This window comes from Herbaspirillum rhizosphaerae, from assembly GCF_046025915.1.
GTDB lineage: Bacteria > Pseudomonadota > Gammaproteobacteria > Burkholderiales > Burkholderiaceae_D > Herbaspirillum > Herbaspirillum rhizosphaerae_A.
Genome location: NZ_JAQQFR010000019.1, coordinates 1 through 57671, shown reverse-complemented (window position 1 = coordinate 57671; position 57671 = coordinate 1). Strand labels below are relative to the sequence as shown.

Genomic DNA, 57671 nt, shown 5'->3' with positions numbered 1-57671 from the left:
GCCTAGTTCAACGCTGACGTTGGTCACGCCGTAAGCGGACAGGTTCTTTTCAGCCAATGCTTTCAGTTCAGGATCGATTTCAACGGAGGTAACGTGGCGAGCCTTGTAGGCCAGCAACGCAGCCATGTAACCGGAGCCGGCGCCGATTTCCAGGACATGCTCGTGTTTCTTGACGTTGGCTTCCTGCAGGATGCGAGCTTCGACCTTCGGCGCCAGCATGTTTTCGCCGCCCGGCAGAGGAATTTCGGTATCGAAAAACGCCAGGCTGCGATAAGCGGCAGGCGTAAACTCTTCGCGCTTGACGACAGTCAGCAGATCCAGCACATCTTGCGCCAGCACATTCCAAGGGCGGATTTGCTGTTCGATCATATTGAAACGGGCTTGTTCGATATTCATGGCAGTAGGCTCAATAGCGACGTAAAAGCAGCATTTTATCAAACACGGCTGCTGCGAGACAGCGTCCTGCGCGCGCTTTTCGTTGCTTTCCGGGGCGTGGCGCAAGATATTTTGCGAGCAAACGCTGGATTAGCGCTTGCAAAAAAGGAAATATCAGGATGTGCGGCCATCTTCTTTGTCTTTCCCGGCGTCCTCTTCGGCAGCATTCTCTTCGGCATGGCCGAACCACTTGCGCTTGAACCAGGCGCCCAGATCATCGAGATAGGTATAGGCCACCGGCACCACCACCAGCGTCAGGATCGACGAGGTGATGATGCCGCCGATCACGGCCTGGCCCATCGGCGCGCGTTGCTCCGAACCTTCAGCGATGCCGAAAGCCAGCGGCACCATGCCGAACACCATCGCCAGCGTGGTCATCAGGATCGGGCGCAGGCGCACGTGTGCGGCTTCCAGCAAGGCCGCGCTGCGCTCCATGCCCTGCTTGCGCGCCTGATTGGTGAAGTCCACCAGCAAAATAGCGTTCTTCGTCACCAGCCCCATCAGCATGATGAAGCCAATGATCGAGAACATGTTCAATGTCGACCGGAAGAACAGCAGTGCCAGGAACACGCCGATCAGCGTCAGCGGCAGCGACGACATGATCGCAATCGGTTGCAGGAAGCTGGCGAACTGTGACGCCAGAATCATGTAAATGAACACGATCGCCAGCGCCAGCGCGCCCACCGCGTAGCCGAAGGATTCGTTCATGCTCTTGGTCGAGCCACCGATTTGATAGCGGTAGCCGGGCGGCCAGTTCATCTGATCCAGCATGGTCTTGATTTCAGCGTTGACCTGACCGGCAGAGCGGCCGGCGGCGTTGGCCGATAACTCCACTTCGCGGTTCAGGTCGCGCCGGTTGATCTGGTTGGCGCCGACGGTGTTTTTGATCTCCGCCACCTGGCGCAGCGGCACCATGCGCGGCGTGCCGTCCGAATTGGTCTGGGTGCTGGCCAGCATCAGGCGCGACAGGTCGTCGACGGTATTGCGATCGGTCGGCGACAGGCGCACATTGACGTCGTAGTTTTCATCGTCGGGAGCGCGCCAGCTGCTGGCGGCTTCACCGGCCAGCAGCGGACGCAATGCATTGCCGATCTCCGCCACACCGATGCCGAGATCCGAGCCGATATCACGTTTGGGCTCGATGGAAATCGTCGGCTTTTGCGCCTTCAGGCTGGAGTCCAGATCCACCACGCCACGGATGGCGAGCAGCTTTTTCTGCACTTCATCCGACAGGCGCGCCAGTTGATCCAGATCCGGCCCCAGCAAGCTGAAGCGAACCTGCTTGTTGTCGCCACCGACGCCATCCAGCGTGCCGATGTGCGTCACCGCGATACCGGCAATTTGCGTCAGTCGGTCGCGCAATTGCGGCGCCAGTTGCGAGGTGCTGAGCTGGCGTTGATTGCGTGGCTTGAGACGGATGAACACCGTCGCGTAATTCTTGCCCTGCGAATTGCCGGTGTTCACCGTGCTGTAGGTATCAACCACTTCGGGGAACTGGCGCAGCACGGCTTCGACCTGATGTACCTTGCTTTCGGTCAGCTCCAGCGAGGAGCCGACCGGCGTGTAAAAGGTCACGCCCGACTCCGAATAGTCCGCCTGCGGCACGAACTCGGAACCGATCAGCCCGGTCGCCGGCAACGCAAAGCCCGCAATAAACGTCACTAGCGCCAGCACCAGAGTCAGCACACGATGCCGCAACGACCATTTCAACAGGCGCTGATATGTCGCCGACAACCACTGCACCAAGCGATCAAACTGGTTCAGCACACGGCCGATGGTGCGCGCGTACCATCCGCTTTTATATTTCTCGCCATGCACATCGGGATCCGGCCAGATCGACGACAGCATCGGATCGAGGGTGAAAGACACGAACATCGAGATCAGCACCGCCGCCGTCACCGTCACGCCGAACTGATGGAAAAATCGCCCGATGATGCCGCCCATGAAACCCACCGGCAGAAACACCGCGACGATCGAGAAGGTCGTCGCCAGCACTGCCAGGCCGATTTCCGCCGTGCCTTCCAGCGCTGCCATCTTGTGCGTCTTGAACTTGCCGTGCACCTTCATGCCGGCATGGCGCACGATGTTTTCGCGCACCACGATCGCGTCGTCAATCAGCAGACCCACGCACAGTGACAGCGCCATCAGCGTGATCATGTTGATCGTGAAGCCGAACATGTACATGAACAGAAAGGTGCCGATCAGCGCCACCGGCAAGGTCAGCCCGGTGATCACCGTCGAGCGCCACGAATTGAGGAACAGGAACACGATCAGCACCGTCAGCAGCGCGCCTTCAATCAGCGTGCGGCGCACGTTCTCGACGCCGGTGCGGATCTGGCGCGAGCTGTCCTTGATGATTTGCAGGCGCACGCCGGGATAGAGCTTTTGCAGGTTCGGCTCCATGTCCTTGATGGCTTGCTTCAAGCCGTCGGCGACGTCGATGGTGTTCTGGCCCTGCGCCTTGAGGATGTCCAGGGCGAGCGTGCGCTGGCCGTTGTAGAGCGCCAGCGTTTCTTGTTCTTCCTGGCCGTCGACGACGGTTGCGATCTGATTCAGCGTCACCGGCTGGCCACCGCGGCGCGCCACGATGATGCCTTTGAAATCTTCCGGATTCTTGACGCGGCCTTGCACCTGCACGACTTTCTCGGCATCCGCCATGCGAATGGCGCCGGTCGGCAGTTCCTGGTTTTCGTTCTTGACGGCGTTGATGACCTGATCGACACCGATGCCCAGCGCTTCCATCTCATTGGGTTTGACGTAGATATTGACCTGCCGCTTGACGCCGCCGACCAGCGTCACCGAACCGACGCCGCGGACATTTTCCAGGCGCTTCTTGATGATCTGATCCGAGATTGTGGTCAGTTCGCGCAGTGTGCGCGGTTTGGCGTTGGCGGCATTGGGATCATTGGTCACCGAGATCGAAAAGATCGGTTGATCGGCCGGATCAAAACGCGTGATGCGCGGCTGGTCGACTTCCTTGCGGAAGGCCGCTTGCACCAGCGCCACTTTTTCGCGCACATCCTGAGCGCCTTGTGCCGGATCGACCGTGAGATCGAACTCGACGATCACCACCGACAGGCCTTCGTAGGAGTGTGACGTGAGACTGTTGATGCCGTTGATGGTGTTGACGGTTTCTTCAATCTTGCGCGTGACGTCGGATTCGACGTTCTCGGGCGATGCACCGGGATACGTGGTCTGCACCACCACCACCGGAAAGGTGATGTCAGGGAATTGGTCGACGCGCAGGCGCTGATAAGAAAACAGGCCGAGCACGACGAACGCCATCATCATCATCGTGGCGAGCACCGGGTTGCCGATACTGATACGGGTGAACCACATACCTTATTCCTTTGCCTTGACGGCAGGTGCGGATGTCGCCGGTGCGACGTTGGTTGCTGCAGGCACAGCGCCGCCGGTTGCAGAGATGCGTACCGGCGTGCCCGTATTCAGGTTGCCCAGATTGGCCTTCACGATGCGCGCACCGTTTTGCAGGCCGCTGCTGACTTCAACCGCATTGCCGCGGCTGTCGATGCCGCGCATGCCCAGCGTGACGTCGCGCCGGATCAGTTTGCCTTCTTCAATGGCGTAGACATAGGTCTTGTCGCCATCCGTTTGGATTGATGTTTGCGGCACGGTCATCACAGCGTCGCGCTTGTCCAGCGTCAGGCTGGCATCGGCGAACATGCCGGCGCGCAGCAAGCCCTGCGGGTTTTCAATGCGCACGTACACCATGATCGATCGCGATCCCGATTGTGTCCCCGGATTAATGCGGACGACCTTGCCGACAACGGCTTGCGGCAGACCTTCGACGGTCACCAGCACTTCCTGGCCCAGTTTGACTTTCAGGATATCGGCGGTCGGCACCGGCGCTTCCAGTTCCATCTGGCTCAGATCGACGACATCGAGCAACTTGTTGTCGATGGATACCTTTTCACCTGGCTCGACGGTGCGGCTGCTGATCATGCCGTTAATGGGCGCCTTGATGACGGTGTCGTTCAGCGCTTTTTGCGCAACGTCGAGTGCACCGCGCGCGGTGTCGACGTTGGCTTTGGCGATGTCGAACTGGCTGGCGGCATTGTCGAAGGCATTGCGCGAGATGAAGCCTTTGTCGAGCAGGGCGAGGTTGTTGTCGCGTGTCTTGGTGGCAATGTCGAGTTGCCCGCGCGAAGCGACCAGCGAGCCTCTGGCCTGTTCCAGCTTCGCCTGATATTCGCTGGTGTCGATGCGGATCAGCACTTGTCCGGCCTGGACGGCTTCACCGGCGCGCACCAATACTTCTTTGACTTCGCCGGCGACCTTGGCCTTGACCGACACCTGATTCAGCGCGCGCAAGGCGCCCGACATCGGCAGCACCTGGCGCAGTGGCTCCACGGTGGTCATGACGATATCGCTAGTCAGGAATTCGAGAACCTGGGCTGGCTTCTCAATCACCGCAGCCGGTGGACGTTTTCTGGTGGTGAGAAAAGCGACGGCAATCATCAGGATCAGCAGTCCAATCAGGACCGGGCGGCGTTTTAAAAAGGAAAGTGTCATCAGGTTTTTGTTGATTAGCCGTTCAGGCGCAGATCGATGAGATTGTCGGGAGCAGGCGTCGGTTCCGGCCGTGGCGGGTGAGGCTGCCGCGTCATACTTTCAGGCATGGCGGCCCGAACGGTTTGCCGCTGCACGCCGCCAGCTTGGCCGTGTTCGCCCGCGAGTCAGCAATGTAAGTGGCAATAGCTATGCCGTCAAGAAACTGCGGGAAAGATCGGAGGTAAAGCAGGGTAAATCGCAGTATCAGTCGAAGCGTTATTCGAAGAATATGTCCGATATCCATCTGGCGGCACCACTTTGCGACAAACCGACAATCTGCAGGATTGAAGGGGGGAAATGCCTCAGCTTCTTGTGTAGAAACCTTGAAAGCCTTTTACAATGGTGGCGTCCGCCATTTGTCTTTAATTATGTTTTTGGCAATTATTCGCGCAAGTTGAACCACCGGACCTGGTAATTACAGGAGCGCTGCAATGCAAAACATCAGCAACCAATTTTTCATCAACAACACCGCGGCGCCCACTGCTGCGAAGGCGTACGCCAATAACAACGATATCGGTTTTGCCCAGATGATGATTGCCCGCAATACGGGCGTCGACGGACTGGTTAATCCGATGCGTCCAGACGTCAGCCCGGCGCTGACGATGGCGTTGGGCGGTCTGGTTGGTTCCTACGGCATCAACGTGCCGCCGAAGCTGCGGATTTTTTCGACCAAGAAGGGCTTCAAGCTGGAAGAGGGCGATGAGCGTAACAGCAAGTTCGAGATGCTGCTCAGCGACCATACCGGCGTGTCCGATCTGCTGGCGCAGGCACAGACGCAGGCTCTGGCGTCCCGCGAAGAAGCGATGCAGTCGGCCATCGAGACCTTTACCCAAGGCAATTCCTCCGGTTATGACATGAAGGGTTTCCTGACGGAATTCAGGGAGGAGGAAAAGCCGCGCGCCATCAGCATCGTGTATGACGGCAACAGCACGCAGGTGGAAGAGTCGGATGGCAAGAACTGGCGTCCTATCAAAAACGAATCGGATTTCATGGCCGATCTGGTCAAGGCCTACACGCGCTATACGCTGACTCAGGATGCAACGGAAGCACATGAGGCCAAGGGCAAGACCAAGACGAAAAATTCCCTGACTTCACTGCCCATCGATAAATAAACAGTGTTTTCATGCAGAAAAAAGCCAGGCAATGCCTGGCTTTTTTATTGCTGTCGAGTTACAGGTGATTTGCCGCCGAGTGCCGGTAACCGCGCTTGCTCAGCTCCCGAAACTGCTACTGCCCATCAGTTTGGACAAGCGGGTGGAAATCTCTTGCACGATACTTTGGACTTCATCGAGGCTGGGGTTAATCTTTTTGTCGATCCGCTCGATGTAGGGAATGTTCAGCGCCGCCAGCATGCGGTCGTTGGCGCCTAGCACTGGATACGACAAATTCACCACGCCCCGGATCTGGCGGCTTTCCATGCGCGAATAGCCGCGCTCCTGGGTTTCAGCGATCTGGCGCAGCAACTGCGCATGATCGACTTCCTGTTCGCCGTCCATCCTGATGTGTGCCGCCAGCATGCGGCCGCGTTCGGCCTCATCGCGAAACGACAGCAGCACGTGGCCCGACGCGGTATCGGTCAGGCTGACCAACGCGCCGACCTTCAGTCCGAAAGCCCAGCGCTCGGGGCTGTCAACCTGCGCCACTACAATCACGCGGCCCGCTTCATAGACGGTCAGATGCGTCGATTGCATGGTCCGGTTCGCCAGCTCACGCATATGCGGCAACGCTGTGCTCACCAATGAGCGAATCGGCTGGTGATAATGCGCCAGCTCAAACAATTTCAGCGACAAGCGATATTGATCGTTATCGGCAATCAGGTAGCCGCGTTGTTCCAGCGTCACCACCATACGGAAGATTTCATTGACGCTGCGTCCCAGCTGTTTGGAGATCTGGTTGAGCGTCAGCATCTGCTCCGACTTGCTCAACAGCTCCAGAATATCCAGGCCCTTATCCAGCGCCGGTGCCGCATAACGCGCCTTGCCTGCATCGGTAGCACTGTCGTTGGCGGAAATGTCTTCCGCAGCATCGGTATTCAGATCCGCGTCGGGCACAATTTTCTTGGTTCTTGGCATGGCTGGCCTGATGGAAGATGACACCGCGCAACCCGTACGGGTTTGCGCAAATTCGAATTATTCCGCATTTTATCTCTGAAACCGACATTCATGAATGATTGCCGGTTTCAAAGAATGCTTTGCCCGTCAATTCCAAACTTGTTTATGGGCCGTAGCGAGAGGCTGTCAGCTGGTAGCGGCCGGAGCACAGGGCACCGGAGTGTACATAAAGTACACGAGGATCCCGGGCAACGTACGGCACCGGCTGACAGCCTCGCAGTAGGCCCAAAAACAGATTTTAGAAGGAGTGGCTGATGCCGGCGTAGGCCCCGTTCTGATTTTGCCCAGGCAACGGATTGTTATTAGTCGCCTCCACAGAGAAGTTGGCATTGCTGCTATTACGCACCGTACCCGCACCCACATACAGCAACGTGCGCTTCGACAGCGAGTAGTTCGCCCCAGCCATGAACAAATTGGCGTTGCCGCCGCCCTTGTTCACGTTCACGCGGAACACCGAGCCGATCAGCGTCAACGCCGGCGTCACCTGATAATTGGCGCCGACCCAATAATGATTGGCCTTATCCGACGACGTCGGTGCAGCATCCGGTGCGCGCAGATTTTCGTAACCGGCAAACAGTTTCAGTTTGTCGATCGTCAGCGTGCCGCCAAGGATCAGTTCTTTGGAGGTGTCGAATACATCGACAAAGCGACCATTGGCGTCGCGCACCACGTCATAAATCGCGCGCAGTTCGACGGTCTGGTTGGCATACACCAGCGAGATGCCGTCCTTGCGTTTCTTGGTCAGCGAGCCGGCCTGTTCGCCGAGGCTGGTTTGCACGGTCGCGTTGAACCCGCCCCAGGTCGGCGTCTGATATTCGATGACGTTGTCGGCACCTTGCCAGTTGCGGCCGCGCACCAGCGTCGCGGTGCCGATGAACTGCTGACCGGTCGGATCGAGAAACCAGACGTCGTTGTCAATGAACAGATTCTTGCCAAGCTTGAGCGAACCGGCGCTGCCGGCCAGACCGACGTAAGAGCGGCGATTGAACAGCGCCGAGCCGTTGGTCGATCCCTTGGTCGCATCGAAACCGGATTCCAGCAGGAAGAAAGCGCTCAGTCCGCCGCCCAGATCTTCGGTGCCTTTGAAGCCGATCATGCTGGTGCCCCACTGGTTGCCGGAAGCGCGCCACAGGCTGCCGCTGCCGCCACCGCTGGTGGCAACGTTGGATTGATAGTCGACGCCGGCATCGACCCGGCCGTAAATGGTGACACTGCTTTGTGCCTGTGCACTGCCGGCAGTCAGTCCGGCAAGTCCGAGCAACGTGCCTGCGACGGCGCGTGTCATTTTCGGGTTGATGAATTTGAATGTGAATTTGAATGTGCCACGCCCATGGGTGTGGCGAGCAGTAGATGTCCTTGTCTGCATGAGAATCTCCGTATTTATGGTTGTTGTGACTACGTGTTTGCTTGTTTTTATAGGCACGGGCCCAAAGGTCGGGCGGCCCGCGGTAGAGCGGTAAAGATCAGTGTTTGTCATTTCCTCCTGTTAATATTGTTATTTCATTTGTAAAATGAATTTTTAATTGAGAGAGATCATAAAATATTGCTTTTTAAGCATCTGTGTTTTGATATCTCATAGATATATATTGGTTATCGCTTCAAACTACATTGAGATAATGTAGTTTGCAGCGACTGGATATTAGCAAAGTAAACTCAAATATAAAATGAAATTTTATTGATGAATTTAAAACTGCGTGTGATAATCGCCACACAGCAAAAGACACAGCCTTGTGCATAACTAACTAGTAAGCAGTCAGCACAAAGGCGAAGCACGACAACAATGGAGACAGGCGCGACAGCCTGAAGAGATGGCAGGACGGTGGCATCCATACGCGATATGCGGTGCCGGCGAAGTCATCTCTGCTTCCGATGCTGTGCAGTGATCCGTAGCCGGTACAACCGATTTCACTCCATTACATTTGACAGCGACGATGACCAAGATCACCTCCATGCGCGTACTGGACGTACGTTTCCCGACCTCAAAGACTCTCGACGGCTCCGACGCCATGAATCCGGATCCGGATTACTCGGCTGCTTACGTCATTCTCGACACCGACAAGCCCGGCCTCGAAGGCCATGGCCTGACCTTCACCATTGGCCGCGGCAATGAAATCTGCTGCGCCGCCATCCAGGCCATGGAGCATCTGGTGGTCGGCCTCGACCTCGACTGGGTCAGCGAAGACATGGGGCGCTTCTGGCGTTACATCACCTCCGACAGCCAATTGCGCTGGATCGGCCCGGACAAGGGCGCTATCCACCTCGCCACGGGTGCGGTCGTCAATGCCGTCTGGGATTTGTGGGCCAAGGCCGAAGGCAAGCCGCTGTGGAAACTGGTCGCCGAGATGTCGCCGGAAGAACTCGTGCGCTGCATCGACTTCCGTTACATCACCGACTGCATCACACCGGACGAAGCGCTGGCGTTGCTGCGCGCACAAGTGCCGGGCAAGGCCGAACGTATCCGTCTGCTGGAGCAAAACGGCTATCCTTGCTACACCACTTCCGCCGGCTGGCTCGGCTATGACGACGCAAAGTTGCGTCGTCTCTGCAAGGAGGCCATCGACGGTGGTTTCAATCACATCAAATTGAAGGTCGGCCGCGATCTCGCCGACGACAAGCGCCGCGTCACCATCGCACGCGAAGTTATCGGTCCGGATCGCCATCTGATGATCGATGCCAACCAGGTGTGGGAAGTCGACCAAGCCATCAACTGGGTCAATGAACTGGCTTTCGCCAAACCATGGTTTATCGAAGAGCCGACCAGCCCGGACGATGTCGAAGGACATCGCAAGATCCGCGAAGGCATCGGCGCAGTCAAAGTCGCCACCGGCGAGATGTGCCAGAACCGCGTGCTGTTCAAGCAATTCATCATGCGCGGCGCAATCGACGTGGTGCAGATCGATTCCTGCCGTCTCGGCGGCGTCAACGAAATCCTCGCAGTCATGCTGATGGCTGCCAAATACAAGCTGCCGGTCTGTCCGCACGCCGGCGGCGTCGGCCTGTGCGAATACGTGCAGCATCTGTCGATGATCGACTATGTCTGCATCGCGGGCACCACCGAAGGACGCGTGACCGAATACGTCGATCACCTGCACGAGCACTTTATTGATGCCTGTGTGGTCAAAGGGGCAGCTTACATGCCGCCGACCGCGCCGGGATTCTCGATCACGATGAAACCTGAATCGCTGGAGCAGTATCGCTTTCGTGGTTAATCAAAAAACAAGATAAGAATAAAGACGGAGACAAGACGTGGACTTACATTTAAAAGACAAGGTCGTGATCGTGACCGGCGGCGCTTCCGGCATTGGCGGTGCGATCTCGCTGCAACTGGCGGGCGAGGGCGCGATTCCGGTCGTGTTCGGCAAGAGCCAACCCGGCGACGCGTTCAAAGAACAACTGCTGAAGTTGCAACCCAAGGCACGCTTCTTTCTGCTTGATCTCATGGAGGAAGCGAAATGTCAGCAAGCTGTCGCCGAGACCGTGCGTGAGTTCGGTCGTCTCGACGGCCTGGTCAACAATGCCGGTATCAACGACAACGTTGGTCTCGATGCCGGCCGTGCCGCCTTCATGCAGTCGCTGGAAAAAAATCTGATCCACTACTACGTCATGGCGCACTACTGCGTGCCGCACCTCAAGGTCACACGCGGTGCCATCGTCAATGTCTCTTCCAAGACTGCCGTCACCGGTCAGGGCAATACCAGCGGCTACTGCGCATCGAAAGGCGCGCAACTCTCGCTCACGCGCGAATGGGCGGCAGCATTAGCCAATGACGGTGTGCGCGTCAATGCGCTGATCCCGGCGGAAGTGATGACGCCGCTGTACGAAAAATGGATTTCCAGCTTCGACAATCCGCAAGAAAAGTTGGCAGACATCACCAGCAAGATCCCACTTGGCAAGCGCTTCACGACTTCGGAAGAAATGGCCGATACGGCTGTCTTCCTGTTGTCCGATCGCGCTGCGCACACCACCGGCCAATGGGTGTTCGTCGACGGTGGCTACACGCACCTCGATCGCGCGTTGACCTGAGGGAAAACCAATGCGTTACTGCCTCGCACTAGACCTGAAAGACGACGCGGCTTTGATCGCGCGTTACGAAGAACATCACCGCAAGATCTGGCCCGAGATTGCTGCACATCTGCACGCCAACGGGGTGACCGGGATGGAAATCCACCGGCTTGGCACGCGCATGATGATGATCATGGAGACCGATGACGCCATCTACGACGCAGCCGCCATGGCGCAGGCCATGCAGGATGATCCCAAGGTGCAGGAGTGGGAAGCATTGATGTGGCAGTTCCAGGTGCCGACGCCATGGACGCCGCAAGGAGAAAAATGGGTGCCGATGACGAAGATTTTCGATCTCGGTAATCAGTGAGGGCAATGTAGCAACGCAATACACAACACAGCCAATCAATAAACAAGGCTGGTTTGCATCAACGAGGCAGGTATGCAATCAGAACAAACAGAGACCGCAAACGAATCGGGATACCTGATCCGCTTGCGTAACGTGACCAAGCGCTTCCCCGGCGTACTGGCGTTGGACAATTGTCAGCTGGATTTGCTGCCCGGCGAAGTCCATGCATTGATGGGCGAAAACGGTGCCGGTAAATCGACGCTGATGAAGATTTTGTCAGGCGTCTATCAGAAGGACGAAGGCCAGATTTTTGTCGACGGCAAGGAAGTTGCCATCGACGGCCCGCGTGCCGCCCAGGAGCTGGGCATCGGCATCATCCATCAGGAACTCAACCTGATGAATCATCTAAGCGCTGCACAAAACATCTTCATAGGCCGCGAACCGCGCGGGCGCTTTGGTGTTTTTCTCGACGAAGACACGCTTAATCACCAGACCGCCGAAATCTTTGAGCGCATGCGCCTCAAGCTCGACCCGCGCACCAAGGTCGGCGAGCTGACCGTCGCCAAACAACAGATGGTGGAAATCGCCAAGGCGCTGTCTTTCAATTCGCGCGTCCTGATCATGGACGAGCCGACCGCCGCGCTCAATAACGCCGAGATCGACGAACTGTTTCGCATCATCCGCGACCTGCAAGCGCAAGGGGTCGGCATCGTCTACATCTCGCACAAGATGGACGAGCTGCGCCGCATTTCCAATCGCGTCACCGTCATGCGCGACGGCAAATATATCGCCACCGTGCCCACTGAGGAAACACCGATCGACACGATCATCAGCATGATGGTCGGCCGCCAGCTCGACGGCGCCGGTCCGGTCATCGCCAATGCAACGGACAACGAGGTTGTGCTGGAAGTCAAAGGACTGACGCGTGGCCATGCCATCCGTGATGTCAGTTTTCAGTTGCGCAAGGGCGAGATTCTCGGTTTTGCCGGTTTGATGGGCGCGGGCCGCACCGAAGTCGCGCGCGCCATTTTTGGCGCCGATCCGCTGGAAGCCGGTGAGATCTTCATCCACGGTGGCAAGGCGGTGATCAAGTCGCCGTCTGACGCCGTCGCACATGGCATCGGTTACCTGTCGGAAGACCGCAAGCATTTCGGGTTGGCCACCGGTCTCGACGTGAAGGCCAACGTCGTCATGTCGAGCATGAATCGTTTCCTGAAAAAGGGTTTGTTCCTCGATCAGGCGGCGATTCGCAGCACAGCGCAAAGCTATGTGCGCCAGCTTGCCATCAAGACGCCGTCCATCGATCAGCCTGCGCGCCTGTTGTCCGGCGGCAACCAGCAAAAGATCGTCATCGCCAAGTGGTTACTGCGCGACTGCGACATCCTGTTCTTCGATGAGCCGACGCGCGGCATTGACATCGGCGCCAAGAGCGAAATCTACAAACTGCTCAACACTCTCGCAGAACAAGGCAAGGCCATCGTGATGATTTCTTCCGAGTTGCCTGAAGTCCTGCGCATGAGCCACCGCGTGCTGGTCATGTGCGAAGGCCGCATCACCGGCGAACTCAGCGCCGCCGAAGCCTCGCAAGAAAAAATCATGCAACTGGCAACACAGCGTCCTTCCGCTGTTGCCAATGCCACCACTACACATTGAGAAGACGACCATGGCAAATACTCCCAATCCACTGTCGCAAGCGAACCTGACCATGACATCTACAGCCAATTCCGAAGCCGGCGCAGGCAGCCTGCGTGCGCGCCTGTTCCACCCGTCCACGCGGCAAAAGCTGCTGGCCTTTGCCAGCCTGCTGGCGCTGGTCGTATTCTTCAGCTTCGCCAACGAGAACTTCCTGCAGGTCGATAACCTGGTCAGCATCCTGCAATCGACCGCCGTCAACGGCGTGCTGGCGATCGCGTGTACTTTCGTCATCATCACGGCAGGCATCGACTTGTCGGTCGGCACCATGATGACTTTCTGCGCGGTGATGGCCGGCGTGTTTTTGACCTACTGGGGTCTGCCGATTTACTTCGGTGTTTTCGCCGCGATTTTCTTCGGCGCATTGTGCGGCTGGTCGTCCGGCATGCTGATCGCCAAGCTCAAGGTGCCGCCGTTCATTGCGACGCTGGGCATGATGATGTTGCTGAAGGGCTTGTCGCTGGTGATCTCCGGCACCAAGCCGATCTACTTCAACGATACGCCGTCGTTTTCGCAAATCTCGCAAGAGTCGCTGATCGGCGACCTGATTCCGGCGCTGCCGATTCCTAACGCCGTGCTGATTCTGTTCCTGGTCGCCATCGGCGCGGGCATCATCCTCAACAAGACCGTCTTCGGCCGCTACACCTTCGCACTGGGCAGCAACGAAGAGGCGCTGCGTCTGTCAGGCGTCAAGGTCGATTTTTGGAAAGTCGTGGTCTACACCGTCAGCGGTGCCATCTGCGGCATCGCCGGCCTGTTGATCGCGTCGCGCCTGAACTCGGCGCAACCTGCGCTGGGCCAGGGTTACGAACTGGACGCGATTGCCGCCGTGGTGATCGGTGGCACTTCGCTGTCGGGCGGCACCGGCACCATCCTCGGCACCATCATCGGTGCGTTCATCATGAGCGTGCTGATCAACGGTCTGCGCATCATGTCGGTGGCGCAGGAATGGCAAACCGTGGTCACCGGCGTGATCATCATCCTCGCCGTCTATATGGACATCCTGCGTCGTCGCCGCCAATAAAAGAAAGTTGGAAAATTTCCTTACCCCGTAATGCCTTTCAGTTAAGTCTATTTTCCTCGCCGTCGTCCCAGCGAACGCTGGGACCCAGTGTCGTGAAGACGGTCAATACGACGCTGGGTCCTGACTTTCGTCAGGACGACAGTCAAAGAGGACAATGATATTCAAACTCAGCTGAACGGCATTAGCCTTACCCCGCTGTTTTTACACTCACCAAGGAGACTTAAAAATGATAAAGAGAAGAGCACTCAACATTGCCATCGGTTTGACTTTCGCCATGGGCCTGGGCAGCGTCGCACACGCTGAAGACATCTATATTCCGCTGATTTCCAAAGGCTTCCAGCATCAGTTCTGGCAAGCCGTGAAGGCCGGCGCCAATCAGGCCGCCGCCGACTACAAGGTCAAGGTAACCTTCGAAGGACCGGAAACCGAAGCCATGGTCGACAAGCAGATCGACATGCTGTCCGCCGCGCTGGCGAAGAAGCCACAAGCGATCTGCTTTGCCGCACTCGACAGCAAGGCTGCGCTGCCATTGCTGAAGAAGGCGCAAGCCGCCAAGATCCCGGTCGTTGCATTTGACTCCGGCGTTGACAGCGATATTCCCGTCACCACTGCCACCACCGACAACAAGGCTGCTGCCGCACTGGCCGCAGACAAGATGGCCGAACTGATCGGCAAGGAAGGCGAAGTCGCCGTGGTTGCCCACGATCAGACCAGCCGTACCGGCATCGACCGTCGCGACGGCTTTGTTGATCGCATGAAGGCGGCGTACCCGAAGATCAAGATCGTCAGCATCCAGTACGGTGCAGGTGACCAACTGAAGTCGACTGAAGTCACCAAGTCCATCCTGCAAGCCTATCCAAAACTCAAGGGCGCCTTCGGTACCAATGAAGGTTCGGCCATCGGCGTGCTGAACGGCGCCAAGGAAATGAAGCGCAAGGTCGTCATCGTCGGCTTCGACTCCGGCAAGCAGCAGAAGGATGCGATTCGTGACGGCCAGATGGCCGGCGCGATCACGCAAAATCCTGTCGGTATCGGTTACAAGACCGTCGAAGCAGCAGTGAAGGCACTCAAGGGCGAGAAGCTGCCGAAGATCATCGATACCGGTTTCTACTGGTACGACAAGAGCAACATCGCCGATCCGAAGATCGCGGCGGTGCTGTACGACTGATCTGCCGGTCAGCTGTTCAGATAGTCACGTGATCAATTGAGGATCCGATGCCGGCCTGTATTCGTGAGTCTGCGAGTGCACGCCGGCATTTTCATTTCTACGTTCTGCATCACTAAAAATCATGACACTGCGTATCGACGCACATCAGCATTTCTGGCGCTATCGCGCTGAAGACTACCCATGGATAGGTGCCGGCATGGACGTGCTCGCGCACGACAAATTGCCTGCCGATTTGCAGCCCCTTCTGCAAGACCACAAGATCGCCGCCACTATCGCCGTGCAGGCGCGTTCAGGCCGGGAAGAGACGCGCTTCCTGCTTGATCTGGCGAAGAACACCGACTGGATCGCCGGTGTCGTCGGCTGGGAAAACCTCTCCGTCGCCGATCTCGGCGAGCGTTTGTCCGAATGGCATGCAGGCGACAAGCTGGTCGGCTTTCGCCATCAGGTGCAGGACGAAGCCGACGCGCGCGCTTTCCTCGAACACGCTGACTTCAATCGTGGCATCGCCTTGCTGCAAGCGCAGAGTTATGTCTACGACGTACTGGTGTTCGAGCGTCAGCTGGCCGACACCCAAGCATTCTGCGCGCGTCACGACAAGCACTGGCTGGTGCTGGATCATCTCGGCAAACCGGCGCTGCGAGAATTTGCGCGGAGCGATGCCGCGCTGGTGCGATGGAAGAAAGAATTGCTGGCGCTAGGGAAACTGCCGCACGTCGCCTGCAAATTGTCCGGACTGGTTACCGAAGCTGACTGGCAAGCCGGCCTGCAGCAAAGCGACTATGAGCACATCCGCATCTGCCTTGACACCGCGCTGGAAGCATTCGGCCCGCAGCGTCTGATGTTCGGTTCGGATTGGCCGGTGTGTCTGCTGGCAGCGTCGTATGAGAAAGTGGCGCAACTGGTGGCTGACTGGGCTGATGCCAATCTCAGTGGAGACGAGCAGACGCAACTCTGGGGCGGCACCGCAGCGCGCTGCTACGGCATCACGGCTTGATAGCTGGATAGGAAGATATTCCGGCAGATATTTCTAAAGCAGGGCGCCTGGCTTCAGTCACCCTGCATCAGTCACCCTGCATCAATTGCAGCGGCGACGCCTGCAACTCACGCATCTCTTGTGGGCGTCCCGACTGCTGACCGACAAAAGTCAGCAACCATTCCTGCAAATAGGTCGGTCCCGGCGTTGTCTTGCTTCCGGACAAACGCTGCCAGCCGCGCACGATCATGCCGTCGGCATGCATGCTCAGCAATTGCGGCTCATACAGAGGCGGCAACAACAATACGCTTGTGCCTTCGTCGCTTTTTTGCGCAGACAAGGTCATCTGACGCGTCGTTCCGGCCAGACTCATCCCGACGATGCCGGCGAACCCGGCGTCGGCAGCGATCTCCACTTCGGTGCGGCGAATCCCTTCACTTCTGAATTGTCGAATTATACTGTACATAAAAACAGTATATTCTAAACTCGCCCGTCGATGCAATACGAGGCGACATTCCGGACGTCCTCGCTCGGTATGGTCAGCGAACACCGCGCAAAAAGTGCGCTCGCTGCGACTCACTTCGTATATGAATATGCAGATATATTCGTGGCGGCTGCTCGCTTGGCACAAGAGAATCAATGGATTCATTTCTACTTTGGAGCGCCTTGCCATGAGCCGAGATTTGCTGCTGTTGCTGGAACCTGGATTCACCGATCAGAAATATCCGGGAGACCGTTTTATCTGCCCCGATGGTGCGCCGATAGAAGGCCTGCTGGCGGGCGATCCTGATCACGTGTCAAAGCTTGACATCCGTCGCCTGCCTTTCGCCAAGCCGCGCCAGGTCGTGGTGGATGCGCTCGATGCCGATCATCAAAGTCTGCCGGTACTGATTCTGGGCGACGAGCAGCCGCTTCCCGCCGATGCACAGCACGTGCAGCAACTCGGCAACAAACACTTCGTCACCGACACCCGCCGCATTCTCGATCTGCTGGCCGAGCGCCACGGATTTTTCAAGACGCATTGAACGACATTTCGCGCGATGCATGAGACTTCGCGTCGCGATTCCCCTCGAGGAGATTGATTCATGAGCGACACTACAGCGCCGCCACGCCAGCTGCATCTGAACATCAACGTCTTGCATTCCGGCTTCGTCCCGTCGGCCTGGCGTTTGCCGGATGCAGATCCGCACGCCTTCATCGATGTCGGTCACTATGTGCGCGTCGCGCAGATTGCAGAGGCGGCAAAGTTCGATGCGGTCTTCCTGGCTGACAACGCGTCCATTGTCGAGCAGATCGACTTCCGTCCTATTACCGCGCTGGAGCCGACTGTGCTGCTGGCGTGCGTGGCGGCTGCGACCACGCACATCGGTGTCATCGGCACAGCGTCGACCAGTTACAACGAGCCGTACAACATTGCCCGGCGTTTTGCCACGCTTGATCATGTGAGCAAAGGGCGGGCCGGATGGAATGTGGTCACCACCGCGGATCTCGGCTCGGCGCGTAATTTCGGCCGCGATGCCGTCCCCGACCATGCCGGACGCTACGCGCGCGCGGCGGAATTCACCGACGTCGTCAAAGCACTCTGGGATAGTTGGGAAGACGATGCCCTCATCGGCGACAAAGTCAGCGGCCGCTTCATCGATACCGATAAGGTTCAGCCGATTGCACACCATGGCACGCACTTTTCGGTGCAAGGCCCGCTGAATCTGCCGCGTACGCCGCAAGGCCACCCGGTGCTGGTACAGGCTGGCGGTTCCGCTGACGGCCGGGATCTCGCCGCGCGTCATGCAGAGGCGGTGTTCTCAGCTTCGCAATCGCTGGAAGAGTCGCAGGCCTATGGTCGTGAACTGAATGCACGCGCGGCGGCGTACGGACGCGGACCGCATGCCGTCAAGATCCTTGCCGGACTCACGACCATCATCGGCGCAACGGAAGCGGATGCCATTCGCCGCCGCAACGAGTTGATCGACATGATTCCCTGGAGCTACAACATCAATCGTCTCGCCGGAATTCTCGGCGTCGCGCCGGATCGCATCAAGCTGGACGAGCGCCTGCCCGACGACATCGGCTTACCCAACAAGGGCAACGGCAATCACACCTTCTTCAATGCCACGCTGGCACAGGCGCGTCTGCATGGCTATACCGCGCGCCAGTTGGTCTATGCGCTGGCGGGCGGCGGCGGCCACCGGGTTGTGGTCGGTACGCCGGAACAGATTGCGGACGACATCGAACACTGGTTCAAGGCCGGCGCCGCCGATGGTTTCAACTTGATGCCGGATGCCTTGCCGAGCGGCTTGCAGGACTTTAGCGAGGGCGTGGTGCCTATCCTGCAAAAGCGCGGCATCTTCCGTCGCGAGTACGAAGGCACGACCTTGCGTGAGCATCTGGGATTGGCGCGCCCGGCAGGACGCAAAGGAATTGCTGCGGCAGCTTAAGCAGGAAGAGGCATCACCTGAAGGGAGTTACCCTAGCGCATCGGGTAACTCCCTTTGGTTTCAGGATTTCAGTGTTTGTGATCCAGCCGGCGTGACAGCTTTTCGCCGAACAACTGGATGATGGATACCAGCGCAATCAAGATTACGATCACTTCAAACATCACCCGCGTCTCGTAGCGCTCATAACCATAACGGATCGCCAGATCGCCGAGTCCACCTGCGCCCACCGCGCCCGCCATCGCAGAAGCATTGATCATCGCAATGACGCTGACGGTCATGCCGCCGACGATACCCGGCAGTGCTTCCGGCAACAGCACGTGGCGTACGATATGCCATCGACGGCATCCCATGGCCCGCGCCGCTTCGACCAAACCGGGATCGACTTCATTGAGACTGACCTGGGCAATACGCGCATAGAAGGGAATCAGATTCACCGTCAATGGCACTACCGCCGCCCAGGTGCCCAGCGTGGTGCCGACCAGAAAGCGTGTGACCGGCAGTAGCGCCACCAGCATGATGATGAAAGGCACGGCGCGAAATACATTCACCGTCGCCGATAAGCCGCGATGAAAGCGCGGTTTGGGATACAGACTGTTGCGCGCCGTAATCGTCAGCACAATCGCCAGCACCAGGCCGAGACTGATGGCGATCAGCGCCGAGCTGCCGACCATCAGCAGCGTTTCGAAGAAAGCCTGAACGTATTTGTTAAGTGCGGGCAGGGACATAACCGAGAACCTCAATAAAATCTGCACCTTGGAAGCGGTCATTGTTGTTGCCGCCACGGATCTTGATCGCTTCCCACGAGGCGACAGGCAGCGAAACCAGCAGGTTGCCTTGCGCATGGCCGCGGATGCGGTCGAGCCCGCCATGAATCAGCGTCGCATCAGGCCCGAGCAGCGCCAGCTGTTGCAGGCTGACGCCTTGCGGATGTGCAGAACCGTTAAAGCGCAGGCTGAGCAAAACGTCGCCTGCCTGATTGCCCAGATCGTCAATCAGTTGTGCCGCCAGATCGGCAGGCAAGCCATGTTGCAAGGGACGCAGCAAAGCGCGTGTGGCTTCCGCCTGTGGATCGCCGAAGACGCGCCACACCTCGCCTTGTTCCACCACCTGGCCATGATTGAGCACCAGCACGCGATCGCAGATTTCGCGGATGACGGCCATGTCGTGTGTGATCAGGACGATGGTCAGGCCCATCTTGCTGCTGATGTCGCGCAGCAGCGTCAGGATGGATTGTGTGGATTCCGGATCGAGCGCCGAAGTGGCTTCGTCGCACAGCAGAATTTCCGGCTCATGCACCAGGGCGCGTGCAATGCCGACGCGTTGTTTTTGTCCGCCGGAGAGTTTGGCCGGATAAACATCGGCCTTGTCGCGCAGGCCGACCAGATCGAGCAGGGCATCGACGCGGGCACGGATCTGCTCCGGGGCGACACCGGCTACGCGTAAAGGCAGGCCGACGTTATCGCGCACGGTCTTGGCGGACAGCAGGTTGAAATGCTGGAAGATCATGCCTATCCGGCGGCGTAGCTTGACCAAGGCATCCTCGTCGAGACTGCCGACCTTGAGGCCATTGATCGCGACGGCGCCGGTATCCGGTATTTCGAGCGCATTGATCGACCGCAGCAACGTCGATTTGCCCGCGCCGCTACGGCCGATGATGCCGAAGATCTCGCCGCGCGCGACGGTGAAGGACACCTCGCGCAACGCGTGGACTGTCCCTGTCGGCGAAGGATATTGCCGGGAGATGTTGTCAAACACCAGATGCGGCTGAACGCCTGCGGCCGGTGTTGTGTACGCCTTGGCGGCAGGCTTATCTGTCGCCGGCGTGGATGGATTCGCCTCCACGCCGATCAGTGCAGAAATGTTCAACGCGGTGTTCAAGGAGGTGTTCAAGGCTGCGCTCAAAATACGGGCAGCACCGAGCCGCCAAATTGCTTTTGGATGAACTGGCGTACTTCTTCCGACTGGTAGGACTTCACCAGCGGTGCGACCCATGCAGCGTTCTTGTCCTGATCGCGCACCACGATGACGTTGACGTAAGGATTGTGTTCGCGCTTTTCCACAGCGATGCCGTCGCGTGTCGCAATCAGGCCGACCTGATAGGCGAAGGTGTTGATGATGGCAGCGGCGTCAACGTCTTCCAACGCGCGCGCCAGAACAACCGAGGCGCTTTCGATGAGGGTGATCTTCTTTTTGTACGACGTGATGTCTGCCAGTGAGGCCGTGCCGGTGAACGGATCGAAGCCTTCGCGCAAGGTAATGAAGCCTGCATCGCGCAAGATCACCAGTGCCCGCGTCTGGTTACTTGGATCGTTGGGAATGGCGATCTTGGCGCCATCAGGCAGATCCTTTAGCGCCTTGTATTTCTTGGAATAGAAAGCGATCGGCGAAATGATGGTGTTGCCCACGATGCTCAGCTTGTAACCGCGCTGCTTGATCTGATCACGCAAGAAGGGGATGTGCTGGAACGAGTTGGCCTCCAGATCGCCATTGTTGAGTGCTTCGTTCGGGCTCGCCGCGCCGGAGATGACGACCGGCTCCACGTTCAGGCCGTTTTTCTTCGCTACCTTGGTGACGACTTCCCAGATCTGCTCGTCGACACCGCCGCGCACACCTACGCGCAAGACTTTGTCAGCGCTATGGGCAACGCCGAAGGTGGAGATCAGGACTGCCGCCACCATGGCTTGCAGGCGAAGTCGATAACGTTGATTCATGCTTGTTCCTTTGATGTTTGTTCTGGAGGGAGGGAATGCTTATTTCTTGAAATAATCCGGCAGACGGAAGCCGTCATAGAAACGATCCGCGCGGATCGCGTTCTGGAAGGTGTCCGAGCGATACGCCTCGACGATGTCGCGTGCATATTGGTCGGTCTGTCGGGTTTTCTTGACCGCCAGCACGTTGATGTAGGCCGGCGTCATGTCTTCGAGGATGAAGGCTTCGGATAATTTCAGCTTGGCGAAGATGGCGAAGTTGCCCTGGATCGCCGCAAAATCGGCATCGTCCAGCGCACGCGGACCTTGCGCGTTTTCCAGCAATACCAGCTTGAGGCCGACCTTGTTTTCGATGACATCGAGTTCGGTGACATCGACCGGATTAGCGTTTTCCTTGATCCGGATCCAGCCCAGACGTTGCAGTATCCACAGCGCGCGTTGCAGGTTGACCGGATCGTTCGGTACGGCAACAGTGAAGCCCTTCTTCAAACCATCGAGGCTGCGGTGCTTCTTCGAATACAAGCCCATCGGTGGTGTCGGCACCTGCACGATGCCGACCAGGTCGGTTTTGTTACGGTCGTTATACGATTTCAGGAACACCGAATGCTGCATCACGTTGGCGTCGATATCGCCTTTGAACACTGCGCTATTGGCTTCCAGGCCGGTGCTGAATTCGTAGTATTTGATCTTGTAGCCCTTCTTCTCCAGCTCGGGTTGCACACCGATTTTGAATTCATCGATATACGGACCGGGTACGAAGCCCACGCGCAGTTCAGGTTTTTGTGGTGCAGCGATGGCGTTCGATGAGACGACGCTGAAAGCAATAGCAAACAGATTCAGCGCCAGCGTCGTGAGGGATTTATAAAACTTGGCTTGCATGTTCGGCGTCATTTTCTTTTGTTGGTTAACTATGCGGGCGTCTTGGTGGGACGTACCGGCAGATGCCTGCACAGCAGCGCTGGGATGCGCTTCCGTGCAGGATGAACGAACAAGTGTAGAGAGGACTGCGAGCGAGACAAACGAATGAATTCGTTTGTTCTTATGCGGATTTTTTCAGCAGATGAGCGCGAGGGATTGCTTACGCATACGAGAAGCCGAAGCGCTCGTTCGGTGGGTTGTCGTTGAGGTGATAGTCGCCGATTGCCGCCTCGCGCTGCGTCGCCGGATTGTGCGAAGCCAGCGTACGTGCGTTGCGCCAGTGACGATCAAGCCGGCGTTTGTCGCTGGTTGCCGATGCACCGCCGACTTCAAACAGCAGTGTGCTGGCTTCCAGCACCTGGCCGATAATGACCTGTTGCGCCTGGAAGGTTTGTACATCGAGCGCGATGTAGTCTTCCGGCTTGGCGGTGCCGGCTTTGCGTGCCTGATGCACGTTTTCGATCGCGGTAGCGATGGCGTTGACCAGTTGCTCCGCCGACCATGCAAGGCTGGCGAGGCGTCCGACCACGCGATGCACCAGCGGATTTTCGCGTGGGTTGGATTGCCCCGGTACGCCGAAAGTGCGCGTGCGCGCCTGTGTGAATGCGACGGCGTCTCGTTGCACAGCGCGGGCGATACCTGCTAGCGTCGCCAGATGCACGGTCTGATAAAACGCGGTGATGATGGTATTGCGACGCGGCTGCGACACGTGATAACGATCGAGGATTTGCTGTTGCGTGATCAGCACATTGTCAAAGCGCGTCGTGCCGCTGCCGGTCAGACGTTGACCGAAACCATCCCAGTCATCGACCCGGGTGACGCCCGGCGTGTCGCTCTTGATCAGCACGTTGAGGTCTGACTCATTATCGTGCGCGCGCACCAGAATCCAGTCGGCATACAGCGTGCCGGTCGAATAATATTTTTCACCGTTCAACAGAAAGTGGCCGGGACGCTTGTCGGGATCGGGCGTGAGCGTGACTGAATTGCTGGTCGAGTTGGTGCGCTCGGATGCCGCCGCACCGAAGGTTTCTCCTTTGCCAATCACGCTCAGCCAATGGCGGGTGTCTTCATCGTCTTTGCGCTCCAGCAGCAGTTCGGTATAGCCGGCATTGACGCGCAGGATTTGCGGCAAGTTGGATTCGGCTTCCGCCAGACGGATCAGCAGGCCGAAGAATTGGGGCAGGGTGACACCGCTGCCGCCTTGCTCCACCGGTACGCGCAGAGACGTAAATCCACTGTCCTTGAGCCATTTCACGGCTTCATAGGGAAGCTCGCGGTCATTCTCGCGGTCGATGCTGCCTTGCGCGATGCGCGCGAAGATGTCCTGAAAGCGTGTGAACAATGCGTCGGAGGTGGTCGGGCCGGATAGTTGCGTCATGGTTGCCTTTTTTGCGGGTATTGGAGCTGTCAATTGCCATCGTCGAGGTCGCAGTACATCCGGTTCCGTCAGCCGGAACTCGGATCGCACCGCTAAGCGACCGATTATCTGGCAGCAAAACTTGCTTGATAACGAAGATAAACAGATATCGATATGACCGCCGGACGAGGCCGTCCTGTCGGGAAGAGGTTGCGGTGGGGGTGGAGCAAAGGGGATTCAAGTGGCTTAATCGTTCCAAAAATAGAACAATCCATCCGAATTTTGCCTCCTAGTCACCATTCGAATCAAAACCTACACTTCGTCTCAAGCAGTCGCACTTGCAAAACACAAAAGCGAACGCAACTGTTTTGTATCAGCCCGGTTTCAGTTTCGTACCAGTTTTATATCACCGTCGGCTTCGCAGGCACATTGCCACAAGCCAATTTATTGTGAATAAGTTAATTTTTGGAGAATCATCATGCGCACCACTACCGCTCGCTTTGATCTGAATATCAAACAACTCGCCGCTGCAGTTCTGCTGATCGCAGCAGCAGGCAGCACATATGCAGCAAACACGACAGCTGATGCCGACAAGGGCACTCAGGTCAACGTGCAACAAGTCGTCAAGCATCAATCGAAGTCCGCTATCAAGCGTCAGGAAATTCAGCAAAAAGTCGCTAACCGCGAACCGCTGAGCTACGCCGAAACACTGTATCTGCGTTAATCCGACGCCGATACAAAGCAGCACCAGACAAGGTCTACCGACCTTTACTCATCACTACCATCGATATCATCGACATACCAAGGAACTATCATGAACATCAAGAAAATTGCTACAGGCCTGCTTTTCCTCTCCGTCATCGGCAGCGCAATGGCTGAAGAAGCCTACCCACCAGAAACACAAATTGCTTCGCACAAGACACGTGCCCAAGTGATCGAAGAACTGAAGCAAGCACGCGCCAATGGCGAAATCATCAGCAACGATCTGTATCCGGTTGAAGTGCAACACAAGTCGACCGTGACACGTCAGGCCGTCAAGGAAGAATTGAAGCAAGTCGACCGCAGCAAGTCGCTCGATATCGGCGCCTGAGGTTTGCATGACGGATAGGTGTTCTTCTAGCAGTTGCCACCGTTTCCGCCAGATCCTCCAGCACGCCAACAGCTTTCAGCCTCGCAAGAGGTCTCGTTTTACACCCTTGCAAGATCAGTTGTCCCCCGCACTCTGATCTTGCAAGCGGATGTCTTCAGCGCACCCGCATTGTCTTTCGCAGTACTTCCGTTTTTTTCTTTTTTATTTCACGACTGAATGAAGGATTGCTTTACTCCTGAGGTATCTCCTTGCGCGCAAGCCCGGAGTGACAAACAGGAGGACGAATCATGAAAAAAATTCTCGGCATCTACAGCGGCACCAGGCAGCATCGCATCGGCGACGGCTTGCTGGCGCGCACGCTTTTTTCGCAGCGTACGCTGGGCCGGCACGTCAGTCCTTTTTTGTCGCTCGACCATGTTGTACCGACACCCATCCCGACTCTTGTGCCTGCGGCGGACAATGCCATTGCCGTCAGGCCGCACACCTACAGCAATTGCAAGATGCTCACTCTGGTTTATCAAGGCCAGTTGGAATATACCGATGCGTCCGGGAAGACAGAGTTGATCGGGGCGGGCGATGTGCAATGGGTGACCGTTTCCGACACCACTGCACCCGGCAAATTTCGGCCCGTCAGCACAAGACGCAACGACGTGATCGAGATGCTGCAGCTATGGATCGACTTGCCGTTGCCGGTATCGGATTGTCCGAACCATCTGCATCCTGCACCGGCAGAGAAGGTCGTCGGCGTCGATGCAATTCCAACACTGAACTTGCCCGAGGATGGCGGTTACATCCGCGTCATCGCCGGCAATTGTGCGAGCCATCGCGGTGCGGTGCCGACATCGTCGTCGTTCGATGTATGGGAGCTACAGCTGAAGTCGCGCTGCGCCAGCGAATTGAAAACGGTTGAAGGGCGTACGCTGCTGCTGGCAATCCTGAGCGGTTCGGTCATGATCAACGGCGATCAGACTGCGCGCGCCGGTGAAGTCGTGATGTTGGATGCCCAGGGGGAAGGCATCTTCCTCGAAACGCATGCCAGCACCACCGCGCTGCTGCTAAGCGGTGATCCAATCAATATGCTGAGCAGCGCCATGCCGGCGACAAGCTCGGTCGCGGCTTGATCAGTAATCTTCCAATTCTTCAAAACGCTTCGCCAGAAAATCGATCAATTGCCGCACCGACGGCAACAGAAAGCGGCGCGACGAATACACGGCGTGGATGATGCCTGACTTTGGCGCCCAGTCCGGCAGCACCTTGACCAGGCTGCCGTTTCTCAGCTCATCGATCACCACCATCGTCGGCAGGAATACGATTCCCGCGCCAGCGACGGCTGCGCGTTTCAGCGCGGTCGTATCGTCCGTCATCATGCGCGGGTTGTAGCGGATGGAGGCGGTCTCGCCATCGGTGTTTTCCAGATACCAGACGTGATCTTCCGCAGGAATCGTCATGCTCAGGCTGGGGAAACGATGCAGGTCGGCAGGTACTTCCGGCACCCGGCATTTTTCCAGCAGAGCAGGACTCGCGGTCAGGCACCAGTGACGCACGCCGAAAGTCTTCAGCACCAGGTCGCTGTCCTCCAACGGAGGCAGACGCACACGCAAGGCCACGTCAACACCTTCATTGATGACATCCACACGGCGGTTGGTCGATTCCACCTGCAAGGTGACCCGTGGATGTTCCATCAAAAAATCCGCCAGCATCACACCCACGCGTCCATGCAGCAGCGCCACCGGACAAGTCAGTCGCACTGTGCCTTGTGGTTCGGCGCGATTGCGTTCAATGGCCTCCTGCGCGGCTTCGGCTTCCACCAGCATGGCCTTGCAGTGTTCGTAATAGCTCTGACCCAGTTCGGTCACCGACAGGCTGCGCGTGGAGCGCTGAATCAGGCGCGTGCCCAGGCGCTCTTCAAGCTGCGCAATGCGTCTGCTCAGTTTCGACTTCGGGATACCCAATGCCCGGCCTGCGGCGGCAAAGCCGCGATGTTCCACCACGACGGCGAAGTAGTAGAGATCATTGAGGTCCTGCGTCATGAGCCTTCCCTTTTACTTTTAATCTTGTTGTTGTCGTTTCTCTGGGGATTATGCCGCAGCCGCAAGAAATCGCGTGCCTGCCGGAAGAAACAGATTCCTGAAAAGAATGCGTTATCGTCGCAAAAGATGCTTATTGCAACAGTGTTGCATCTACTGCATAATGCAACACTATTGCAAATGGTGCGCGCATGTGTTTGCAGGATTCTCCTCCGGACGATTGCGGCCGCACCTTCCTCCATCGCGTTTCCACCTTATCTGAAAAATGAAAACTCTTCTGTCTGCCTTTGCAGTCTTGTCTCTGTTCGCGTCCATGCCGGCGCAAGCGCATTATCTCTGGTCAGAAAATACCGCCAAAGGCAACCTGATCTACTTCGGCGGTGTCGATGAAAACGTACGTGAAAGCTCGCCGGGCCGGGTCGATGAGTTCGCCAATCTCTCCGCAAAAATACAAAGCCAGAGTGGCGCAATTACCGAGCGCAGCCTGAATAAAACGCATGACGGATTTGTATCCGCCCCGGCAATCTCAGCCACCGAAAGCCTGATCGGGCAGGATCTGCTGATCCCGGTCAAAGATCTGAGCGCCTACAAGTTGGGTATTCTCAAGCTCAATTTCTACGTGCGTCACGTTCAGATCGATCACGCATTTCCAGCGGCATTGGATCTGGATGCCGTGCCCACAGGACAACCGAGTCAGCTGAAATTTACGTTCAAGGGGGTGCCGCTGGCGAAGTTCAAAGCCAAGCTCATCGCGCCCAACGGCTGGATCAATGAGATCAGAACCGACGAAGCCGGACTCTTGAACATCGCTACGCCGTGGCGAGGAAATTACGTGATCGAGGCAACTTACTTCGAAGATGTCAGCGGTGAATTTCAAGGGCTGAAATACCAGCGCATTCGCCATCGTCTGGGACTGACCGTCGTGCAGCCGAAAGGAAACAAGACTTTCACGCCGAACTATGCAGCGCATGAACATGCCGACTGACAGGCAAAAAAGGAAGAAGACAGAAGAGAAGATCAGGCAGTAAAAAATAATATCGGGGAATCCTATGAAAACTAACATCAAGAACGCATTAAAGAGCAGTCGCCGCTATTCACTCGGCGTACTCGCTGCGGGCGTGGCGATGAGCGCATCCGCACAACAAGCACTACAAACACCGCAAACTGAATCAAACGGCAACAACAGCCTGCCCGAGATTTCCGTCAGCGCCGGCAAGAACGATGCCAAAAATATCAGCAAGTCCGTCGTCAGAAACGACGCCGCCAGCCTGCCAACCAGCGTGACGGTGATTGAGCGTGCCGAGATCGACCGCACCAACGTCGGCCGCGACATCTCGGATCTGCTGCGCCGCGTGCCCGGCATCATGGCGCACACGCTCGATCAGGGCGATATCGGCAATTCGATCAAGATGCGCGGATTTTTCAGCTCATCGCATGGCGCAGATACGGCGGTCTATGTCGACGGCGTGCCGCAGAACGTGCCGTCGTCTGCGATCAATCATGGCATGAACGATATGTCCTGGCTCACGCCGGAAATGATCGATAGCATCGAAGTCATCAAGGGGCCGTTCTCGGCGCTGTACGGCGATCAGAATCGCGCCGGCGCGGTCAACATCACCACGCGCAACGTCGCTGAAAACAGCATCGGTATCACCGTCGGCAGTCAGGGGACGAAACGGCTCAATGCGGTGTTGTCAGGCAAGTCGGGCCCGATCCAGTCGCTGATCGTCGCTGATCTGTATAAGACCGACGGTTTTCGCGACAACAGCGATGGCCGTCGCGGCAGTATCTTCATCAAAGAATCGATGATCTACGGCGACAGCTTGTGGGCACTGCGGGCCGCGTATCAGAAGGCTGACTGGAACGCCGCCGGCTTCCTCAACGTCAACGATTTGCGCAGCGGCAAAGTCAGCGACACGCAACGCGATCCCACCGCGCCGCCATTGTGGGGCGACTCACGCCGCAGCAGCCTGGTGCTGTCACGTGCACCGGCCAGCGGCGCAGAAGGTTTGCGTGTTTCCGGCTACGTCGAAGATTATCAACGTCGCCGCGCCACCGGCGCCAGCACGACGGCGCTCAACGTTGCCGAAGATGACCGTCGCATCATGGGCGCGCGCAGCGTCTACGACATGCTCTTTGGCGACAAGGCTGCCTTGTCGATCGGGGCGGACATCCGTCGTGACGTCGGCAGCGCGATCAATCAGAATTGGCCGAACAGTCTGCCCGGCGCCAACTACACGTTCGATCAGGATCTCGATCTGGTGACCTACGGCGTCTTTGCGCAGGGGCAGTACAAACCGGTCGAAAGTCTCAAGCTGCTGGCGGGACTGCGGCTTGATTCCTTCGACTACGACATCACCAACCGCAAGTTGCCGGCGGCGTCGCTGAGCTACAAACAATCCGTGGCCACGCCGAAATTCGGCATCGTCTGGACACCCGTCAGCAGTCTGGATCTGTTTGCAAACAGCGGTAGCGGTTTTCGTTCACCGGGGCAGAGCGAACTGAGTCCAAGCGGATCCCTTGGCCCGTTGGGGGCGAGCGGTGGCACAGCATTTCCTGATCTGAAGCCGTCGAAAGTCACTTCCTACGACTTCGGTTTCAACCTGCGTCCGACATCGCGATGGCGCATGTCGGCGGCGACCTATCACACCGTCAACGACAGTGAGATCGCTCAGATCGCACCGAATGTGTTCGGACCGGTCGGCAATACTACGCGCGACGGCTGGGAAATCGACAGCAGCTACGACATCACCGCCGACTTCAGTGTGTACGGCAGCTTTGGCCGCATCATCCGCGCCCACATCAACAGCGCCGCGCCGGGCACTGCCAGCGACCTGTCCGTCCCGCGCGATACCTACAAGGCCGGCGCTGCCTACAGCACACCGTTTGCCGCGGGCAAGCTGTTGTTCAATGCCGATGCCTACTTCATTTCCGGCGTGCCGTATTTCTCCGGAACGCCGCTGGTGAAGAGCTATTCGCGTCCGTATTCCCGCTACGATCTGCGCGGGACATACAGCATCGGCAAGTTCGACTGGACTGCCGCATTCGTCCTCCAGCCACATCAGTACAGCAGCGAGGTTGCAGTGGGCAGCACGGCCGCTCTGCTGATTGACCCGGTGGCGAAGACGCAGGTAAATCTGTCGATGCGCTATCGTTTCTGATGATGTCTTTGACGCTATTGAAGGAATAAGGGGAGAAGCGAGATCGGCGGTACAATGCCGTCCGTTATCCTTCCTGCCCGATTTCCCTGATATGAACTGCCGTCCTCAATGCGGCGCCTGCTGCACGGCGCCTTCCATCTCCAGTCCGATTCCCGGCATGCCCAATGGCAAGCCGGCGGGCGTGCCTTGCGTGCAACTGATGGAGGACTTGCGATGTGCGATTTTCGGCCAGCCGGAACGGCCCGCGTGTTGTTCCGGTTTGCAGGCGTCTGCCGAGATGTGCGGCGAGAGCCGTGAGGCGGGGATGTTTTATCTGACGCGGCTGGAGCAGCTCACTGCGCCTTGATCTCTGGTATTTTTTGCGAGCACTATTTTTCCAGTATCGTCACCACGCAAGCCGCTTCTTCCAGTCCGTAAAACCCTCCACCGTTTTCCGCCAGCCCCATTCTTGCGCCTTCCACTTGCCGTTGACCGGCTTCGCCACGTAACTGCGTGACCAGTTCATGAATCTGGATGGCGCCGGTCGCGCCAATCGGATGGCCCTTGGAGAGCAAGCCGCCGGAGACGTTGATCGGCAGGCGCCCGCCCAGTTTGGTGTCGCCGCTTTCAGCCAGCGGGCCGCCGTCGCCGTAGGCGCAGAAGCCGACATTTTCAGCGTGCAGGATTTCGGCAATGGCTGAGGCGTCGTGCAATTCAGCGACGAAAATATCCTGCGGGCCGACGCCGGCCATGTCGTAGGCTTTGAGTGCGGTGAGACGGGTCAGGTGGCGGTCGTATTGCTCGGGTGTGCGTTCGGTGCCGCTGCCGACGGCGATGCCGCGGATTTTCACCGCACGCGATGCGTTGCCCATTTTTTTTACGGCCCAATCCGACATCACGACCAGCGCACAGGAGCCGTCGCTCATCGGCGCGCACATGGCGCGTGTGATCGGCCATGCAATCATCTTGTCTGCCAGCACTTCTTCTATGCTCATCGGTGTGCGGTATTGCGCCAGTGGATTGAATTGCGAATGCCAATGGTTCTTTGCGGCGACGGCGGCAATCTGGCGTTGCGTGGTACCGAAGGTCTTCATGTGGAAATGCGCCTGCGCCGCGTAGATGTCCATGAACACGCTGCGTTCGGCGGCGTTGTTGGCCTCCGCCGCTTCCGGCGGAAGATCCAGCCCGGCGCCCATGGCCAGCAATTGTTGCATGTGGCGGTCGGCGAGGTCGCGATCCCAGCTGCCCTTGAAGGCTTCGAACATCTCCTGGCGCTTGTGCGGGTAGTTCATCTTTTCCGTGCCGACCACCAGCGCCACTTCGTACAAACCGGCGCGCACTGCTGCATAGGCCTGCATCAATCCCGAGCTGGAACTGGCGCAGGCATTATCGGTGTTGAAGATCGGAATGCCTTCGAATCCCATCGCGCGCAGCGAGGCTTGACCGCGCACGCCGTGCTGCCCCTCCAGCGCACCCTGGCGCGTATTGCAGAACCACGCCGCTTCGATGGCACCTTTGCCGATGCCGGCATCTTGCAGCGCCAGTTCGACTGCGGCGGCGGTCAGTTGTTTGACGGACTTATCAAGATGTTTGCCGAGCGGCGTCATACCAATGCCGGCGACATAGACGGTTTTTGTCATGAGGCGACCTGCTGGTAAAGAGGGAAGGGCCGTTACCGGTCGCGATTCAAACGCGACCGGTAGCGTAAATCGAAGACGAAAGACGAGTCTGGCTGAGCTTGGCTTATTGCGGCAGCGCTTTGGCCGCAGCCACCACCTTGGCCGTATCGAAGTTGTTGATACCGGCGATGAACTGGTTGGTGTATAGGTCTTCCAGTTTGGGGCTGGTCTGGATGACGTTGTTGGCCTTCATGAAGGCGACCATGTTGGCCACGGCGCTGATCGGGATTTCACCCCATTTGACGCCCGGTTCCAGCTTGAGGAATTCGCCGCGTGTCTGGATCAGGTGCAGGCCCTGTTTGATGGCGGTGGCTTCATCCACGCTCGACGGCTTGGTCAGGGGGAAGATTTTCCAGTGGGCCTTGAGCGCGCCCTGCGGATTGGCCAGCACGCTGACCGAACCCATGGCAACACAGCGCAAGACTTTTTCGATGGTCTTGGGACGCTTGGTAATCATGTCGTCGCGTACGAAATACGATCCGCCGAAATTAAGCTTGTCGGCAAACGGGGATGAGAAGCGGCGCAGTTTCAGCCCCATGTTTTCTGCCGTGGCGATCTGCGAATCCCAGGTACCCCAGATGTCGACGCGGCCGCGCGACAAGGCGGTGACGGCTTGCGCGCCGGAGCCGGTTTCGACAAAGGTCACGTCCTTGTCCGGATTGACGCCGGCTTCACTGAGCATGCCCTTGAAGATCTGCACCATCTGCGCGCCGTATGAGATTACGCCGATCGTCTTGCCCTTGAAGTCGCTGAGCGTCTTGATCGGCGACGAGTCGAGCACTACCGGGAACTGGAAGTTATGGCGCATGTTCAGGTACACCGCTTTCAGCGGCGCGCCTTTGGTACGCGCGATGATCGCCGCCGCCGGTCCCATGTTGACCATGTCGGCCTGGCCGGTCAGCACTGCCTGCATGGCGGTGGTGGAATTGGTCGGTTGCAGCGTGACATCGAGACCGGCGTTCTCCCAGCATTTGGTGTAAATCGGCAGCGAGGTATTGTTGGCTTGCGAGGCATCAAGCACATCGGTACCGATCGCGATAGTGACCTTTTCTCTTTCCTGCGCCATGGCCGGTGCGACCATCACGGTGCTGGCGAAAATACCGGCGAGGGCAGCGCAGAGTGGCGACTTGAAAGCAGTGACTATTCTTTTCATGACATTTCCTCGATGTGTTGACGAGCGGAATCCTAACTGATGTCCATGCATACCCGCAGGTACGAATCTGACTGTAAAGCGAGTAATGATGCCAGCAACTGAAACGTGTAAATAAAACGGGTCAGCGGCCCTGGAACTGCGGCCGTCTTTTTTCCAGAAAGGCATAACGCCCTTCCGTGAAATCTGCACTGGAAAACAATTGCGACTGGCCGTCGAGTTCCAGTCCCATCACATTTTGCAACGGCGCCGGCATGCGGGTGAGTGCCGCTTTGGTCAGCGCCACCGACAGCGGCGGCGCACCGGTAAATTGCGTGGCGATGTCGAGCGCACTCTGATGGAGTTCTTCCGAGGTGACCAACTGATCGGCAAGACCGAGGCGCAGTGCCTCATCGCCGTCGACAACCGCGCTGGTGAACAGCAGGCGGCGCACTTGGCCGGCGCTTACACGCTGCGGCAAAGACCATAGCAAGCCCATGTCCGCCATCAAGCCGACGTTGGAGAAGGCCGTACAGAAGCGTGCCCGTTCGCTGCAAACGACGTAATCACAGGCCAGTGCCAGCGACATGCCGGCGCCGAATGCGGTGCCGTCGACGGCGGCGACGACTGGTTTGGAGAGTTCGGTAATCAGGCGCAGCAGGCGATGTGCCTGCGCCATGCGTTTGCGGCTGGCGAGCGTGTCGCCCGAGGGTAGGCTAGAGAGGTCGCCGCCGGCGCAGAAGCTGCGGTCGCTGCCGCCCAGGATGACGGCGCGGCAGTCGGCATTTTCCGCGAGTCGTTCGAAGGCGTCGATCAGGGCGTCGCGCATTTCAGGCGTCAAGGCATTGCGCCGCTCGGGCTGGTTCATGCTGACCCAGGCGATGGCGTCGGTATGCTCGACGGTGACGATGGCTTCCATGTCCGCTCCTCCTGATGTTGCTTTGGCGCTGATCGGTGCTACCCGTGGAAAATGAGCCTTGTTGATATGTTGCGGCTTCTTTGTTTTTATATTCCGATGCTGTTGTGTCCTGTCGCCGGTCAGTCTTCCCTGGCCAGTCGTTTTGCCTTGTGCGTGCTGCGTGTGAGCGTTCCAAAAGGCAGTACCTCTACAGCAGCGCCGACTTGCAATTTCTCTTTTATATCACGCACCAACTGTGCTGCCAGTTGTTCTGCATCTGCCGATGCATCGCTTTGCTCCACGCGCACGTGGATGGATTTCATGAAGCCGCCGGCATCATAGACAGAGGCATTGATCACCAGCTGATATTCGTCGCCAAGGCCGGGCGAATTGCGCACCACCTCTTCGACGGCGGAAGGGAAAACGTTGATGCCGCGCACCACCAACATGTCATCGGCACGTCCACGCACGCCGCCAAGCAGGCGTGCATGCGTGCGGCCGCACGTGCAGGGTGTGGAGTCGCGCACCACGATGTCACCCGTCCACCAGCGCACCAGCGGCCCGGCCTGTTTGTCGAGATGGGTCACCACCAGCACGCCTGGTGTGCCATCGGGGACGGCCTGGCGGGTGTCGGCGTCGACTACTTCGGCATAGAGAAAATCTTCCGCCAGATGCAGACCGGCTTGCGCTGCGCATTCGCCGGCGATCGGCTGAAATTCCAGGCAGCCGTAGGCATCGTAGGCGCGTGCGCCCCATAGTTCTTCAATGCGCTTGCGTGTGGCAGGGATGCTGGCGCCGGGTTCGCCACCCATCATGATGGTGCGCACGGTTGACGTGGCCGGGTCGCGTCCGCGCTTGCGGACTTCTTCCGCCAGATGCGTGATGAACGAAGGCGTGCCGCACAACACGGTGCTGCCGTAGGTGAACAGGGTATTGATCTGGCGTTCGGTATCCTGGCTGCCGGCCGGAATCACCATGGCGCCGACGCCTTGATAACCGGCCGTGGCGCCGAGGCCACCGACGAACCAGGTGTAACTGTACATGCATTGCACGATGTCGTCCGGGCCGATGCCTTGGGCGTGCGAATGGCGTGCATACATCGCGGCCCAGCGGTCAAGATCGTGCTGGGTCCAGAACTGCGGTGTCGGCGCCGATGTCGTGCCGGAGGAAAAATGCATGCGCAGCACGTCGCTCCGCGGCACAGTCATAAACTGGCCGAAGGGCGCATCGGGACCGATGGAATTGACGTAGTCGGATTTGGTCGTGAACGGCAGCTTGCTCAGGTCGGCCAGCGAATCAAGTTCGCCGGCGTTCCAGCCTAGCCGTTTGAACAGCGGCGCATAGTAGGCGCTGTCCTGAGCGAGCCGCGCCAGTTGCGTACGCAGCTTCGCCAGCTGGAATGATTCCAGCGTGGCACGATCCCAGCTTTCGGCGGGATCGAGATGCAAGGGCGCGGCGGCGAGGAGCGCACCGGAGCGCATTACGCCGCTCCGAGCCCGCGAATGGCAAAGGTAGCGATAGTGTCGGCGACGGTGAGCTTCTCAGCTTCGGTCTGATCGGTGCGCGGACGGAACCAGATGGTGGTCCAGTTGAGTGCGCCGAAGAATGCCTTCACCACGATCTGCAGATCTTGCTGCGGCGCGTGGCCTTCTTCCATGACCAGGCGGATGGTGTCGCGGAACAGGTTTTCGTATTGATCGCGCAGCACCAGAATTTCGGACAGGACTTCGCGTTGAGCGGCAGTGGTTTCGCCGGCCAGATGCATTTCCAGACCTTGCACGGCAACGCGCTGGTAGGGCAGGTGATCCATGATCACGGTGATGTGCGCCAGTGTCATTGCACGCAGCTTGTCGATCGCCTTCTGATGCGACAGCGAGGCAGCAGCTTGCACGGCGGCCAGATCCATTTCCATGCCACGCTTGTGCACGTCGAAGAACAAGTCGGCTTTCTTGCGGTAGTGATGGTAGATCTTGCCCTTGGTGGCGCTGAGAATGTCGGCGACATCGTCGATGCTGGTAGCGGCATAACCTTTTGTCATGAATGCCAGAGCCGCTGCATCGAGAATCTCGCTGCGTGGATCAGTATCGTCTCCGGCAAATTCATTTGTTGTCGATGTGGGACGTGCTGTGTCGACCTTCATTATGCTTGCTCCTCATTATTAAACTCCGCATGTATCGCCCGTGCGAGCACCAGTCTCTGGATCTCCGAAGTACCTTCATAAATTTCGGTGGCGCGCTGATCACGATAAAGACGCTCGACGAGCGAAGGCTTCACGAAACCTTCCCCCCCAAATACCTGTACGCCGATATCGACTGCGTCATGGGCAGCCTCGCTGCAGAACAACTTTGCTTGGGCGCCGATGAGCGCGACATCCTGACCGGTATCGAAACTGCGGGCGGTCTCGTATGCAAGCATTCTACCTGCGGATAGCCGAGTTGCGACATCAGAAAGCTTGAAACCTATTCCCTGATGGTCAACCAGATGCTGTCCGAAGGTGGTGCGCACCGCCGCACGGCGTGCCGCAGCGGTGAATGCCGCGAGCGCAATGCCGTTCGATTGCGCCGCCACGACGACGCGTCCGACGTTCAATGCTTCGAGGGCGAGCTTGAGTGCTTTGCCGGGTGCGGCGATCATGCTTTCGTCCGGTACCCAGGTATCCAGTACGACGGTGGTGTTGACGGTACCGCGCATGCCCATCTTGTCTTCGCGCGCGTCATCGCGCACACCGTCGGCGTTGGCCGAGACGATGAAGGCGGCGATGCCTGCGCGTCCCTTGCCCGGTTCGGTTTGCGCAAATACCACGTAGTAGGCGCATTCGCCGCCGCCGCCGATCCAGCGTTTTTCTCCGCGCAGGCGCCAGCCGCCGTTTTCCGGAACGGCGAGGGTTTGCATGTTGGAGGGATCCGAGCCCGCCTCGCGCTCGCTCAGCGCGAAGGAAATCGATTCACGCCTGGCGACGATGGAGCGGATGTAGGTGTCTTTTTGTGCGCAAGTGCCGGCACGTAGTAACGGCAGCGCGCCCAGCTGCAAGGTTGCGACGATCCCGCTGGTGGATGCGCAGGCACGCGCGAGCTCTTCGATGACGGCGCAGAACGCCACCAGCGATGCGCCGCCTCCCCCATATTCTTTGGGGATGAACATCGAGCCGATGCCGCTCTCGTGTAGTGCCTGAACGTTTTCGTGTGGGTAGCGCTGATCGCGATCGATCTCGGCCGCAAGCGGGGCCAACTGATCATGCGCAAGCCGGCGTGCAATGTCTCGCCAGCTACGAGCCTCCTCAGTAAGCGGAGGGTCCCAAATAATCGCCATCTTCTCTCCATTGCCGTGTGAGGTGCGGCTGCAGGTGTGTTGTAGAGCGGCTTTTTCTTATATTGACTTTGATCTAATATACTAAGTAGTATGGATGGAGTCAACCAACGTGCTTACTTGTTGGTCAAGCAGAAACATTTGCTTTGGCCAACTAAAATATTAGTACACGCGTTCGCAATACTTTACACGCCAGCTAAAAATCTTGCCGGCGAAGCCTCCAAAGAGGCGAGGAGACGGTCATGAGCGAAAAAGTTTATGTAACCGGTGTAGGTATGATTCCCTTTGCCAAACCAGGTACGAGTGCGTCGTATGTGGACATGGGCGCGGCGGCAATTCGTGCTGCACTCAACGATGCCGGGTTACGTTACGAAGCCATCGAACAAGCCTATGCCGGGTACGTCTACGGCGACTCCACCTGCGGTCAGGCGATGCTCTACGAAGTCGGTCTCACCGGCATCCCCATCATCAACGTCAACAACAATTGCGCCACCGGTTCCACCGCGCTTTTTCTTGCGCGTCAGGCAATCGTTTGCGGCGCCATCGACTGCGCATTGGTCGTCGGCGTAGAGCAAATGGCGCCGGGTGCGCTCAAGACGGTTTACACCGATCGGCCGGCACCGCTGCAACGCTTTGCCGATGTGATGAAAAGCATCCAGGGGTTCGATGACAACGCACCGCGTGCTGCGCAATTTTTTGGTGGCGCCGGGCAGGCCTATCTCGATCAGTACGGCATCGCACCGGAGACCTTCGGACGCATCGCGGTGAAGGCACGCCGTCATGCCGCACATAATCCTTATGCCGTTTTTCGCGCACCGCTGACGTTGGAAGAAGTGATGGCGTCGCCACAAGTATTCGGCCTGATGACGCGCTTCCAATGTTGTCCGCCGACTTGCGGCGCGGCAGCGGCGGTGTTGTGTTCAAAACGTTTTGCGCGCTGGTTCAAGCTCGATTCTCGCGTTGCGATTGCGGGGCAGGCGATGACCACCGACCGGCCAGAATCCTTCGGCAGTGGTGACATGCGTAGACTGGTCGGTTACGACATGACGGCAACGGCAGTGGAACGCGTCTACGCCGAAGCCGGCGTCGGTCCGGAAGACATCGACGTGGTCGAATTGCACGACTGCTTCACCGCCAATGAATTGATTAGTTACGAAGCACTCAAACTGACACCGCCCGGCACCGCAGAAAAATTTATCCTCGACGGCGACAACACCTACGGCGGCAAGATCGTCACCAATCCGTCCGGCGGTCTGCTGTCAAAAGGGCATCCGCTCGGCGCGACCGGTCTGGCGCAATGCGCCGAGCTGGTGTGGCAATTGCGCGGGCAAGCCGAGCAGCGCCAAGTCGACGGTGCGCGCTGGGGATTGCAGCACAATCTCGGCCTGGGTGGCGCCTGCGTCGTCACGCTGTATCAACAACAATAAAACACGATAAAAATCGAGCGGCCCCGACACCACGTCAGGGCAAGCCGCCTGTTCGCCGATTCTTTTTACTCACGTTTGACTCATTGAAGGAGACCATATGAGCAGCAAGCTGGAAGGAAAAGTCGCCATCGTCAGCGGTTCGGGACGCGGCATCGGACGCGAGATTGCGCTCAAGCTGGCAGCCGACGGCGCCGCGCTTGTCATCAACGATCTTGACGCAGCCGTCGCCGAGAGCGTCACGCAAGAAATCATCACCGCCGGCGGTCGCGCCACAGCCTGCGTCGGCAACGTTACCGCGCCTGAATTCGCGGCGCGCTTCATCGAGTCCGCGCTGTCTACCTTCGGCCGCCTCGACATCATCGTCAACAACGCCGGTTACACCTGGGACAACGTGATCCAGAAAATGTCCGACGAACAGTGGGACGCCATCATGGACGTGCACGTCACGGCGCCGTTTCGCATTCTGCGTGCAGCATCGGAGTATTTCCGCCGCGCCGCGAAAGAAGAGGCGGAGAAAGGCCAGGAAGTGTTCCGCAAGGTGGTCAATATTTCATCCGTATCGGGCGTGATGGGCAATGCCGGACAGGCTAATTATTCCGCTGCCAAGTCGGCGATCAACGGTCTCACCAAAGCGCTGGCGAAAGAGTGGGGGCGTTACAAGATCAACGTCAACAGCGTTGCCTTCGGCCTGATCAAGACACGCTTGACCGAAGCTACCGCCGGTGATGACGCCACCATCAACATCTCGGGACAAGAGATCAAGGTCGGCGTCAATCAGCAGTTGATGAAAAATCTGGAAACGATGATCCCGATGGGCCGCGCAGGCACACCGGCGGAAGCGGCGGGAGCGGTGTATCTGTTCTGTATTCCGGAGTCGAACTACATCAGCGGGCAGATCGTGATTTGCGGCGGTGGCCGCCCGTAACGGCGATTTTAAAAAAGGATCCCGTCATCCCGGCGCACGCTGGGATCCAGCGTCTTAATCACCGTCGGATAGGCATTGAACGCCACTGAGTCCCAGCGTGCGCTGGGACGACGGAGGTAAATCATTGCTGAAACTGTACAACAACGTCAGCGTTTTCCGGCATGCTCCTTGAGCATCTGTTTCGCAATCAGCAATTGCTGAATCTGCGACGTCCCCTCGTAGATGCGCATCACACGCACGTCGCGGTAGATGCGCTCGATGGGATATTCCGCCATGAAACCCGCGCCGCCGAAAATTTGCAGCACGCGATCTGCCACCTTGCCGACCGTTTCGGTGGCGAACAGCTTGCAGCACGATGCCTCCTTAATCACGGGCAGTCCCTGATCGAAGCGGTGCGCGGTGTGCTCGAGCATGCAACGTGCGGCGAACAATTCCGTTTCGGAATCGGCCAGCATGGCTTGCACCAGCTGATGCTGGGCTATCGGTTCGCCGAAGCTGCGCCGTTGCGTGGCGTAATCGAGCGCTTCTTCCATCAGGCGCAGCCCGGCGCCGATGGCTGCGGCGGCGATACTGAGCCGGCCGCGGTTGAGTGACGACATCGCCAACGCAAATCCCAGGCCCGGTTCGCCAATGACGGCGTTCGCTGGAATACGGCAGTGCTCGAAGGTCACGTCGGCCGTATGCGATCCGTGCAATCCCATCTTGCGATCAGACTTGCCGATGCTGAGGCCGGGCGCATTGCGATCCACCAGAAATGCCGACAGACCGCGATGATCGCGACTCGCCGGATCGGTGCGCGCAATCACGGTGAAGACGTCGGCCGAAGGTGCATTGGTGATGTAGCGCTTGACCCCATCGAGCACCCAATGATCGCCATCGCTATCGAGACGTGCGCTGGTGCGCAAAGCGGCGGCATCCGAGCCGCAGTCTGGTTCAGTCAGGCAGAACGACGCAATCATTTCGCCGCTGGCCAACTGCGGCAGATAACGTTCGCGCTGGGCATCGCTGCCATAGGTCAGCAGGCCGTGCGAGCCGACGCCGTTGTTGATGCCGATGGCAGAGCGGAACGACAGATTGGCGCGGCATAGGGCAATCAGTACCGCCACCTCGTCATCCATGCCCAGACCAAGCCCGCCCCATTGTTCGGGAATGCTCAGGCCGAACAAGCCCAGCGCCGCCATTTCGCCGAGGATGTCGTCCGGCACGCGTCCGTCCTGTTCAACCTGTACTTCAGCCGGCAGCAGACGCTCAGCGACAAAGCGCTCCACCGCGGTCACGAATTGGCTGCGCGTCTGTTCATCAAGCGGCATGGAGTTTTTCCTTGTTGACAGTGTGCGTGTGCAGATCGGTCGCATGTGGCGCTATATCCGCTTGGCCGAAATTGAGCACCACGACATCGCGTTCCGGCACGCTGCAGCGAAACACAAGACGGCCCGCATCGCGCCGCCAGATTTCGGTGCGCAGCGTCTCGCCGGGGAAAACCGGTGCGGAGAAACGCGCACCGATGGATTTGATCTCCAGCTTATGCGTCCAGCAGATGGTTTTCAAGATGGCGTGACCGGCGATGCCGAAGGTGCACAGCCCCTGCAGGATGGGGCGGTCAAAACCGGCACGCTGCGCGACATCGGGATCGGCATGCAAAGGATTGGTGTCGCCGGACAAACGATAGATCAGTGCCGCTTGCGGCAGGATCGGCAGATCGATGCAATAGTCGGGCGACGTTTCCGGCAAGGGAACCGGCGCCGGATGCGCTGTATGTGCCGAAGCGGGCGAGGGCATGCCTTCCACGCCACCATCGCCGCGGCACATGGTGGTCATGCGCAGGGTGCAGATCGGTTCGCCGCTGCTTTCTTCGGTGACGACGCGTTCCTGATAAATCAATGCACCTTTGCCCGGCCCCTTGTCGACAATATCAACGATGCGCGTATCGCCGATGAGGCGCGCGCAAACAGGCAGGGGGCGATGCAGGATGATTTGCTGTTCGGCATGTACCACGCGGGTCCAGTCGATGCCGGTCTCGGGCAGCTTCATCCAGAAGCCAGGATAGGCCAGCACCGCCGCCATGGTCGGCAGCACGCGCAGGCCTTCTTCGTAGACGTAGTGCAGCTCGTCGCGATCCAGCGGATTGGCGCCCAGGCCGATGCCGAGCGCATAGAGCATGCAATCGTGCGGCTTGACGTGTTGCCGCGCGATCGGGATCTTCCAATGCATCAGCTTGCGATAGTCGATGGTCATGAGGCCTCGCCACAGATGGTGTTCGAATACGATTACGTCGGGTGCGCACGAGAGAACTGCAGATACATCAGGGCGATGAAGGAGGGATGCCGCAATGCGGCTAAGGAAAATGAAGAATCGTCCTTGACATAAACATACTACTAAGTATGATTAATTAAAGTCAATAAAAATAAATACAGCGAAGCAGACCGCCTTGTGGGCGTGACGAGGGATTGCGTTGTTGTCGCCAGATGGATGTCGCAGCAGCGGCAGAAATAGAACAAGCAAAAAACGAGAAGCGAAGACGAATCGGCAGCAAGTCGGAAACAATTCGCGCATCAAAAAACTACGCGCATCAAAAAATTACGATTTATGGCGCAGTGCAGGTAAAGTACACGCGAGATTCACCGTGCGTACGAAGGAGACCATACCGATGCATCACCCAGGAACGTTGATCCGTGACATGCTGGCCCGCGGCGGCGCCGTACCCGTGCCTGGCTGCTATGACCCGCTCGGTGCATTGCTGATTGAGCAGGCCGGTTTTCAGGCCGCCTACATGACAGGATTTTCGCTCGCGTCCAGCTATGGCAAACCGGACATCGGCCTGCTGACCATGACCGACATGGTGCAGCAGGCGGCTCGCATTGCCGAGGCGGTTTCTATCCCGGTTATTGTCGACGCCGACACCGGTTACGGCGGCGCGGCCAACATCGCCGAAACAGTCCGCGCCTTTGAAAAAGCCGGCATCGCAGGCCTGCATCTGGAAGACCAGATCATGCCCAAGAAATGCGGCGCCATGGCCGGCAAGAAACTTGTGCCCAGTGAAGAAATGGCGTTGCGCCTGCGCGCCGCGAGAGCTGGTCGCAAGAGCAGCGAATTCGTCATCATTGGCCGCACCGACGCCATGACCATCTATGGCCTGGAAGAAGTCATCGTACGTGTCAAAGCGATGGAACGCGCCGGTGCCGATGCCGTCATGGTGCCGTCGCTCAGCACACCGGCCGAACTCGAAGCGGTCGCTTCCAGCGTCAACATTCCCGTAATTTATGTTGCCGCCGAAACCGTGCGCCCAAGCTACACGCAACAGCAATTGGCGCAAGCAGGCTTCGCCATGGCGTTGTATCCTTTATCGCTGATACAGACCACATTCAAGGCGCAGCAAACCATGCTGCGCAGCATGTTTGAAGCAGGCGACACCGCCCAACTGGTGGACGGCATGGCGAAGTTCGCCGATGTCGGCCGTCTGGTCGGCGTTGAGCGCGCCGCCGCGTTCGATGCGCAGTTGAACGAACCCGAAGTACCGACAGAATCCACTGGGAGCTAGCCGACATGGGTGCCACCATGACGCAAAAAATCCTTGCTCGTACCAGCGGTCGCGATCCGTCGATCAGCCCTGTTGAGCACGGTGAAATCATCTGGGCCAGTCCCGATCTGGTGACCGCGCCCGAGGTGTCGTTTTCGGCTTACATCAAACGCATCCGCGAAATTGGCGTGACCAAACTGGCGCACCCGGAACGCGTCGCCGTCATCATCGACCACGAAGTGCCGGTGCACAGCATCGCCGGCGCCGAACGCAACAAGCTCACCCGCAAGCTGGCGTTGGAACTGTCGGTCGGCCATTTCTTTGACGGCGCAGGTATCACCCATCCGCTGATGGTCGAGCAGGGACTGATCGCGCCGGGCATGTTCGCCGCCGGTGCTGACAGTCATGCGCCCGGCCTCGGTGCGGTCGGCGCCTTGTCGGTGCCGTTCGGGTTTGAAGTATCCATGGTGCTGGCCACCGGCCAGATCTGGATGAAGGTGCCGGAAACCATACGCGTACGTTTGAACGGCGCCTGCGCACCCGGCGTCGGTGCACGCGATATCGTGCTGGCGACCATGCAGCAACTCGACGATGAAGCCACCAGTTACCGCGTTATCGAATATCAGGGCGAGGGCCTGTCGACCTTGTCTGTGCCGGAACGCATGACCATTTGCGGGCTGTGCGTCGACGCCGGCGCCAAGTCAGGCATCGCCGCCGTTGATCAGCGCTGCATTGATTATTTGCGGGAGCATGGCGTGAGCGATCCGCAGCCGCCAGAGTTAATCAATAGCGATGCCGACGCAGAGTACGCCATGACCATCGACATTGACCTGTCGACATTGACGCCGCGTGTATCGATTCCACCATCGCCCAATCATGTGCGCGAAGCGCAGGCCATGTCGGACATCGTGATCCAGCACGCTTATATCGGCTCCTGCGTTTCCGGTTCGATTGAAGACATCCGCGCCGCCGCCGCCATTCTGCGCGGCCACAAGGTGCACGCCGACGTCAACCTGCTGGTGATCCCGGCGACCCAGCAAGTTTTCCAGCAAGCCCTGCAAGAAGGATTGCTGACTGAACTCACCGCTGCCGGCGCCAAAATCTCGCCATCGACCTGTGGGCCTTGTTTCGGCGGTATCGCACAGCTGACCGCGGGTGAACGCCGCATCAGCACCAGCACGCGCAACGATCCCGGCCGCATGGGTAGCAACGAGGCGGAGATCTTCCTCGCCAGCGCCATGACCGTGGCTGCTTCCGCCATCACCGGACATATCACCGACCCGCGCGCCTTCGCGAAGGGAGGTGTGCAATGACGGCCGAGGTTACAGGCGCTACCGGCAAAGCTACCGGCAAAACCAGCAGCGGCCGTGCCTGGAAATTTTCCAGCGACATCTCCAGCGACCAGTTGATCTCGGCGCGCCACGTCTTCGAATTCGATCCGCGCATGTTGCGCCATCACTTGCTCGCCGAAGTGCGTCCTGAGTTCGCGCAGCAGGCGCAACCGGGTGACGTCATCGTTGCCGGTCGCAACTTCGCGCACGGCAGCAACCACAGCCATCCTTTCCTCGCGATGAAGGCGCTCGGCGTCGGCTTGCTGGTGCGTTCGCTCTCACGCGGCCCCTTTCGCCTGGCAATCTTCATGGGCGTACCGGTATTGATGGTCACGACAGAAGTGCTTGACGCCATCGACGACGGCCATCAGCTCGACATCGATTTCAGCCGCGGCGAGATTCATAACGTTACGACCGGCAAGCAAATGCAGGTCGAGCCTTTGTCGCCATTTTTGCAGGACATCGTCAACGCCGGCGGCGGACTTGAATTTGTAAAGACGACTTTAGCGACTTGAATTCTCTGTATGATGCGTGACCTTCAGGAGTCAATTAGATGCCAGCCATGTCTATCGTGCGCGACACTTCATTCAGCCAGGAAGCAAGCACTCATTTGAACCAGCCCGCCGCTGCAGCCATCGTCGTCGAAGAGCTGGAAAAAACCTACGCCACCCACGACGGTGGCAAGGTGCAGGCGCTTGGGCCGATTTCAGTCACCGTGCCGCAAGGCGGCTTCATGACCATCGTCGGTCCTTCCGGTTGCGGCAAATCGACGCTGCTCAAATTGCTCTCCGGTTTGATCCCGCGTTCGGCGGGGTCGATCAAGGTCAACGGGGAAGAAGTCCACGAACCGCATCGCGACATTGGCATGGTGTTTCAAAGCCCGGTGCTGTTGCCGTGGAAAACCGCCATCGACAACGTCCTGCTGCCGGCCAAAGTACTCGGCCTCGACATGGCTGCCAGCCGCGTGCGCGCACAAGAATTGCTGGAAATGGTCGGCTTGGCCGACTTCGCCGGACGCTATCCCAGCGAATTGTCGGGCGGCATGCAGCAACGCGTCGCCATCGCCCGTTCATTGATCCACGATCCATCGATTCTGATGATGGACGAGCCCTTCGGTGCGCTCGACGCCATGACGCGTGAAGTGATGAACCTTGAATTACTGCGCATCTGGCGCAAGGCAGGCAAGACCATCATCTTCGTCACGCACTCGATTCCGGAAGCGATCTTTCTCGGCACGCACGTCATGGTGTTGTCCAACCGGCCGGGACGCATCGCCGACCTGGTCACGGTTGATCTGCCATCGGAACGCGGACTCGACATCATGTCGACCGACGCTTTCGGCGTGTTCAGCAACCGCATTCGCAGCCAATTCAATACGCAAGGATTCATCTGATGGAAAGCGTGCACAACAGCGCGGCCACCACGCAGAATACGCAAACGACGCCAGTGACGCCAGCGCCTGCCTCCTTCAGTTTGCGCCGCAAGCTCAAGGCGCGTCCAGAACTGATCCTGATCCCGGCGGTGTTCGTCGCCGTGGTGGTGATCTGGGAAGCCATCATTCGCTACTTCGAAATCCCGATCTACATCATGCCGGCGCCGTCCAATATCGCGCTGTCGCTGATGAATACCAGTTATTGGGATAATGCGCTCTATACGCTCGGCGAAGCTATGTCAGGCTTCCTGCTGGCGGCGGTATTCGGCATCGTGCTGGGCGGTTTGATTGCGCAATTTCCGCTGGCGGAAAAAACGCTGTATCCCTATCTCATCGCCATCCAGACCACGCCGAAGGTAGCGGTCGCGCCGCTGTTCATCATGTGGTTCGGTTTCGGCATGACCTCCAAGGTGATCATCGCCGCAACGATTGCGTTCTTCCCGATTCTGGTCAATGTCATCAGCGGCCTGCGCTCGACCGATCCGGCGCGGCTGGAACTGATGCGTTCGCTGCGCGCGACGCGCTGGCAGATTTTTACGATGGTGCGCTTGCCGGGCGCGCTGCCGATGATCTTCGCGGGACTCAATATTGCGATCATCTTCAGCATCCTCGGCGCCATCGTCGGCGAGTTCCTCGGCTCACGCAAGGGACTCGGCAACGCGATCATGCAGATGAACGTCAATCTCGATACAGCGGGTGTATTTGCTACGCTGTTCGTGTTATCGGCGATCGGGGTGTGTCTGCATGTGCTGATGGGATTTTTGCAACGTAAAGCTTTGTTCTGGGCTGATAGTTCGCGCATTCCTACCGTATAAAACATAAGAGAAAAGTAGGAATAAGACGGAGACGAACTGATGTAGCCACCACTTAACGGGAGGCAGCATGAGTAGCTTTTCCTTGAAACCCTTGTCCTCGGCGCTGGGTGCCGAAGTAATCGGCATCGATATGCACAGGCCGTTGGATGCGGAGACGGTGCAGGCCTTGATCGATGCGTGGCACCGCTACATCATCCTGCTGTTTCGCAATCAGCCGCTGACGTTTGAAGAGCACATCGCCTTCAGCCGCAACTTCGGTGCGCTCGACGATCATGCGGCGGTTCCCCGCTTCCGCCATCCCGATCATCCCGAGATTCTGCTGGTGACCAACTACGAAGCCGGTGGAAAACGTCTGGCGGTGGGCCGTCAATGGCATTCCGATTTATCCACCACTACACGCCCGGCAAAAGGCTCGCTGCTGCATTGTGTGGAGTTGCCCGAAGTCGGTGGCGACACCATGTTCTGCAATATGTATAAGGCCTGGGAGAGTCTGTCGCCGACCTTGCAGTCCATCCTCGATGGCCGCAATGCGCTGCACGACATGTCGGTGGCGCGCGAGACGCGGCTGGCGCGCACCAGCGACGAACTGGCCGAGATCCGCCGCCGCAATCCGCCGGTGTATCAGCCGATCGCGCGTGTGCACGATGGTAGCGGACGCAAGGCCTTGTATGTCAGTGAAATGACGTCGGTGTCGATTGAGGGGATGACGGCGGAAGAGAGCCGGCCACTGCTGCAATATCTCTACGACCACAGCGTCGTGCCGGAAAACGTCTACCGCCATCGCTGGCAGATCGGTGACACCATGATGTGGGACAACCGCAGCGCCATGCATATCGCGCTGTCCGATTACGATCACAACCAGCGCCGCATCATGTATCGCACCACCTTGCTTGGACAGCCTTCGGGGCGTATTGCCGAGCCGCCCGCCGAGGAGGTGAGCCTTATGCCTTCGGCAGTATTTCCTGTAGTTTCTCCACCGGCCGGCACAGGCGTGCACCCAATGGCGTGACGACGATGGGGCGATTGATCAACACTGGATCTTCCAGCATCAGGTCGATCAGTTGATCGTCGCTCCACTTGGCGTTGTCCAGATCTCTCTCGTCATATGACGTGCCGCGACGGCGCATGAGATCCCTTACCGGCTGGCCGGTCGCAGCGACGATCTTCTTCAGCGTGGCGCGGTCAGGCGGTGTTTTCAGGTATTCGATGACTTGCGGTTCGATGCCTGCATTACGCAGCATCTCAAGTACGTTGCGGGACGTGCTGCATTTTGGATTGTGATAGATCGTGATGTCGGACATGCGGATAGAGGTCGTGAGGAATCAGATCGGGAAGTATACGTCATGCACCGCACCGGCCGTCGTGCAAGCCACGGCGCTGTGGAGGTATCGTCACGCTGCACGCGGCGTAAACCATTTATCCAGCCATGCAATCAAGGCATCCCATTGCGCCGCATCGCCCACAAAGCCCAGATAACAATCAGGCCGGGCGACATGCAAATGGTAAGAGCCGAAGAGATTCCTGAATTCACGATCATGTCCCTCCGCCAGCGCCGCAGCGATGTGGCGTATGGTCAGCACACCTTCCCAGCGGTGTAATTGCTCGCGCCAGTCTGGCGGCAGAATCGGCGCCGACGGGCCTTGTGCGATCAGCAGCGTCAGGCGCGATGGATCGAGCAGCGCGTACAGATTGCCTTCGCGGGATTCTGCCTCGCTGTTGTTGTGTTCCCATGCGATCACGTCGATATCCGGCAAGCGGTCACCGCCGTGCAGGCTGCCACCGGCGTCATGCGTGACCGACAGCGGACTGCTGCGGTAATCAACATTGATTTCGCTGATCAGTCGCGTGGCGGTGTCCTGGACGAAGTCGATGTTCAGCGCCAGCGGCGCAATATGCGTCACCAGTGTATGCACCCACGTACTGCGCGAATTGAGTACATCGGTGGCCGCTTCAGTGCGCGTGACGATGTTGCGGATCACCGGCAGGCGGTCTTGCTCGTAAGTGTCGAGCAGCGCTGGGTCGGCTCTGCCTTGCAGCACCAGCGCCAGCTTCCAGCACAGGTCGATCATGTCCTGGATGCCGGTGTTCATTCCCTGGCCGCCGGCCGGGCTGTGAATATGCGCGGCGTCGCCGCCGAAGAATACATTGCCTTGCCGCAGCGTCTGCAGCATGCGGCTATTGATGCGGAAGTGTGAACTCCAGACGATGTCGCTCAGCGTCGCCGGTACCGGCGAATGCGCATCGTAGATCGCCTGCAATTGCGCCAGCGTCGGTGGATCGCCGGGAATATCGCGCACCAGCTCGTCGTCTTGCTGTATTTCCGCATCAGGCTCGATGGCGATCATGCGGAAATGTCCCTCTGCCAGCGGAAACATCGCCAGAAAGCCGTGATCCGAAATGAAGATCGACAACTGATCCGACGCGATCTCGCCCTCCACATGCAGATCAGCCAGCGCATAAGTCGGTTTAAGAGACTTGCCCTCAAACGCCAGATTGAGCGCGTGACGCGCGCTGCTGTGTGCGCCCTCGGCACTGATCAGTGCCGCAGCCTGCAGTTGTTCGATGCGCCCATCGGCATGGCGCAGTTCAGCCAGTACGCCGCTCGCTAACGTGGATGCCGGCGTGGATGCCTGCGATTGCACGAAGCCGATCAGCTCGACGCCGCGCTCGATCTGCACGCCTTGCAGCGCCAGTTGTTCCGTCAGGAGGCGTTCCGTCTCGGCTTGCGATAGCAGCAGGACATAGTTGTGCCTTCCGGGAATCCGGCTCAGATCGACCTTGCCGAGCAACTTGCCGCGTCCGTACAGGCTGCCGGCATGGGCCTTGTTGCCTGCCGCCAGCATCTTGTCAGTCAGACCACGTTGTTGCAGCAACTCCAGCGTGCGCGCCTGCACCGCCAGGGCACGCGATGTCGTTGACGGCGCCGTCAGCTTGTCGATCAGACGCACCGGCACGCCCAGTCGCGACAGCTCCATGGCGGCGGTGAGGCCGGTCGGGCCGGCGCCGGCGATCAGTACGGGATGATGTCGAATCGTCATTACACTTCTCCGGAAGTGGACAGCAATTGAATGAAGCGCTGCTTGTGCCTGCATTGTGTGACTTCAATAATCTCGCACAGTTTCTTTCGCGCCAAAGCAAAAACGCACCCGTCCCGTGCCGAACCAGTAAAATGCTGACTTCGACCGGCGCCGGAGCCGCTTTTTTTCCGGCTCTTTGCGGTTCCTTTGACTTAACCTCCCTCCAGCATGGACACAATTCTCGCTCTCAAAGCGCTCATCATGGGCATCGTAGAAGGCCTGACCGAATTTCTACCTATTTCTTCCACCGGACATCTGATTCTTGCAGGTAGCCTGTTGCATTTCGCCGGCCCGGCCTTTCCGAAAGAAAAAGTCGACGTTTTTGAGATCGTCATCCAGGCTGGCGCCATTCTCGCCGTGTGTTGGGAATACCGCGCCCGCATCGCCGCGGTGATCGGCGGTCTGTTCAGCGACCGCAAGGCGCAGCGCCTGGTGATCAACCTGATCATCGCCTTCCTGCCGGCCGCCATCCTCGGCTTCCTGTTCAGCAAGAAGATCAAGGCAGTCCTGTTCGCACCAGTGCCGGTCGCCATTGCCTTCATCGTCGGCGGTCTGATCATCCTGTGGGTGGAACGTCGCAACAAGGGCAACATGGGCTATTCCTCAGGGCGCATTGATTCCGTGGATGACATGACAGCGCTGGATGCCTTCAAGGTCGGTTGCGCACAAGCCTTTGCGCTGATCCCCGGCACCAGCCGTTCGGGCGCCACGATCATCGGCGGCATGATGTTCGGGCTGTCGCGCAAGGCGGCAACCGAGTTTTCCTTCTTCCTGGCGATCCCGACGCTGTTCGCGGCCACCATTTATTCGCTGTACAAAGAGCGCGCCTTGCTGAGCGCCGCCGATGCGCCGCTGTTCACCATCGGCACCTTGGCCGCCTTCGTTTCAGCTTTCCTGTGCGTGCGCTGGTTGCTGCGTTACATCAGCTCGCATGACTTCACCGTGTTTGCCTGGTATCGCATCCTGTTCGGTCTGGTGATTTTGGGTACGGCTTATTCGGGTGTTGTTGCCTGGGTCGAATAAAAGTAACAAAGGATTTATCGTGGCAAATGTTTGCAGCGCCGGTCTGGATATCGGCTTCGCCTCTCTGGACTATCTCCAGATCGGTTTTCTTGGGGTCGTGCAAGGCATCACCGAGTTGTTGCCGATCTCATCCACGGCGCATATGCGCATCGTGCCGGCAGTATTGGGCTGGCATGATCCGGGCTCGGCGTTCTCGGCGGCGATGCAGCTGGCGGCGCTGGCTGCGGTGGTCAGCTATTTCTGGCGCGATGTCTCGGCCGTCACCACCGGCAGCATCACTGCGTGGAAGCAGCGTGATTTCAACAGCCCGATGTTCCGCCTGGCGGTCGCGATCATTCTGGCGACCATCCCCATCGGCATCGCCGGTCTGGCCCTGTCGCATGTGTTGAACGCCTGCGGCTCGCCGCTGCGCAGCCTGTCGGTGATCGGCTGGTCGTGCATCGCGATGGCGGTTCTGTTGGCGATTGCCGAGCTGGCTTGCCGTCATCGCCGCACCGTCGACGAAATGCGCCTGCGCGACGCGCTGATCGTCGGTATTGCGCAAGTCGGCGCGCTGATTCCGGGTGTATCGCGTTCGGGGTCGACCTTGACCGCTGCGCTGTTTCTCAATTTCAAGCGGGAAGAAGCGGCGCGCTTCTCCTTCCTGCTCGGCTTGCCGGCGATCGCGCTGGCCGGCCTCAAAGAACTGGCTGTCCTGTGGCATGCGCATATTCCGCTGCAGGCATGGTCGCTATTGTTATTCGGTATTGTGGTCGCGAGCGTTTCGGCGTTTTGCGCGATCTGGGGATTGATGAAATTCCTGGAGCGTTTTTCGACCTGGCCTTTCATTGTTTATCGCGCCGCACTTGGCGTGTTTTTGCTGGTTGCGGTCAGCAAGGGATACTTGCAATAAATGTCTGAAATTGTGTCAGAGCCGGTGTCAGGTCGCGTCCACGAGCAGCAATCCAAAGCGCTGCACATCCTCGAAACCGTATTCGGCTATTCGTCGTTTCGCGGCCAGCAGGCGGAGATCGTCCAGCACGTCGTGCAGGGCGGCGACGCGCTGGTGCTGATGCCGACCGGCGGCGGCAAGTCGCTGTGCTATCAGGTGCCGGCGCTGGTGCGCGATGGCGTGGGGGTGGTGGTGTCGCCGCTGATCGCGCTGATGCAGGATCAGGTCGACGCGCTGGCCGAAGTCGGCGTACGCGCCGCCTTCCTCAATTCCACCCAGACCTTTGATGAGGCAATGCAGATCGAGCGGCGCGTGCGCAGCGGCGATCTCGATGTCTTGTATGTCGCACCGGAACGTCTGATGACGCCGCGCTGCCTCGACCTGCTGGAGGCGGCGCACATCTCGCTGTTTGCCATCGACGAGGCGCACTGCGTGTCGCAATGGGGTCACGACTTCCGTCCCGAATACATCAAGCTGTCGGTGCTGCACGAGCGCTTTCCCAACGTGCCGCGCATCGCGTTGACGGCAACCGCCGACCAGCAGACCCGCGAAGAAATCATCCATCGCCTGCAGCTCGAAGATGCGCGCCAGTTCGTGTCGTCCTTCGACCGTCCGAACATCCGCTACCAGATCGTCGAAAAGGCCAACGGCCGCAAGCAGTTGCTCGACTTCATCGAGAGCGAGCATCCCGACGACGCCGGCGTGGTGTACTGCCTGTCGCGCAAGAAGGTCGAAGAGACCGCCGAATTCCTCAAGCAGAGCGGCATCAACGCGCTGCCATATCACGCCGGCATGGACTATGCCAAGCGTACCGCCAACCAGTCGCGTTTCCTGCGTGAAGACAAGATCGTCATGGTCGCCACCATCGCCTTCGGCATGGGTATCGACAAGCCCGATGTGCGCTTTGTCGCCCACCTCGATTTGCCAAAGAGCATCGAAGGCTATTATCAGGAAACCGGCCGCGCCGGCCGCGACGGTTTGCCCGCCAATGCCTGGATGGCCTACGGCTTGCAAGACGTGGTGCAACAGCGCCGCATGATCGCCGAGTCCGAAGCCGACGAAACCTTCAAGCGCGTGCTCGGCGTCAAGCTCGACGCCATGCTCGGCCTGTGCGAAACCCTGCATTGCCGCCGCGTGCGACTGCTGGATTATTTCGGCCAGCACGGCCAGCAAGCCTGCGGCAACTGCGACATCTGTCTGTCGCCGCCGGTCTCCTTCGATGGCACGCTGATGGCGCAAAAACTCTTGTCGACCGTCTATCGCGTCGAACAGCGCTTTGCCGCCGGCCACGTGCTGGATGTCTTGCGGGGCATTGACGGCGAGAGGGTCAAGCAATGGCGTCACGACCAATTGTCGGTGTTCGGCATCGGCAGCGAGTATGGCGAAGCTGAATGGCGCGCCGTGCTGCGCCAGGTCATCGCGCTTGGCTTGCTGACCGTTGACCATGAAAACTACAGCTCGCTCAAACTGACCGAAGAGGCCAAGCCGGTGTTGCGCGGCGAGCAAAAGATCCAGCTGCGCCAATATCAGAAGCCGGTCAAACCAAAACGCACGTCGTCCAAATCCAACTACACCGAAACGGATCTGTCGACCGAAGAACAAACGCTCTTCGACAAGCTGCGCTGGTGGCGCGTCGAGACCGCGCGCAAACACAACGTGCCGGCCTACGTTATTTTCCACGACGCCACCATGCGAGAAATCGCCAAAGCCAAGCCGTCATCGCTCGACGATCTGCGCGGTGTCACCGGCGTTGGCGAAAAGAAACTGGAAACTTACGGTACGGAAATCATCGCTCTGATTCAGGAAATTTCTGAGTGACATACCCTGTGGTACGCATCATGCTTTGCCGTTAATTAACAGTATGACAACAGCGCCGATGGTCTATGCTGAAATAAGCTGAAGCCATGACCGACATTGTTGGCAGTACTGTTTCCGCGCAACCACAAGCATGGAGGGTATATGAAGCTGACCGATCTCAGGATAGGTACACGTCTCGGTTTGCTGGCGGCGTTGTTGCTGCTGGCAACCATCTTCGTAGGCGTTCGGGGCTGGATGACGCTCAACGAGAGTTTTGAGCAGAATACGCTGGCGATGCAAAAAGCCGGCACCATCGAAAAAGCCATCGACTCCGCTCGCAGTGCCCAGGTGCAATTCAAGATCCAGGTGCAGGAGTGGAAGAACACCTTGCTGCGCGGCAAGGATGCCGAATCCTTCAATAAATACCGCCAGGCCTTTATCGACGAGGGCAAAGCCACGCAGGTCAATCTGGACAAGCTCACCAGCTTGCTGCCCGCGCTCGGTATGAGCACCGACAAACTGAAGCAGGCCCAGCAGGCGCATGCCGATCTCGGCGTCAAATATCTCGCCGCCCTCCAGAAGGAATACAAGCCTGAAGACCGCGACAGCGTAGGGCGTGTCGATGACGCCGTCAAAGGCGCAGATCGCCTGCCAACGCAGATGATTGACGACATCGTCGCCGACGTCCGCAAGTCGGCTGACAAATTCCGCGAAGAGATCGCGCTGGATGCCGCGTCGGATTACCGGGAGGCACGGCTGACGCTGGTGGTGTCCATCGTGCTGGCGCTGATCCTCGGCAGCATCGTCACCTTCTGGCTGGTGACCAGCATCACGCGTCCGCTCAATACTGCCGTCATCATTGCGCAGACCGTGGCCGCAGGGGACTTGCGCTCGGAAGTAGTCGTCAGCGGCAAGGATGAGACTGCTCAACTTTTGCAGGCGCTCAAAGACATGAACGACAATCTGGTCGGCATCGTCAGCGAAGTGCGCGTCAGCACCAACACCATCGCCACCGCCTCGACCGAAATCGCACTCGGCAATCAGGACTTGTCGTCACGCACTGAAGAGCAGGCCGGTTCCCTCGAAGAAACTGCCGCCTCCATGGAAGAGATCACCTCCACCGTGCAAAAGAACGCTGAGAACACGCTTCAAGCCAACAAGCTCGCTGCCGATGCCTCCGGCGTGGCAGTAAAAGGCGGTGAGATGGTCGCCGCCGTGGTCGACACCATGAACGCCATCGAGCAAAGCTCGCACAAGATCGTCGACATCATCGGCGTCATCGACGGTATTGCGTTCCAGACCAACATCCTCGCGCTCAACGCTGCCGTCGAAGCCGCGCGTGCCGGAGAACAGGGCAGAGGTTTCGCCGTGGTTGCATCAGAAGTGCGCACGCTGGCCCAACGCAGTGCAACCGCCGCTAAAGAGATCAAGGAGCTCATCAGCGACTCGGTATCCAAAGTCAGCACCGGCACCAGCCTGGTCGGCAACGCCGGCCAGACCATGCAAGAGATCGTCGTCGCCGTCGCCCAGGTCGCAGAGATCATGGACGAGATCACCCGCGCCAACCGCGAGCAAAGCGCCGGCATCGACGAAGTCAACCGGGCAGTCGTGCAAATGGATCTGGTCACGCAGCAGAACGCCGCGCTGGTGGAAGAGGCCGCCGCCGCGGCAGAAAGCCTGCAGGATCAGGCCGCCGGGTTGGCGCGTGCAGTGAGTGTGTTCAAACTGCGCGCCTAACCTGTCTGCGATCTTACTGCGAGGCCATGATCCGTGAATTGGAAACCCTTGGGCGGTGCTCGGAATCCTCATGTGCTGAAGTACACTCCGGTTCCTCCGCTCCGGTCGTCACCGGCTGATGGCCTCTCGCTACAGATCGCAAACAGGTTAGAAAAAGATATCAAGGCTGTTTGATGAACACCAGATCCCAAACACCATGTCCCAAGCGCAGGCCGCGGTTTTCAAACTTGGTGACAGGGCGGTAGTCGGGACGCGGTGCATAACCTTCAGCGGCGTCGGTGTTGTTCTTCAGCGTCGGCTCCGCGCCCAGCACTTCCAGCATCTGGATCGCATACTCTTCCCAGTCGGTGGCGCAATGCAGGTAACCGCCCGGCGCAATACGCGACGCCAGCAGGCTCACCAGCGGCCCCTGAATCAGGCGGCGCTTGTTGTGACGCGCCTTGTGCCACGGATCCGGAAAGAACACATGCGCGCCGGCCAGTGAGCCAGGTGCAATCATGTTGGTCAACACTTCCACCGCATCGTGCTGGATCAGACGCATATTGGTCAGGCTCTGCTCACCGATCTGCTTCAGCAAACTACCTACGCCCGGCGTATGCACTTCCACGCCGATGAAATTCTTCTCCGGCATATCTGCCGCAATCTTCGCGCTGGTGTCACCCATGCCGAAGCCGATCTCAAACACCGTCGGCGCCGAGCGTCCAAAGGCCGCATCGATATCCAGCGTCTCCTTTGCATACGGCAACAAGAACTGCGGCCCCAGCTCCTCAATAGCACGCGCCTGCGCGCCCGACAAGCGACCTGCACGTGTGACGAAGCTGCGGATACGATGTTCGGTCGGATCGTAAAAAAGCGGTTTGCCGGATTTGTTTTCTGACATGAATGACTCGTGAAGCGAAGGATCTGAAGATGGAATTGTTATGCGGCGTGCAAAAGGGACGCAAATAAAGCAGCGATGAAAAACGGTGATTTCCCTTGCACCCTGGAGCGGGTGAAGGGGATCGAACCCTCGTCGTAAGCTTGGGAAGCTTCTGCTCTACCATTGAGCTACACCCGCGTTGGGTACGGATTATACCGGGTTACGGATGGTTATTTCTGACGTTGGAAATTGCTGGACGCGTTACTGGTGCGACTGCCTTGATTGGTTTATTGGCGAAAAATAATTAATGCCCGCCTGCAATTAGCATTGATGAGTAATAAATTGCGGTATGTATTGGCAAACTCAAATAGCAGTATAAAAATAAGAAATAAAACGAAAATGTTACCTCCACGTCGGGATATTCGCTGGCAGCCCCCCATTCGGGTGGGTATGTGTGGGGAGACAGCGCTAGGTTCTCTCATCGAATAATCTTCTTGACGGCACCTTACATTTTCGAAAATACTTAGCCAATAGCCGCGTGAAACAACAAATAGAAACTCACTAGGGGAAGCGATGCTAAAAATAAATCAGGTAACAGCTGGGTTGTCTTTATCTTTCTTGGCTGGCTGCACTCATATGTATCAGCCTTACTCGGCTCACCCGTTGAGTTCTCTTGAGCTAACAACCACATACGAGACACTCAAGGCCAAGACCAACACCCTCATCACAGAGCCTAAATGCTACGCACCGTTAAGCAGTGCTGACATAACCACCCTGGGTGGCATCTGCACGCAACAACGCAATTTTGCTATTTCAGCTTTAGTGATGACTTCGGCAGAGGAGTGCTTGCGCTACCGCAGGGGGCTCTATGGCAATGAGGCAGCTTGGAATATTACTCTTGGTACGGCAACGAGTTTATTTGCTGGTGGTGCGGCGGTTGCAGCTAGCGCACAAGGAAAATCGATATTGGGTGCATTGGCACTATTTAGCAATTCAGAGCGTTCTCTGATTAACGAGACCATCTATAAGCAGATGCTCGTTACTGCCGTCGATAAGAAAATTGTAGAAATGCGCGATACAAAAATGCTCGCAATTCATACTTTAATGAAGAGCGACGTGAACACGTATCCCGTCTATCAAGCATTCAGCGACGTGATCGATCTACACAATACCTGTTCATTTGTCGACGGTTTGCAAAAAGCGCTTCTGGAGGGAACACAAGGAACGTCAGCACAACGCATTGCCCGTTTAAAACAGACACTGCAATCCTTGCAAGCAGAACGCGATGCGTCAACGACGAAGGATGAAGATAAGGCGGGAATTAATACACGTATTACCGATGTGAACAAAGCGCTTGCAGAGGAAGAGAAAAAATGAATCGCCAATCAAGGTAGCCGCACCAGTAACGCGCCCAGCAATTTCCAACGTCAGAAATAACCACCCGTAACCCGGTATAATCCCTACCCAACGCGGGTGTAGCTCAATGGCAGAGCAGAAGCTTCCCAAGCTTACGACGAGCGGCCTGCGCCCGTACTTTCAGCAGCGAACACACATGTTGCTCTTCAGTTGACCGATCTGGTCTGCCGTCAAATCCAATCCCCGTACCACTCCCGTTTAAACCCATTATTGAAGCTGGAAATCGATGTGCACAACCGCAAGAGACGGTCATCAGTGCAAGGCACATTGCACCCACACGGTGTGTTATTGCGATAAAAAAATACAACAAATGCATTTCATTTTTTTTGTCTGATCTAAAAAATTACTTCTATAAACAAAGCTGAAGTCAC

51 protein-coding genes, 1 tRNA gene and 1 pseudogene (1 of these 53 running past the window's edge) are annotated in these 57671 nt (G+C 58.2%); 29 read left to right on the top strand and 24 right to left on the bottom strand.

Annotated elements, in window-relative coordinates; translation table 11 throughout:
- The 3 genes from PQR63_RS22400 to PQR63_RS22390 all read right to left on the bottom strand — a co-directional run.
- Positions 1-396: the 5' portion of a protein-L-isoaspartate O-methyltransferase family protein gene (locus PQR63_RS22400; protein WP_408170344.1), read on the bottom strand. Its footprint begins 252 nt before the window's first position; the window shows 396 of its 648 coding nt (coding positions 1-396); it begins with the start codon at positions 394-396; its stop codon lies off the left edge, out of view.
- A gap of 153 nt (positions 397-549) precedes the next feature.
- Positions 550-3774, bottom strand: a complete 3225-nt coding sequence (locus PQR63_RS22395; RefSeq protein WP_408170342.1) for an efflux RND transporter permease subunit — start codon at positions 3772-3774, stop codon at positions 550-552.
- 3 nt (positions 3775-3777) lie between these two features.
- Complete coding sequence (locus PQR63_RS22390) at positions 3778-4968, bottom strand: efflux RND transporter periplasmic adaptor subunit (protein WP_408170340.1); 1191 nt, start codon at positions 4966-4968, stop codon at positions 3778-3780.
- 470 nt (positions 4969-5438) lie between these two features.
- On the opposite strand from PQR63_RS22390, the gene PQR63_RS22385 reads away from it, so the two are divergent.
- Positions 5439-6119 (top strand): hypothetical protein, encoded by a 681-nt coding sequence (locus tag PQR63_RS22385; RefSeq protein ID WP_408170338.1) that lies wholly within the window; start codon positions 5439-5441, stop codon positions 6117-6119.
- Between the two features lie 99 nt (positions 6120-6218).
- Here PQR63_RS22385 and PQR63_RS22380 read toward each other — a convergent pair whose 3' ends face one another.
- Together PQR63_RS22380 and PQR63_RS22375 are read right to left on the bottom strand one after the other, a co-directional pair.
- Positions 6219-7079 (bottom strand): IclR family transcriptional regulator, encoded by an 861-nt coding sequence (locus PQR63_RS22380; protein ID WP_408170336.1) that lies wholly within the window; start codon positions 7077-7079, stop codon positions 6219-6221.
- A gap of 277 nt (positions 7080-7356) precedes the next feature.
- Positions 7357-8403, bottom strand: coding sequence for a porin (locus tag PQR63_RS22375; protein WP_408170362.1), 1047 nt, complete (start codon positions 8401-8403; stop codon positions 7357-7359).
- Between the two features lie 646 nt (positions 8404-9049).
- On the opposite strand from PQR63_RS22375, the gene PQR63_RS22370 reads away from it, so the two are divergent.
- The 7 genes from PQR63_RS22370 (at position 9050) to PQR63_RS22340 (ending at position 16347) form a co-directional block, all read left to right on the top strand.
- Positions 9050-10327 (top strand): L-fuconate dehydratase, encoded by a 1278-nt coding sequence (locus PQR63_RS22370; RefSeq protein WP_408170334.1) that lies wholly within the window; start codon positions 9050-9052, stop codon positions 10325-10327.
- Positions 10328-10364: 37 nt separating this feature from the next.
- Positions 10365-11141 carry an SDR family oxidoreductase gene (locus PQR63_RS22365; RefSeq protein ID WP_408170333.1) on the top strand — a complete coding sequence of 259 codons (777 nt, stop codon included), beginning with the start codon at positions 10365-10367 and terminating at the stop codon, positions 11139-11141.
- Positions 11142-11151: 10 nt separating this feature from the next.
- Positions 11152-11490: an L-rhamnose mutarotase gene (locus PQR63_RS22360; protein ID WP_408170331.1), complete on the top strand. Its 339-nt coding sequence runs from the start codon at positions 11152-11154 to the stop codon at positions 11488-11490.
- A 72-nt stretch (positions 11491-11562) separates the two neighbouring features.
- Positions 11563-13122: a sugar ABC transporter ATP-binding protein gene (locus tag PQR63_RS22355; RefSeq protein ID WP_408170329.1), complete on the top strand. Its 1560-nt coding sequence runs from the start codon at positions 11563-11565 to the stop codon at positions 13120-13122.
- A 52-nt stretch (positions 13123-13174) separates the two neighbouring features.
- Positions 13175-14185, top strand: a complete 1011-nt coding sequence (locus PQR63_RS22350; protein ID WP_408170361.1) for an ABC transporter permease — start codon at positions 13175-13177, stop codon at positions 14183-14185.
- A 226-nt stretch (positions 14186-14411) separates the two neighbouring features.
- The gene (locus PQR63_RS22345; RefSeq protein ID WP_408170327.1) at positions 14412-15353 is read left to right on the top strand and encodes an ABC transporter substrate-binding protein; all 942 of its coding nucleotides are present in this window, start codon (positions 14412-14414) and stop codon (positions 15351-15353) included.
- Positions 15354-15471: 118 nt separating this feature from the next.
- A complete protein-coding gene (locus PQR63_RS22340) occupies positions 15472-16347 on the top strand; it encodes an L-fucono-1,5-lactonase (protein ID WP_408170359.1) in 876 nt (291 codons plus the stop codon).
- A gap of 67 nt (positions 16348-16414) precedes the next feature.
- Here PQR63_RS22340 and PQR63_RS22335 read toward each other — a convergent pair whose 3' ends face one another.
- Positions 16415-16792: a hypothetical protein gene (locus tag PQR63_RS22335; protein ID WP_408170325.1), complete on the bottom strand. Its 378-nt coding sequence runs from the start codon at positions 16790-16792 to the stop codon at positions 16415-16417.
- 205 nt (positions 16793-16997) lie between these two features.
- On the opposite strand from PQR63_RS22335, the gene PQR63_RS22330 reads away from it, so the two are divergent.
- Positions 16998-17351 (top strand): DUF3088 domain-containing protein, encoded by a 354-nt coding sequence (locus PQR63_RS22330; RefSeq protein WP_408170323.1) that lies wholly within the window; start codon positions 16998-17000, stop codon positions 17349-17351.
- Positions 17352-17411: 60 nt separating this feature from the next.
- Positions 17412-18761, top strand: a complete 1350-nt coding sequence (locus tag PQR63_RS22325; protein ID WP_408170321.1) for an LLM class flavin-dependent oxidoreductase — start codon at positions 17412-17414, stop codon at positions 18759-18761.
- Between the two features lie 68 nt (positions 18762-18829).
- On the opposite strand, the gene PQR63_RS22320 is transcribed toward PQR63_RS22325, so the two are convergent.
- From PQR63_RS22320 to PQR63_RS22300, 5 genes are all read right to left on the bottom strand, one after another.
- Positions 18830-19486, bottom strand: coding sequence for a methionine ABC transporter permease (locus tag PQR63_RS22320; RefSeq protein WP_408170319.1), 657 nt, complete (start codon positions 19484-19486; stop codon positions 18830-18832).
- Entirely contained in the window at positions 19467-20609 is a 1143-nt protein-coding gene (locus PQR63_RS22315; protein ID WP_408170357.1) for a methionine ABC transporter ATP-binding protein, read from the bottom strand. The genes PQR63_RS22320 and PQR63_RS22315 overlap by 20 nt, the downstream gene beginning before the upstream one ends.
- A gap of 50 nt (positions 20610-20659) precedes the next feature.
- Positions 20660-21472: a MetQ/NlpA family ABC transporter substrate-binding protein gene (locus PQR63_RS22310; protein WP_094565474.1), complete on the bottom strand. Its 813-nt coding sequence runs from the start codon at positions 21470-21472 to the stop codon at positions 20660-20662.
- A 39-nt stretch (positions 21473-21511) separates the two neighbouring features.
- Complete coding sequence (locus tag PQR63_RS22305; RefSeq protein ID WP_408170317.1) at positions 21512-22348, bottom strand: MetQ/NlpA family ABC transporter substrate-binding protein; 837 nt, start codon at positions 22346-22348, stop codon at positions 21512-21514.
- A 199-nt stretch (positions 22349-22547) separates the two neighbouring features.
- On the bottom strand, positions 22548-23765 hold the full coding sequence (locus tag PQR63_RS22300) for an acyl-CoA dehydrogenase family protein (protein ID WP_408170315.1): 1218 nt from the start codon (positions 23763-23765) through the stop codon (positions 22548-22550).
- Positions 23766-24222: 457 nt separating this feature from the next.
- On the opposite strand from PQR63_RS22300, the gene PQR63_RS22295 reads away from it, so the two are divergent.
- The 3 genes from PQR63_RS22295 (at position 24223) to PQR63_RS22285 (ending at position 25955) form a co-directional block, all read left to right on the top strand.
- The gene (locus tag PQR63_RS22295; protein ID WP_408170313.1) at positions 24223-24468 is read left to right on the top strand and encodes a hypothetical protein; all 246 of its coding nucleotides are present in this window, start codon (positions 24223-24225) and stop codon (positions 24466-24468) included.
- A 90-nt stretch (positions 24469-24558) separates the two neighbouring features.
- Positions 24559-24834, top strand: coding sequence for a DUF4148 domain-containing protein (locus tag PQR63_RS22290; protein WP_094565471.1), 276 nt, complete (start codon positions 24559-24561; stop codon positions 24832-24834).
- Between the two features lie 287 nt (positions 24835-25121).
- Positions 25122-25955 carry a pirin family protein gene (locus PQR63_RS22285; RefSeq protein WP_408170311.1) on the top strand — a complete coding sequence of 278 codons (834 nt, stop codon included), beginning with the start codon at positions 25122-25124 and terminating at the stop codon, positions 25953-25955.
- Here PQR63_RS22285 and PQR63_RS22280 read toward each other — a convergent pair whose 3' ends face one another.
- Positions 25956-26864: a LysR family transcriptional regulator gene (locus PQR63_RS22280; RefSeq protein WP_408170308.1), complete on the bottom strand. Its 909-nt coding sequence runs from the start codon at positions 26862-26864 to the stop codon at positions 25956-25958.
- Positions 26865-27126: 262 nt separating this feature from the next.
- Between PQR63_RS22280 and PQR63_RS22275 the strand changes: the two genes are divergently transcribed.
- The 3 genes from PQR63_RS22275 (at position 27127) to PQR63_RS22265 (ending at position 30368) form a co-directional block, all read left to right on the top strand.
- The gene (locus PQR63_RS22275; RefSeq protein WP_408170306.1) at positions 27127-27846 is read left to right on the top strand and encodes a hypothetical protein; all 720 of its coding nucleotides are present in this window, start codon (positions 27127-27129) and stop codon (positions 27844-27846) included.
- 64 nt (positions 27847-27910) lie between these two features.
- Complete coding sequence (locus tag PQR63_RS22270) at positions 27911-30022, top strand: TonB-dependent receptor (RefSeq protein WP_408170303.1); 2112 nt, start codon at positions 27911-27913, stop codon at positions 30020-30022.
- Positions 30023-30113: 91 nt separating this feature from the next.
- Positions 30114-30368 (top strand): YkgJ family cysteine cluster protein, encoded by a 255-nt coding sequence (locus PQR63_RS22265; RefSeq protein WP_408170300.1) that lies wholly within the window; start codon positions 30114-30116, stop codon positions 30366-30368.
- A 22-nt stretch (positions 30369-30390) separates the two neighbouring features.
- On the opposite strand, the gene PQR63_RS22260 is transcribed toward PQR63_RS22265, so the two are convergent.
- The 6 genes from PQR63_RS22260 to PQR63_RS22235 all read right to left on the bottom strand — a co-directional run bounded on the left by PQR63_RS22260 (position 30391) and on the right by PQR63_RS22235 (position 37016).
- The gene (locus tag PQR63_RS22260; protein ID WP_408170297.1) at positions 30391-31641 is read right to left on the bottom strand and encodes a thiolase family protein; all 1251 of its coding nucleotides are present in this window, start codon (positions 31639-31641) and stop codon (positions 30391-30393) included.
- Between the two features lie 103 nt (positions 31642-31744).
- Positions 31745-32833: an ABC transporter substrate-binding protein gene (locus PQR63_RS22255; protein WP_408170294.1), complete on the bottom strand. Its 1089-nt coding sequence runs from the start codon at positions 32831-32833 to the stop codon at positions 31745-31747.
- A gap of 121 nt (positions 32834-32954) precedes the next feature.
- On the bottom strand, positions 32955-33728 hold the full coding sequence (locus tag PQR63_RS22250; RefSeq protein ID WP_408170292.1) for an enoyl-CoA hydratase/isomerase family protein: 774 nt from the start codon (positions 33726-33728) through the stop codon (positions 32955-32957).
- Between the two features lie 119 nt (positions 33729-33847).
- Positions 33848-35188 carry a phenylacetate--CoA ligase family protein gene (locus tag PQR63_RS22245; protein WP_408170289.1) on the bottom strand — a complete coding sequence of 447 codons (1341 nt, stop codon included), beginning with the start codon at positions 35186-35188 and terminating at the stop codon, positions 33848-33850.
- Positions 35188-35847, bottom strand: coding sequence for a TetR-type transcription factor C-terminal domain-containing protein (locus tag PQR63_RS22240; protein WP_408170286.1), 660 nt, complete (start codon positions 35845-35847; stop codon positions 35188-35190). Before PQR63_RS22240 ends, PQR63_RS22245 begins: the two co-directional genes overlap by 1 nt.
- A complete protein-coding gene (locus PQR63_RS22235) occupies positions 35847-37016 on the bottom strand; it encodes an acyl-CoA dehydrogenase family protein (protein WP_408170283.1) in 1170 nt (389 codons plus the stop codon). The genes PQR63_RS22240 and PQR63_RS22235 overlap by 1 nt, the downstream gene beginning before the upstream one ends.
- A gap of 239 nt (positions 37017-37255) precedes the next feature.
- Here PQR63_RS22235 and PQR63_RS22230 point away from each other — a divergent pair, with 239 nt between their 5' ends.
- Positions 37256-38440 carry a lipid-transfer protein gene (locus tag PQR63_RS22230; RefSeq protein ID WP_408170280.1) on the top strand — a complete coding sequence of 395 codons (1185 nt, stop codon included), beginning with the start codon at positions 37256-37258 and terminating at the stop codon, positions 38438-38440.
- Positions 38441-38537: 97 nt separating this feature from the next.
- Positions 38538-39365, top strand: a complete 828-nt coding sequence (locus PQR63_RS22225; RefSeq protein ID WP_408170277.1) for an SDR family NAD(P)-dependent oxidoreductase — start codon at positions 38538-38540, stop codon at positions 39363-39365.
- 146 nt (positions 39366-39511) lie between these two features.
- On the opposite strand, the gene PQR63_RS22220 is transcribed toward PQR63_RS22225, so the two are convergent.
- Both PQR63_RS22220 and PQR63_RS22215 read right to left on the bottom strand, forming a co-directional pair.
- Complete coding sequence (locus PQR63_RS22220) at positions 39512-40675, bottom strand: acyl-CoA dehydrogenase family protein (protein WP_408170274.1); 1164 nt, start codon at positions 40673-40675, stop codon at positions 39512-39514.
- Positions 40665-41600, bottom strand: coding sequence for a MaoC/PaaZ C-terminal domain-containing protein (locus PQR63_RS22215; protein ID WP_408170271.1), 936 nt, complete (start codon positions 41598-41600; stop codon positions 40665-40667). Before PQR63_RS22215 ends, PQR63_RS22220 begins: the two co-directional genes overlap by 11 nt.
- A gap of 412 nt (positions 41601-42012) precedes the next feature.
- Between PQR63_RS22215 and PQR63_RS22210 the strand changes: the two genes are divergently transcribed.
- The 6 genes from PQR63_RS22210 (at position 42013) to PQR63_RS22185 (ending at position 47469) form a co-directional block, all read left to right on the top strand.
- Entirely contained in the window at positions 42013-42903 is an 891-nt protein-coding gene (locus PQR63_RS22210; protein WP_408170268.1) for an isocitrate lyase/PEP mutase family protein, read from the top strand.
- 5 nt (positions 42904-42908) lie between these two features.
- On the top strand, positions 42909-44195 hold the full coding sequence (locus PQR63_RS22205) for a 3-isopropylmalate dehydratase large subunit (protein WP_408170265.1): 1287 nt from the start codon (positions 42909-42911) through the stop codon (positions 44193-44195).
- On the top strand, positions 44192-44728 hold the full coding sequence (locus PQR63_RS22200) for a LeuD/DmdB family oxidoreductase small subunit (RefSeq protein ID WP_408170263.1): 537 nt from the start codon (positions 44192-44194) through the stop codon (positions 44726-44728). Before PQR63_RS22205 ends, PQR63_RS22200 begins: the two co-directional genes overlap by 4 nt.
- A gap of 38 nt (positions 44729-44766) precedes the next feature.
- Positions 44767-45606, top strand: a complete 840-nt coding sequence (locus tag PQR63_RS22195; protein WP_408170260.1) for an ABC transporter ATP-binding protein — start codon at positions 44767-44769, stop codon at positions 45604-45606.
- Entirely contained in the window at positions 45606-46460 is an 855-nt protein-coding gene (locus PQR63_RS22190; RefSeq protein WP_408170257.1) for an ABC transporter permease, read from the top strand. The genes PQR63_RS22195 and PQR63_RS22190 overlap by 1 nt, the downstream gene beginning before the upstream one ends.
- Positions 46461-46527: 67 nt before the next feature.
- A complete protein-coding gene (locus PQR63_RS22185; protein ID WP_408170254.1) occupies positions 46528-47469 on the top strand; it encodes a TauD/TfdA dioxygenase family protein in 942 nt (313 codons plus the stop codon).
- On the opposite strand, the pseudogene arsC reads toward PQR63_RS22185, so the two are convergent.
- A pseudogene (gene arsC / locus PQR63_RS22180) lies at positions 47408-47761 on the bottom strand (arsenate reductase (glutaredoxin)); the annotation flags it as partial. The gene PQR63_RS22185 and the pseudogene arsC overlap by 62 nt on opposite strands.
- A 90-nt stretch (positions 47762-47851) precedes the next feature.
- Positions 47852-49498, bottom strand: a complete 1647-nt coding sequence (locus PQR63_RS22175; protein WP_408170251.1) for an FAD-dependent monooxygenase — start codon at positions 49496-49498, stop codon at positions 47852-47854.
- Positions 49499-49705: 207 nt separating this feature from the next.
- Here PQR63_RS22175 and PQR63_RS22170 point away from each other — a divergent pair, with 207 nt between their 5' ends.
- From PQR63_RS22170 to PQR63_RS22155, 4 genes are all read left to right on the top strand, one after another.
- Positions 49706-50560: an undecaprenyl-diphosphate phosphatase gene (locus PQR63_RS22170; RefSeq protein WP_408170248.1), complete on the top strand. Its 855-nt coding sequence runs from the start codon at positions 49706-49708 to the stop codon at positions 50558-50560.
- 19 nt (positions 50561-50579) lie between these two features.
- Positions 50580-51452 carry an undecaprenyl-diphosphate phosphatase gene (locus tag PQR63_RS22165; protein ID WP_408170245.1) on the top strand — a complete coding sequence of 291 codons (873 nt, stop codon included), beginning with the start codon at positions 50580-50582 and terminating at the stop codon, positions 51450-51452.
- Complete coding sequence (gene recQ, locus PQR63_RS22160) at positions 51453-53309, top strand: DNA helicase RecQ (protein WP_408170243.1); 1857 nt, start codon at positions 51453-51455, stop codon at positions 53307-53309.
- 141 nt (positions 53310-53450) lie between these two features.
- A complete protein-coding gene (locus PQR63_RS22155) occupies positions 53451-55025 on the top strand; it encodes a methyl-accepting chemotaxis protein (protein WP_408170240.1) in 1575 nt (524 codons plus the stop codon).
- A gap of 160 nt (positions 55026-55185) precedes the next feature.
- Here PQR63_RS22155 and trmB read toward each other — a convergent pair whose 3' ends face one another.
- Together trmB and PQR63_RS22145 are read right to left on the bottom strand one after the other, a co-directional pair.
- Positions 55186-55905, bottom strand: a complete 720-nt coding sequence (gene trmB, locus PQR63_RS22150) for a tRNA (guanosine(46)-N7)-methyltransferase TrmB (RefSeq protein WP_408170237.1) — start codon at positions 55903-55905, stop codon at positions 55186-55188.
- 103 nt (positions 55906-56008) lie between these two features.
- A tRNA-Gly gene (locus PQR63_RS22145) sits at positions 56009-56082 on the bottom strand.
- Between the two features lie 375 nt (positions 56083-56457).
- Here PQR63_RS22145 and PQR63_RS22140 point away from each other — a divergent pair.
- Entirely contained in the window at positions 56458-57261 is an 804-nt protein-coding gene (locus PQR63_RS22140; protein ID WP_408170234.1) for a hypothetical protein, read from the top strand.
- Positions 57262-57671: the final 410 nt, after the last annotated feature.

Coding starts and splice junctions, on each gene's coding strand:
- PQR63_RS22370 (WP_408170334.1), top strand. CDS start 9,050: ATGACCAAGATCACCTCCATGCGCGTACTGGACGTACGTTTCCCGACC.
- PQR63_RS22260 (WP_408170297.1), bottom strand. CDS start 31,641: ATGACAAAAACCGTCTATGTCGCCGGCATTGGTATGACGCCGCTCGGC.
- PQR63_RS22325 (WP_408170321.1), top strand. CDS start 17,412: ATGAGCGACACTACAGCGCCGCCACGCCAGCTGCATCTGAACATCAAC.
- PQR63_RS22360 (WP_408170331.1), top strand. CDS start 11,152: ATGCGTTACTGCCTCGCACTAGACCTGAAAGACGACGCGGCTTTGATC.
- PQR63_RS22200 (WP_408170263.1), top strand. CDS start 44,192: ATGACGGCCGAGGTTACAGGCGCTACCGGCAAAGCTACCGGCAAAACC.
- PQR63_RS22250 (WP_408170292.1), bottom strand. CDS start 33,728: ATGGAAGCCATCGTCACCGTCGAGCATACCGACGCCATCGCCTGGGTC.
- PQR63_RS22170 (WP_408170248.1), top strand. CDS start 49,706: ATGGACACAATTCTCGCTCTCAAAGCGCTCATCATGGGCATCGTAGAA.
- PQR63_RS22280 (WP_408170308.1), bottom strand. CDS start 26,864: ATGACGCAGGACCTCAATGATCTCTACTACTTCGCCGTCGTGGTGGAA.
- PQR63_RS22320 (WP_408170319.1), bottom strand. CDS start 19,486: ATGTCCCTGCCCGCACTTAACAAATACGTTCAGGCTTTCTTCGAAACG.
- recQ (WP_408170243.1), top strand. CDS start 51,453: ATGTCTGAAATTGTGTCAGAGCCGGTGTCAGGTCGCGTCCACGAGCAG.
- PQR63_RS22345 (WP_408170327.1), top strand. CDS start 14,412: ATGATAAAGAGAAGAGCACTCAACATTGCCATCGGTTTGACTTTCGCC.
- PQR63_RS22195 (WP_408170260.1), top strand. CDS start 44,767: ATGCCAGCCATGTCTATCGTGCGCGACACTTCATTCAGCCAGGAAGCA.
- PQR63_RS22335 (WP_408170325.1), bottom strand. CDS start 16,792: ATGTACAGTATAATTCGACAATTCAGAAGTGAAGGGATTCGCCGCACC.
- PQR63_RS22215 (WP_408170271.1), bottom strand. CDS start 41,600: ATGACCATCGACTATCGCAAGCTGATGCATTGGAAGATCCCGATCGCG.
- PQR63_RS22230 (WP_408170280.1), top strand. CDS start 37,256: ATGAGCGAAAAAGTTTATGTAACCGGTGTAGGTATGATTCCCTTTGCC.
- trmB (WP_408170237.1), bottom strand. CDS start 55,905: ATGTCAGAAAACAAATCCGGCAAACCGCTTTTTTACGATCCGACCGAA.
- PQR63_RS22265 (WP_408170300.1), top strand. CDS start 30,114: ATGAACTGCCGTCCTCAATGCGGCGCCTGCTGCACGGCGCCTTCCATC.
- PQR63_RS22210 (WP_408170268.1), top strand. CDS start 42,013: ATGCATCACCCAGGAACGTTGATCCGTGACATGCTGGCCCGCGGCGGC.
- PQR63_RS22190 (WP_408170257.1), top strand. CDS start 45,606: ATGGAAAGCGTGCACAACAGCGCGGCCACCACGCAGAATACGCAAACG.
- PQR63_RS22140 (WP_408170234.1), top strand. CDS start 56,458: ATGCTAAAAATAAATCAGGTAACAGCTGGGTTGTCTTTATCTTTCTTG.
- PQR63_RS22380 (WP_408170336.1), bottom strand. CDS start 7,079: ATGCCAAGAACCAAGAAAATTGTGCCCGACGCGGATCTGAATACCGAT.
- PQR63_RS22295 (WP_408170313.1), top strand. CDS start 24,223: ATGCGCACCACTACCGCTCGCTTTGATCTGAATATCAAACAACTCGCC.
- PQR63_RS22350 (WP_408170361.1), top strand. CDS start 13,175: ATGACATCTACAGCCAATTCCGAAGCCGGCGCAGGCAGCCTGCGTGCG.
- PQR63_RS22375 (WP_408170362.1), bottom strand. CDS start 8,403: ATGACACGCGCCGTCGCAGGCACGTTGCTCGGACTTGCCGGACTGACT.
- PQR63_RS22390 (WP_408170340.1), bottom strand. CDS start 4,968: ATGACACTTTCCTTTTTAAAACGCCGCCCGGTCCTGATTGGACTGCTG.
- PQR63_RS22275 (WP_408170306.1), top strand. CDS start 27,127: ATGAAAACTCTTCTGTCTGCCTTTGCAGTCTTGTCTCTGTTCGCGTCC.
- PQR63_RS22205 (WP_408170265.1), top strand. CDS start 42,909: ATGGGTGCCACCATGACGCAAAAAATCCTTGCTCGTACCAGCGGTCGC.
- PQR63_RS22305 (WP_408170317.1), bottom strand. CDS start 22,348: ATGCAAGCCAAGTTTTATAAATCCCTCACGACGCTGGCGCTGAATCTG.
- PQR63_RS22285 (WP_408170311.1), top strand. CDS start 25,122: ATGAAAAAAATTCTCGGCATCTACAGCGGCACCAGGCAGCATCGCATC.
- PQR63_RS22290 (WP_094565471.1), top strand. CDS start 24,559: ATGAACATCAAGAAAATTGCTACAGGCCTGCTTTTCCTCTCCGTCATC.
- PQR63_RS22355 (WP_408170329.1), top strand. CDS start 11,563: ATGCAATCAGAACAAACAGAGACCGCAAACGAATCGGGATACCTGATC.
- PQR63_RS22225 (WP_408170277.1), top strand. CDS start 38,538: ATGAGCAGCAAGCTGGAAGGAAAAGTCGCCATCGTCAGCGGTTCGGGA.
- PQR63_RS22220 (WP_408170274.1), bottom strand. CDS start 40,675: ATGCCGCTTGATGAACAGACGCGCAGCCAATTCGTGACCGCGGTGGAG.
- PQR63_RS22185 (WP_408170254.1), top strand. CDS start 46,528: ATGAGTAGCTTTTCCTTGAAACCCTTGTCCTCGGCGCTGGGTGCCGAA.
- PQR63_RS22310 (WP_094565474.1), bottom strand. CDS start 21,472: ATGAATCAACGTTATCGACTTCGCCTGCAAGCCATGGTGGCGGCAGTC.
- PQR63_RS22300 (WP_408170315.1), bottom strand. CDS start 23,765: ATGACGCAACTATCCGGCCCGACCACCTCCGACGCATTGTTCACACGC.
- PQR63_RS22175 (WP_408170251.1), bottom strand. CDS start 49,498: ATGACGATTCGACATCATCCCGTACTGATCGCCGGCGCCGGCCCGACC.
- PQR63_RS22385 (WP_408170338.1), top strand. CDS start 5,439: ATGCAAAACATCAGCAACCAATTTTTCATCAACAACACCGCGGCGCCC.
- PQR63_RS22245 (WP_408170289.1), bottom strand. CDS start 35,188: ATGCGCTCCGGTGCGCTCCTCGCCGCCGCGCCCTTGCATCTCGATCCC.
- PQR63_RS22255 (WP_408170294.1), bottom strand. CDS start 32,833: ATGAAAAGAATAGTCACTGCTTTCAAGTCGCCACTCTGCGCTGCCCTC.
- PQR63_RS22270 (WP_408170303.1), top strand. CDS start 27,911: ATGAAAACTAACATCAAGAACGCATTAAAGAGCAGTCGCCGCTATTCA.
- PQR63_RS22330 (WP_408170323.1), top strand. CDS start 16,998: ATGAGCCGAGATTTGCTGCTGTTGCTGGAACCTGGATTCACCGATCAG.
- PQR63_RS22155 (WP_408170240.1), top strand. CDS start 53,451: ATGAAGCTGACCGATCTCAGGATAGGTACACGTCTCGGTTTGCTGGCG.
- PQR63_RS22395 (WP_408170342.1), bottom strand. CDS start 3,774: ATGTGGTTCACCCGTATCAGTATCGGCAACCCGGTGCTCGCCACGATG.
- PQR63_RS22235 (WP_408170283.1), bottom strand. CDS start 37,016: ATGGCGATTATTTGGGACCCTCCGCTTACTGAGGAGGCTCGTAGCTGG.
- PQR63_RS22240 (WP_408170286.1), bottom strand. CDS start 35,847: ATGAAGGTCGACACAGCACGTCCCACATCGACAACAAATGAATTTGCC.